This is a genomic window from Streptomyces sp. 2323.1 (assembly GCF_900221035.1).
GTDB classification, from domain to species: domain Bacteria; phylum Actinomycetota; class Actinomycetes; order Streptomycetales; family Streptomycetaceae; genus Streptomyces; species Streptomyces sioyaensis.
Genome location: NZ_LT907981.1, coordinates 7377756 through 7434539, shown reverse-complemented (window position 1 = coordinate 7434539; position 56784 = coordinate 7377756). Strand labels below are relative to the sequence as shown.

Here is a 56784-nt window from a genome sequence, read left to right as displayed (position 1 = left end):
GCGGGCGCGCTGGGGATCCTGGCCTCGGCCACCATGACCGTCGGGCAGCTGCGGGCGGCGGTCCGCGAGGTCGCGTCCCGTACGGAGGCACCCTTCGGGGTCAATCTGCGGGCGGACGCGGCCGATGCGGCGGACCGGGTGCGGATCATCGTGGAGGAGGGCGTACGGGTCGCCTCGTTCGCCCTGGCCCCCTCCCGCGAGCTGATCGCCCGGCTCAAGGAGGCGGGCGTCGTCGTCATCCCCTCGGTCGGGGCCCGCCGCCATGCCGAGAAGGTCGCGGCCTGGGGCGCGGACGCGGTGATCGTGCAGGGCGGCGAGGGCGGGGGGCACACCGGGAGCGTCGCCACGAGCGTGCTGCTGCCGCAGGTGGTGGACGCGGTCGGCATCCCGGTGATCGCCGCGGGCGGCTTCTTCGACGGCCGGGGACTGGTCGCGGCGCTGGCCTACGGAGCGGCCGGGATCGCCATGGGCACCCGCTTCCTGCTGACGTCGGACAGCACCGTGCCACCGGCCGTACAGGCCCGCTATCTGGCGGCCGCCGTCGGCGACATCACGGTCACCACGAAGGTGGACGGGCTGCCGCACCGGATGCTGCGCAGCGAGCTGGTCGAGGCGCTGGAGCGCTCCGGGCGCACCGCCGCGCTGCTGCACGCGGTGCGCCGGGCAGCGGAGTTCAGGAAGCTGTCCGGGCTGAGCTGGGCGCAGATGATCCGTGACGGCCTGGCGATGAAGCACGGCCGGGACCTCTCCTGGAGCCAGGTCCTGCTCGCGGCCAACACCCCGATGCTGCTGCGGGCGTCGATGGTCGAGGGCCGTACCGACCTCGGGGTGATGGCCTCCGGGCAGGTCGCGGGGGTGATCGGGGATCTGCCGTCCTGCGCGGAACTCGTCGACCGGATCATGGCGGAGGCGCGCGCGACGCTGGCCGCGCTGCCGGGGCCGCCCTCCTGAAGGGCGCCGGGCGTCTCCCTGATGATGCGTCAGAGTCGTTCGATGATGGTGACGTTGGCCTGGCCGCCGCCCTCGCACATGGTCTGCAGTCCGAACCGGCCGCCGGTGCGCCCCAGTTCGTGCAGCAGCGTCGTCATCAGCCGGACGCCGGTCGCGCCGAGCGGATGGCCCAGGGCGATGGCGCCGCCGTTGACGTTGACCCGCTCCGGGTCGGCGCCGGTCTCCTTGAGCCAGGCCAGGACGACGGGCGCGAAGGCCTCGTTGATCTCGACCAGATCGATGTCGTCGATCGACATGCCCGCCTTCTTCAGCGCGTACGCGGTCGCCGGGATCGGTGCGGACAGCATCCGGATCGGGTCCTCGCCGCGCACCGACAGATGGTGGATGCGGGCCCGCGGGGTCAGACCGTGCGCGGCCACCGCCCGCGCGGAGGCGAGGAGCAGGGCGGCCGCACCGTCGGAGACCTGGGAGGAGACCGCCGCGGTCAGCCGGCCGCCCGGAACGACCGGCGGCAGGGCGGCCATCTTCTCCAGGGAGGTGTTACGGCGCGGTCCCTCGTCGGCGCTGACCTCCCCGTAGGCGACGGTCTCCCGGTCGAAACGGCCCTCGTCGCGGGCGCGGACGGCGCGCTGGTGCGAGCGGAGCGCGAACTCCTCCATGTCCGCGCGGGAGAGGTGCCACTTCTCGGCGATGAGTTCGGCGCCGTGGAACTGGTCGACGGGCGCGTCCCCGTAGCGGGCCCGCCAGCCCGTGGAGCCGGCGAACGGCCCGTCGGTCAGCCCGAGCGGTTCGGCGGCCCGGCGGCTCGCGAAGGCGATCGGGATCTGCGACATGTTCTGCACCCCGCCCGCGACGACCAGGTCCTGGGTGCCGGCGAGCACGGCCTGGGCCGCGAAGTGCACGGCCTGCTGGGAGGAGCCGCACTGGCGGTCGACGGTGACGCCGGGCACGTGCTCGGGCAGCCCGGCGGCCAGCCAGCACGTCCGGGCGATGTCGCCGGCCTGCGGTCCCACCGCGTCCAGACAGCCGAAGACGACGTCCTCGACGGCGGCCGGGTCGACGCCGCTGCGCGCCATCAGCGCGGTCAGCACATGGGCGCCAAGATCGGCGGGGTGGACGGCCGACAGACCGCCGCCCCGCTTCCCGACCGGGGTACGGACCGCTTCGACGACATAGGCCTCGGACATGGTGGTCTCCTGGTTCAGATTCTGCGGAGCCGGCGGCCGGCCGCGCAAGGCACGGCCGGCCGGCGCTCCCCGTCTCAGGCGCGCTGGGAGCTGACGGACACCGTTTCCCCGGTCAGGTACGAGGCGTAGTCGCAGGCCAGGAAGACGATGACATTGGCGACCTCCCAGGGCTCGGCGTAGCGGCCGAACGCCTCCCGTTCGGTGAGCTCCGCCAGCAGCTCGGGGGTGGTCACCTTCACCAGATGCGGGTGCATGGCGAGGCTGGGCGCGACCGCGTTGATACGGACGCCGTAATCGGCGGCTTCCATTGCGGCGCAGCGGGTCAGCGCCATCACGCCGGCCTTGGCCGCGGCGTAGTGGGCCTGGCCGCGCTGGGCGCGCCAGCCGACGACGGAGGCGTTGTTGACGATCACGCCGCCGCGGCCGGCCGCCTTCATCCGGCGCAGGGCGCCCCGGGTGCAGCGGAAGGTGCCGTTCAGGGTGGTGTCGAGGACCGCGGCCCACTGCTCGTCGGTCATCTCGACGAGGTCGGCGGTGCCTCCGAGACCGGCGTTGTTGACCACGATGTCGAGGCGGCCGTGGCGCTCCTCGGCCAGCGCCAGCAGGGCGCCCACCTGGTCCTCGTCGGTGACGTCGCACGGCAGGGACGCCACCTGGCCGGCGCCGAACTCCGCGGCGAGCGCCTCGGTGCTCTCCCTCAGACGGCGCGCATGGCTGTCGCCGATGACGATCCGGGCGCCCTCTTCCAGGAAGCGGCGGGCGGTGGCGCCGCCGATGCCGGCGCCGGCGGCCGCGGTGATGACGGCGGTCCGGCCGTCGAGCAGCCGGTGGCCGGGCACATAGGGGGGCGAGGTCATGCGCGGGCCTCCTGGGACGGGCCGGGTGCGGGCCCGGCGCGGGCGTGCCGCCGGCGCTCGGGGGAGCCGGCGGGGGCGGCCCTCGGCGCGGAAGCGCGGCGGCGGGGGCCTCGACGCTGTTCCTGACGGTACGTTAATCTACCAAACACTTGTTAGGGAAGGAGTGCGGATGCCCGCTGCCCGAGACGACGAGGCCCTGCCCGGCGAACGGCACGCACCACTCGCCGTCCGGCCCCTCCACGGGCCGGACGCCCGCAGCGGACGGCGACCGTCCGGCCGGTCGGCGGCGGCGTGATGGACCTCGAATTCACCGCCGCGGAGCAGGAGTTCCGGGCCGAGGCGCGGAACTGGCTGGCCGGCCATGTCCCCACCGCGCCGCTGCCGTCGCTGGAGACAGCCGAGGGGTTCGCCGCCCACCGGGAGTGGGAGCGCCGGCTCTCCGCGGACCGCTGGTCGGTCGTCTCCTGGCCAGAGGAGCACGGCGGCCGCGGTGCCTCGCTCCTCCAGTGGCTGATCTTCGAGGAGGAGTACTACACGGCCGGCGCACCAGGGCGGGTCAGCCAGAACGGCATCCACCTCCTCGCCCCGACGCTCTTCGCGCACGGCACCGACGAGCAACGCGCCCGCATCCTCGGCCCCATGGCCCGCGGCGAGGTGATCTGGGCGCAGGCCTGGTCGGAGCCGGAGGCCGGGTCGGATCTGGCGTCGCTGCGCTCGACCGCCGTACGGACCGCCGGCGGCTGGCTGCTGAGCGGGCAGAAGACCTGGTCGTCCCGGGCTGCCTTCGCCGACCGCGCCTTCGGGCTGTTCCGCAGCGATCCGGACACCGCCCGGCCGCACCAGGGCCTGACCTATCTGATGTTCCCGCTGGACGCCCCGGGCGTGACGGTACGCCCCCTCGGCCGGCTGGACGGCAAGCCCGCCTTCGCCGAACTCTTCCTCGACGAGGTCTTCGTGCCCGACGCGGACGTGATCGGCGAGCCGGGGCAGGGCTGGCGGGTCGCGATGAGCACCGCGGGCAACGAGCGCGGCCTGACGCTGCGCAGTCCGGGCCGCTTCTCCGCGGCCGCGGAGCGGCTGGCCGCGCTGTGGCGCGAGGCCCCCGAGGCGGTTTCCGGGCCGCTCACCGACCGGGTCGCCGATGCGGTGATCGGCGCCCGCGCCTACCAGCTGTTCGCCTACGCCCATGCCTCCCGGCTCGCCGCCGGGGAAGGCCACACCCCCGTCCGTACCGAGCCGGGAGCGGGCGACCTCGGCGCCACATCGAGCCTGACCAAGGTCTTCTGGTCCGAGCTGGACATCGCCCTGCACGAGACCGCCCTGGACCTGCTCGGGCCGTCCGGCGCGCTCACCGAGGGCGCCGGGGAGGCGCCCGCACACGGGCTCTGGGCCGAGGGCTACACCTTCGCCCTCGCCGGGCCGATCTACGCCGGCACCAATGAGATCCAGCGCGACATCATCGCCGAGCGGCTGCTCGGCCTGCCGAAGGGACGCCGGTGATGCGGTTCCTCCTGAGCGATGAGCAGCGGGAGTTCGCCCGGGCGCTGGACGGCATGCTGGGGGCGGCCGGCACCCCGGCCGCGGCGCGGGCCTGGGCGGCCGGGGAGCACCGGCCGGGCCGGGCGCTGTGGGAGCGGATCGCCGAGGCGGGGGTGTTCGGGCTGGCGGTGTCCGCGCGGCACGGCGGGATGGGGCAGCTGCCCGCCGAACTCGCCGTCTCCTTCCATGAGTTGGGGCGCCATGCCGTACCGGGGCCGCTGGTGGAGACGGTGGCGGCGGCCGCGTTCCTGGAGCACCTCGGTGCGGGCGCCGCGGCCGGTGAGTGGCTGCCGCGGATCGCCGCGGGCGAGGCCGTGGTCGGCCTGTGTGCCGACGGCCCGTACGTGCTGGACGCGGATGCCGCCGACGCCGTCCTGGTCGTCGAGGGCGACACGGTGCGCCGTGCGGACGGCCATGGCCCGTTGCAGGCGTCCCTCGATCCGGCGCGGCGGCTGTTCCGTCCGGTCGGCGGGGCGGTGCTCGCCCGCGGCCCGGCGGTGGCCGCGGCCGCCGCCCACGCCCTCGACCTCGCGCGGCTCGCCACCGCCGCGCAGTCCCTCGGCCTGGGCCGCGCGCTGCTGGCGGCGACGGTCTCCTACGTCACGCAGCGCACCCAGTTCCAGGTGCCGATCGGCTCCTTCCAGGCGGTCAAGCACCGGCTGGCCGACGCCCTCATCAGGCTGGAGTTCGCCCAGCCGCTGGTCCACGGGGCGGCGCTGGCCCTGGCGGCGGGCGCGCCGTCGGCCGGCCGGGAGGTGGCCGCGGCGAAGGTCGCGGCGGGCGAGGCCGGTTACGCGGCGGCGCGGACGGCACTGCAGCTGCACGGCGCCCTCGGGTACACCGAGGAGCTGGACCTCTCGCTGTGGATCCGCAAGGCCCGTCCGCTGCGGGACGCCTGGGGCACGCCGGCCGACTGCCGTCGCCGCGTGCTGGCCGCCTGACCGGTCCGGCGCCTTGGGCCCCCGGCCGCCGCCGCACCGCTGCCGGGCGGCTACCGGCGCCGGCGGTCCCGCTCGTCCAGATCGGCGAGCATGGCGTCGGCCAGATCCCGCTCCGCGGCGTAGTACCGCTGCGACCACTTCAGGACGAGGGAGGGGCAGGCCCAGGCCTCCTCGGCGCGGGCGCCGTCCACCTCGGCGCGCTGCCGCATGGACTCCGCGTACTCCCGGTGCCGGCCCAGCACTTCACGCATCCGGTCGGCCTCCAGCAGATGGCCGAGCCACAGTCGCAGCATCACCCCGTGCTTGAGGACGGGAGGCTCCACGGGCGCCTCGCGCGCCCAGTGCCGGACCGCCGCCATCCCCTCGTCCGTGATCACATACACCCGTTTGTCGCGGTCGCCGGTCTCCTGGGCGACCCTCCGCGCGCTGACGTAGCCGGCCTTCTCCAGGCGCTTCAGCTCGCCGTATATCTGGCTGAAGGACGGGCTCCAGTAGAAGAAGCGCAGCGACCCGTCCGACCATTTCTTGAGGTCGTAACCGGACAGCTCGTCACCGAAGGAGAGCAGTCCCAGCACCGCCCAGCCGGTCGCCGGCAGCGCCGGTCGCTGCGTCTTGCCGGAGTTCACCGCACGCGCCCGCTTCTCCGTCACGGACGGCAGTGTACGGTTCCGGATCCGTCCCGCGCCTGGGGCAACCTCGCCAACTCCCCTTCCCTCGCGTACGCCTGACCGTCCCTCGCCGCCCGCGACCGCGGCCGGGCGGCGGGCGACGGCATCTCCCCCGGCACCCGGCACGGCGTCCGGACCACCGCGCGCGATGGCGGGCGCGGCATGGGCGGAGAAGCCGGGCGGCCGGGGCGGCACGCATCGGCGGGAGGGTCAGGGGCGGATCCGGACGCCCGGCACCCCGGCCCGACCCGGCCCGCTCCGGCCGCACCCTGCGGACCCGGACCCCCTGTCCAATAGTGGAAAGGTGAGCGAGCAGCAGGGAACCTCCCCGCCGTCCGGGCCGCGGCGTTCGGCCGGCGGGCCCGTCCGGGCGCTGCTGCGCAGAGTGCGCTACCTGCGGGTGCACGGCGTGCCCGGCCTGCGCGGACACCGCTCGGTGGTCGGCAATGCGGTCCGGGTGACGGCCGCCTCCTGCCTCGCCTTCTACCTCTGCCGCTATGTGCTCGACCTGACCGCGATGTCCGTCTACGCCACCTTCACCGTGGTGTCGCTCGGTGCGCTCGCCCGGATCCCGGGATCGGGGCGGCAGCGCGCCGCGACCACCGTCATGGCGATCCCCGCCGGCCTCGTGCTCATCACGCTGGGCACCCTGCTCGCCGTGCAGACCTGGGCGGCCGTCCTCGGCATGCTCGTCATCGGCTTCATGGTGGCGTACGCGGGCACCACCGGGCCGCGGATCGCCGGGGCGGCCCCCGGCATGCAGCTGCTCTACATCCTGCCGTGCTTCCCGCCGTACGCCCCGGAGGAGCTGGTCCAGCGGTTGACCGGCTTCCTGCTGGGTGCCCTCCTGCTCGCGCTGGCGCAGCGGTTCCTGATGCCCGAACCGGAGACCCCGCCCTTCGGCCGGCTGCTGGCCGACGCCGCCGACGCCGCCGCGGACCTGGCCGACCACCACGGCGGGCCCACTCCCGTGCAGGCGCTGGCCCGGGCGCACCGGGCCGGGGAGGCGCTCCGGCCGACCTCGGTACCGCCCGCGGACCTGCCCGCCTCCCCCACCCTCACCCACAAGGCCATGGCGCACGCCGCCGAGGCCGTCCGCACGCTGCTGACCCGGCTGGACACGCTGCACACCGTGGCGACCGGCCCGCACCACACGTACCACCCGGAGACGGTCGCGCTGCTCGAAGGCATCAGCGCCGCCGCGCGCGGCACGGCGGACGCGCTGCGGCAGGGGAAGCGGCTGCGGCCCGGGGAGGGGCCCTCCGCCGCGCCCCTCCAGGAGGAGCTGACCCCCGTCCGGGCCCACCGGGCGGTGGCCACCCTGGACCGGCTGGGCGCCGACGACCGGCTGGTCTATCTGCGCCGCCGGTCGCAGGTGGTGCAGGCCGCCGACTGCGCCGTGGTCCTCGTGCTGGCCACCCGGCTGCTGCTCGGCGACCGTACGGTCGACCGGAACCCGGTCGGGCACAGCTTCGCCTATGCGCAGGTGCACGCCCCGCGGCTGTGGTGGCAGCGGCTGACCATCCACCTCACCCCCCGCTCGGTGATCTTCCAGAACGCCTGCCGGTTCGCGCTGGGCCTGGCCGCGGCGCGGGCCATCGCCGGGGTCCTCGACCTCCAGCACGGCTTCTGGGTGCTGCTGGCGACACTGACGCTCACCCGTACCACCACCCTGGAGACCTGGTCCGCGGTGCGGCAGGCGCTGCTGGGCACCCTGGTCGGCGCGGTGCTGGCCGCCGGGCTGCTGGTGGTGGTCCACGACCGGGACACGGTGTACGCGGTGATCCTGCCGGTGGTGATGCTGACGGCGTTCATCGCGGGGCCATTGCGCGGGCTGGCCTGGGCGCAGGGCGGGTTCACGCTGGTGGTGGCCACGCTGTTCGCGCAGGTCACCCCGTCCACCTGGCAGCTGGCCCCGGTACGGCTGATGGATGTGCTGGTCGGCAGCGTCATCGGGCTGGCCTGTGGTCTGGTGGCCTGGCCGCGGGGCGCGGGCAGCGAGGTGCGCCGCAGCATGGCGGCGCTGTGCTCCGCCATCGCCGACGCCATCGGCCAGACCACCGCACAGGTCGTCGAACGCGCCGGCAGCACCGACATCTTCGCCCTCAACCGCGCCCTGATCCTCGCGCGGGAGAGCCTGGCCCAGTACCAGTGCGAGGCGCGGGAGAATGCCGCCGGGCAGCCGGACTGGCCCACGGTGCTGGTCGCCGGGGCGGACGCGCGGCGCGGCGGGCGGCTGCTGCCCGGCCGCCCCGGCCGGATCGCGCCGCACGAGGTCGGAGCCTGGCTGCGCCGGGCGGCCGACTGCACCGCGGCCGACTACCGCGCCCTCGCCGACCGCCTCTGCGCCGACCGCGGTGTGCCGTACGAACGCCCCCAACCCCTCGACATCCGCGCCCTGTTGGCCCTCGCCCCGCCCGTGCCGCACCACGGCCCGGACCGGGAGCGCCGCGCGGTCTCCGCCGCCCTCCTCCTCGACTCGGTGATCTGGCTCGATGCGCTCACCGACGATCTGAGCCGCATCCACCAGGAGATGTGAGGCCGGTGCGGTGCGCCGCGGGGCCGGTGCCGGACGCCGCGGGACGGGTGCCGTGTGCCCCGGCTCCGGTCCGCCCGGGTGCGGACGGGGGTGTTGCCCCTGATCCTGAAGCAGTGGAGCCGTGTGTCACGTGTGGCGTCGCGTCTCCCGGGCACCCGCCAGGGCACGAGCCAACAGCACAAGGAACCCGGCAAGGCAGCATGCCGCGGTAGCGCCGTGGCAGCGGAACGGACGCACATGAGCAATGGATTCATGGGTCCGGAGGGTTACGGCCCGGACTCTTTCGGTGACTTCCTCGCGCGCTTCTTCGGTGCCGCACAGTCCGCGGACGGCAAGGCGGGCAAACCCGCGCACCCGCAGGCCGACATCGCCCGCATGATGAGCGGCCCCGCCCGGGACCTGGTGACCTCCGCAGCCGCGTACGCCGCCGAGCACGGCAGCCCGGAGCTCGGCACCGAGCATCTGCTGCGCGCCGCCCTGGCCGCCGAACCGACCCGCAGCATGCTCCAGCACGCGGGAACCGATCCCGACACGCTGGCGGCCGAGATCGACCGCGGCGCCGGTACGGGGCCCAAGCAGCGCAGCGTGGCGGTCACCCCCGCGGTCAAGCGGGCGCTGCTGAGCGCGCACGAGATGGCGCGGGACAACGGGGCCTCGTACATCGGCCCGGAGCATGTGCTGGACGCCCTGGCCGCGAACCTGGACTCGGCGGCTGGGCGCATTCTGAACCTCGCCCACTTCGAACCATCGGCCGCGCCGCAGGGCAGTCACGGGCCGCAGCACTCGGGGGGTGAGCACGGCGCCGCTCCGAAGCACGACACGCCGACCCTCGACAAGTACAGCCGCGATCTGACCGACCTGGCCCGGGCGGGCCGGATCGACCCGGTCATCGGCCGCGGGGAGCAGATCGAGCAGACCATCGAGGTGCTCTCCCGGCGCGGGAAGAACAACCCCGTGCTGGTCGGCGACGCGGGCGTGGGCAAGACCGCGATCGTCGAGGGCCTGGCCCAGCGCCTCGCGGACGGGGACGTCCCCGAGACCCTGGCGGGCCGGCGCGTCGTCGCCCTGGATCTGACGGCCGTCGTCGCCGGCACCCGCTACCGCGGTGACTTCGAGGAGCGGATGAACGCGATCATCGAGGAGGTCCGCGCCCACCCCGGCTCACTGATCGTCTTCATCGACGAGCTGCACACGGTCGTCGGCGCCGGCGGGGGCAGCGGGGACGGCGGTTCCCTGGAGGCGAGCAACATGCTCAAGCCCGCCCTGGCCCGCGGGGAGCTGCACGTCATCGGGGCCACCACCCTGGAGGAGTACCGGCGGCACATCGAGAAGGACGCCGCGCTCGCCCGGCGCTTCCAGCCCATCCTGGTGCCCGAGCCGAGCGTCTCCGACACGGTGGAGATCCTGCGCGGCCTCCAGGACCGCTACGAAGCGCACCACCAGGTCCGCTACACGAACGAGGCGCTGCTCGCCGCGGTCGAGCTCGCCGACCGCTACATCGCCCACCGGTTCCTTCCCGACAAGGCCATCGACCTGATCGACCAGGCCGGCGCCCGGGTGCGGCTCCGTTCGGGTGCCACGGCCACCGATGTGCGCGAACTGGAACGCGAGGTGGAGCAGCTGGCCCGGGACAAGGACCAGGCGGTGGCCGCCGAGCAGTACGAACGGGCCACCGAGCTGCGCGACCGGCTCGCCGAAGTCACCGCGCGGATCGAGGCCGAGCGGGGGGAGCCGCCGAGCGACTGCCGGATCGTCAGGGTCAGCGCCGAGGACATCGCGGAAATCGTGTCGCGGCAGACCGGTGTGCCCGTGAGCAGCCTGACCCAGCAGGAGAAGGAGCTGCTGCTGGGGCTGGAGGGGCAGCTGCACACCCGGGTGATCGGGCAGGACGACGCCGTCACGGCCGTCTCCGAGGCGATTCTGCGGTCGCGGGCCGGCCTGGCCGACCCGAACCGTCCGATCGGCAGCTTCCTCTTCCTCGGCCCGACCGGCGTGGGCAAGACCGAACTGGCCCGCGCGCTCGCCGAGGCGCTGTTCGGCAGCGAGGAGCGCATGGTGCGGCTGGACATGAGCGAGTATCAGGAGCGGCACGCCGTCAGCCGGCTGGTCGGTGCGCCCCCCGGATACGTCGGCCATGAGGACGCGGGCCAGCTGACCGAGGCGGTGCGCCACCACCCCTATTCGCTGCTGCTGCTCGACGAGGTGGAAAAGGCGCACCCCGATGTCTTCAACATGCTGCTGCAGGTCCTCGACGACGGGCATCTGACCGACGCGCAGGGCCGCACGGTCGACTTCAAGAACACGGTCATCGTGATGACCAGCAACCTCGGCTCCGAGGCGCTCAGCGGCGGCCGCGGCGTGCTCGGCTTCGGCCCGGACATCTCCGGGGCGGAGGCCGGCGACGGCGCGCGGGAACGGGCGCTGGGCTCGCTGCGCGACCACTTCCGCCCGGAGTTCCTCAACCGGCTCGACGAGATCATCGTCTTCCGCCGGCTCACCGACGACCAGCTCCGGCAGATCACCGGTCTGCTGCTCGACGGGACCAGCCGCAGGCTGCACGCCCAGGACATCACCATCGAGTTCACGCCCGGCGCCGTGGACTGGCTGACCCACCGCGGCCACCAGCCCGAATACGGGGCCCGGCCGCTGCGCCGCACCATCCAGCGCGAGGTCGACAACACGCTCTCCCGGCTGCTGCTCGACGGTGCGCTGTCGCCCGGGGACCAGGTGCGCGTGGAGGTCAAGGACAACGAGCTGGCCTTCAGTACCGGCGTGAAGAAGTAGGAGGCCCGGTGGGAGGACTGGGGCCGCGGGACACCGCGCCGGGCCGCCGTGAGTCGCCGGAGGAGCGGGCCGACCGGCGGTGGGCCGAGCTGCTGCAGGAAGTGCGGGTCATCCAGACCGGCGTGCAGATCCTCTTCGGCTTTCTGCTGACCGTCGTCTTCACCCCGCGCTTCGCCACCCTCCAGCAGACCGACAAGACCATTTACGTGGTGACGGTCCTGCTCGGCGCGGCCACCACCGGCGCGCTGGTCGGCACGGTGACCTTCCACCGGCTGGTCGCCGGCCACCGGCTGAAGCCCGAGACGGTGTTCTGGGCCTCCCGCCTGTCCATGGTGGGGATCGTCCTGCTGCTGGCGACGGTCACCTCCGCGCTGCTGCTGATCCTGCGCATCGCGATGAACGACTCCGCCGTCCCCTGGGTCGTCGCGGGGCTCGTCGGCTGGTTCATGCTCTGCTGGTTCGCGCTGCCGGCCTGGATTCTGCACCGGTACTCGTCCAGGGAGTGAGCGGGCGGCAGGGGCAGTGGGCAGCAGGGGCCTGCGCCCGCCGGGCCGGGACACCGTGGGCCCCTGCCGGACGAGCCACACCGGCTGCGGTACGCAGGACGGGCCGCCAAGGGCGCGGGCCGGTCCCCTGGTCAGGGTCCCGGCCCGCGCCCTTGGCGGCCGTTGCGGAGTGCGTGGTCACGCCCCCGCGGTGGCCGCGCCGGCGCGGCGCGGACGGGTCAGCAGCGCGGCACCCGCGAGTCCGGCGGTGACGATCGCCAGGGCCACGGCGAGCATCTCGGGCCACATGCCGGTGTCTCCCAGCCCGCTGCCCAGCGGGGCGAAGACCCCGGCCCGGGACAGCGCGTGCAGGGCGATGATGATCATTGCCCCGGCGGCACTCGCCGTCCAGACCAGGGCGGTGTCGCGCATCGCCAGCAGCCCGGCCAGCATCAGATAGATGACGGCGATGGCCATCGAGAGCCCGGCGACCGCGGGCGCGCCCTGGAGGTGCGCGGCGTTCACCGGCAGATGACCCAGCCCGCACAGCGCCAGGGCCAAGGCCGCCGGCCAGCGCAGTACGGACCGCAGCACGCCGGGGACCGCGTAGCCCGGCTGGCGGGATGCATCGTCCGGCGTGGACCACGGCCCGCTCTGCGGCATACCGGTCGTCCGCTGGGCCCACGGCGGGCGGCTCGGCGGCTGGTTGACCAGGTTCTCGCGCTGCCCGGGGGCGAGCGGCTGACCGTCGCGGCCCAGGGGGCGGACATCGGGGTCGAGGACGTGCATGTTCGCGGTGGGGTCCGGTTCGAAGGGCCCACCCGGCCCGCCGGGCCCGCCGGGCCCACCGGGGCCGCCGGGGCCGCCGGGGCCGCCAGGTCCGCCGGGGCCGGGCGGGAAGTGCTCGGCCATGGGGTAGTCCTCGCCGCCGCCGGCCTTCGTACGGTCGAACAGCTCGATCAGCTGGGCGACCTCCTCGACGGATCTGTCGACGGCCACCGCGCGCAGTGCGTCATTGCTCGATTCCGCGGTGTGCGGAGCGGCTCTGAGCATGTCGAAGAGCGCAGCGACCTCGCTCACCGGACGGGAAATGACCGCCATACGCAGCGCTTCATCACCGGGGTTGGGAACGTCGCCACTGCGCTTGAGCAGCTCCACAAGGGCGGCGACTTCCTCCAAGGGCCGATTGGTGACTGCCTCCCACAAAAGGGTGCGGGCGGAGTTTTTCTCAGGGGTCATGGGCGGAAAGTGCTCGCCGGTTCCTGTCGAGGACAGTTCGGCGTCGCCCCCACAAAGAGCTGGTTCGGATGACATGGAGGGACTCCACTGAACGAGGGGAGCGTCAAACACCAGAAGCGCTGACACTCGGCGGACTGTGAGCGTGCTGTGCTTCAGCCAACGTCCCTACGGGCCGCCCTCGCCATTCAGGAAGGCCATCCGGTGGAGACACGCCGTGACGCCCGGGCGTGCCGCGCCCCGCGGCCGCGGACCGGCGGACTCGGCCGGACCCCACAGGCCCGGCCCGCCCCACCCGGCGACACGGGTGCGCCCCGCCCGTCCCCGGTGCTCCTGACAGCAGGACTGACAGCAGGACTGACAGCGGGACATTCCTCCTCACGGAGTGTGACTTTGCGGGGGTTGCTGGGCGCTGCCCGGCCTGATTCGCTGGTAATACAGCTCTCCCCCACACCGCCCAAGGAGAGATCATGAGCGCTACCGGAGAATCTCGCGGACGCATCCAGCAGATGCGCGACAAGGCCCAGGAATTGCAGGCGGCCGCGGAACGCGCCGGCGACCCCGAGGAGCGCAAGCGGCTCCAGGAAAAGGCGCGCAGGCTGCAGTCCCAGAGCGAGCAGGAAAGCGGGATGGCCAGCGGAGACATCTACCCCTCGGAGTGAGGGCCGCTCCACGTCCTCACGGGAAGCGGGAAACACCGCGGACGGGACGCGCCCTCGGGCCGCGTCCCGTCCGCCGTATTCCCTCCGCTGTGTTCTGCCCCGCCGGGAACTCCCGGCGGGTCGGCCCTGCTACTTCTTGACGAATTCGGTGGTGTAGGTCTTCTTCAGGTCCACCGTGGCGTTCTTCAGGTTGGGGTTGAAGGACTTCAGCACCCGCTCGACGGTCGCCGGGCCGTCGGCCGGCATCACCCCGTCCTTGGTGAACATCGGCAGGGTGTCCTTGATCGCCTGGGCGTACAGCTTCTTGCCGCCCTGGGCGTAGTCGGCCGGCATCTTGGCGGCGATCTGCTCGGCGGTGTGGGTGGACATCCACGTGAGGGTCTTCACGAAGGCCTTGGCCAGCTTGTGCACGGTCTCCTTGTGGCTGTTCACCCAGTCGGTGTTCATGTAGAGGCTGGAGGAGGGGTAGGGCCCGCCGAGCGCCTTCTGGGAGCCCTCCGGGGTGCGCATGTCGAGGAGGACCTTGCCGAGGTTCTTGTCCACGATCTGCGCGACCGTCGGGTCCGTCGTCATCCCGCCCTGGATCGAGCCCTGCTGGAGGGCCGAGAGGAACGTCTGGCCAGCGCCGACCGCCACCGGAGTGAACTCGTTGGTCTGCACCCCGTTCTTCACCGCGAGGTACTTGGTCAGGAAGTCGGTGGACGAGCCGAGGCCGGTGACACCGAGCTTCTTGCCCTTGAAGTCCTTGGGCGAGGTGAGCTCACCGGCCGCCTTGTTCGACACCACCTCGACCTCACCGGGGGCGTGCGCGAGCTGCACCACCGACTCCACCTGCTTGCCCTTGACCTGCAGATCGAGGGTGTGGTCGTAGAAGCCGACGACGCCCTGGACGTCGCCGGAGACGAGCGAGGTGGTGGCCTGCACACCGGCCGGTTCGGTGAGCAGGGTGACGTCCAGGCCCTCGTCCTTGAAGTAGCCGAGCTGCTGGGTGAGTCTGGCCGGCAGGTAGATGACCTTGTCGAGGCCGCCCACCATGATCTTGATCTTGCCGTTCTTGTCGTCGGAGCCGGCGGCCGCGGAGCCGCCGCCGCAGGCGGTGAGCGTGGTCAGGGCGAGGGTGGCGGCGGCCACGGCGGCCGAGATCTTCAGTGGGGTACGCATGGTCATGTCCTTGTGAGGTGGCAGGCGGAAAGGGGGGTGGGGGCGGGAGGGGTCAGCGGCCGTCGCCGGCGTCGGCCGGCTTCCAGCGGAAGAGCCGCCGTTCGAGGAAGGCCAGCAGCCCCTCGGCGAGCAGGGCGACCACGGCGAGGATCACCATCGCGGCGTACACACCGGCCGCGTTGAAGGTGCCCTGGGACGCCGCGACCAGCAGGCCCAGTCCCTTGGTCGCGCCGATGTACTCGCCGACGATCGCGCCGATCAGCGCGAAGCCGAAGCTGACGTGCAGGCTGGTGAAGATCCATGAGGTGGCGGAGGGGATCACCACCTGCAGGGTGACCTGGCGGTTGCTGGCGCCGAGGATCCGGGAGTTGGCGACCAGGTTGCGGTCGACCTCGCGTGCGCCCTGGAAGGCGTTGAAGAAGACCGGGAAGAAGACCAGCACCACGGCCGAGGCGACCTTGGAGGCCGGTCCGAGGCCGAACCAGATGAGGAAGATCGGGGCCAGCACGATCCGCGGGAGCGCGTTGAGCACCTTGATGTACGGGCCCAGCACATCGGCGAGGAAGCGGATCCGGCCCAGCGTGATGCCCAGCACCACACCGCCGATGACGCCGATGACCCAGCCGAAGAGCGCTTCGTAGAGCGTGTACCAGACCTGCTCCCACAGCGTGCCCTGCGGGGTGCCGTGCAGCGCCCACTGGACCGTCTGGTCCCAGATCTTCGAGGGCATCGAGAAGTTGAAGGGGTCGATGACGGCGGCGCGGGCCAGCCACTCCCACAGCACGAGCAGCCCGACCAGCAGCAGTACCCGGGTGCCGTACACCAGGAGCTTGTGGTTGCGGGCGGCGCGCGCCCTGGCCTGCGAGCGGTCGGTGCGGCCCGGTGCCGTGCGGGAGGTGACGGGGGTGACGGTTTCAGGCGACATGTGCGGCACCCCTCTCGCGGGTGATCCGGACCTCTTCGCCGAGTGAGGACCAGATCTCCCGGTAGATCTCCAGGAACCGCGGCTCCAGCCGGATCGATTCGACCTTGCGGGGACGCGGCAGATCGACCGCGAAGACCTCCTTGACGGTCGCCGGACCGGCGGTCATGACCACCACCTTGTCGGCAAGCGCGATGGATTCCTCCAGGTCGTGGGTGACGAAGACGACGGAGGCGCCGGTGCCCGACCACAGCTCCAGCAGTTCGTCCGACATCAGCGCGCGGGTCTGCACGTCGAGCGCGGAGAACGGCTCGTCCATGAGGAGGATTTCGGGGTCGTTCACGAAGGTCGCGGCGAGGGCGACGCGCTTGCGCTGCCCGCCGGAGAGCTGATGCGGATAGCGGTCCTCGAAGGCCGCCAGTCCGACCCGGGCGAGCCATTCCCGGGCCCGCTGCCGGGCCTCCGTCTTGGGGACGCCGCGGAACCGCGGGCCGGCCATCACGTTCGACAGCACGGTGCGCCAGGGGAAGACCGCATCCTGCTGGAAGACGAACCCGATCTTGTCCCCGATGCCCCGGACCGGCTCGCCGGCGACCAGCACGTCACCTTCGGTCGGCTCCTCCAGCCCACTGACCAGGGTCAGCGTGGTGGACTTGCCGCAGCCGGTGGGGCCGACGACCGCGACGAACTCACCGCGTTCGACGACCAGATCCAGATCCCGGACGGCGGTGTGCAACGCCCCCGAGGGAGTGCGGAATGCCTTGCTCGTACCCCGCAGTTCGATAGCGGGGCTCGTGTGCCTGTTCATGGCCGGGAGGCTAGGAGTGAGCGGGGCCACAGCGGCAGCCTTGTGGTCGCAAGCGGCTTTCTGCGCGCAAACCCTGTTGTGCTCATTTTGCTCGCGCTAGAACAGCTAAGTCTTTATCAAGGGGTGCGCATTTGCTCACGCACGGCCTACCGTGCGTGCACCGCGAGATAACTGGAAGTTTCGGTTCCGCAAGCGAGCGGAGGGCCGGAGACGAGGGAGGCCCCATGCGCATCCGCCGGCCCCGACGTGTCTTTGCGCAGGTGCTGACCGCGCAAGTGACCCTCACCACCGGGGTCATGGTGCTGGCCACCGGCCTGTTCCTGGCCCCGCTCAGCTCCCAGCTGGACGATCAGGCGATGCGCCGTGCGCTGTCCATCGCCCAGACCACCGCCGCCGAACCGGACCTCGCCCGGGAGCTGGCCGCCACCGCGCCGGACGCCCACGGGCCGGTGCAGGCCGACGCCGAGCGGATCCGCAAGGCGACCGGGGCGCTCTACATCGTGGTGATGGACACCCGCGGAGTGCGCTGGTCGCACACGAACCCCGCCGAGATCGGCCGGCACGTCTCCACCGACCCCAGCCGGACCCTGGCCGGACGGCAGGTCCGGCAGATCGACACCGGGACGCTGGGGCGTTCGGCCCGCGCCAAGGTGCCGCTGCGCGACGACCGCGGCCGGATCGTCGGCGCGGTATCGGTCGGCATCGCCTACGACAGCGTCCACAGCCGGCTGCTGGGCACCATCCCCGCGGTGCTGCGGTACGCGGGCGCGGCACTGGCCGTCGGCGTCCTGGCCGCGCTCGTCCTCGCCCGCGGGCTGCGGCGCCGTACGCACGGGGTGGCGTTCGCCGACATCTCCGCACTCCTCGACGAGCGGGAGGCGATGCTGCACGGCATCCGTGAGGGGGTGGTCGCCTTCGACCGGCGCGGCCGGATCCGGCTGGTCAATGACGAGGCCGAGCGGCTGCTGGGCCTGGACGGGCAGGCCGCGGGGCGGGCGCTGGACGAGGTGCTGGCGCCGGGCCGGACGACGGATGTGCTGGCCGGGCGGGTGGCCGGCGCGGATCTGCTGGCCGTCAGCGGCGGGCGGGTGCTGGTCGCGAACCGGATGCCGACGCCGGACGGCGGGGCGGTGGTGACGCTGCGCGACCGTACGGAGCTGGAGCTGCTCGGGCGTGAACTGGACAGCACCCAGGGGCTGTTGGACGCACTGCGGGCACAGGACCACGAACACGCCAATCAGCTGCACACGCTGCGCGGACTGCTGGAACTCGGCCGGCACGACACGGCGGTGGCCTTCGTCACCGAAGTGACCAGCGCCCAGCGGACCTCCGCCGAGCAGATCGCGGAGCGGGTGCACGACCCGCTGCTCTCCGCGCTGCTCGTCGGCAAGGCGGCCATCGCGGCCGAACGCGGCGTACCACTGCGGGTGTCGCCCGCGACGCTGCTGCCCGATGCGGTGGTCGACCCGCGCGATCTGGTGACCGTCCTGGGCAATCTCATCGACAACGCGCTGGACGCCGCCGCCGGGCACCGCCGTGCCGAGCCGTTCGTCGAGGTGGAGCTGCAGGCCGAGGGCAGTACGGCCGTGCTGCGGGTCTCGGACACCGGAGCGGGGGTGCCGCCGGAGCTACGGGAGCGGATCTTCGCCGAGGGCTGGTCCACCAAGGCCGTCCCGCCGGCCCCCGCGGACGGGCCGTCCGGGCGCTCGGTGGCCTTCCACCGCGGCCGGGGCATCGGCCTCGCGCTGGTGCGCCGGCTCGCCGAGCGCTACGGCGGGATGGCCCGGGTGACCGCCCGCGCGGGCGGCGGCGCGGTCTTCACCGTCGTCCTGCCCGAGGCGCTCGCCCCGCCGGCCGACTCCCCCGGGCGTGCCCTCACGACCACCGGAGAGCCCAGGTGAGCGGGGTGTCGCGGCGCCGGGAGCGCCAGGAACGAGCGGAGTCGGCCGGGCGAGGGCCGAGCGCAGAATCACAGCAGCGAAGAACCGGGTGAGCGGAGCGTCACGATGATCGATGTCCTTGTGGTGGACGACGACTTCCACGTCGCCGAGATCAATGCCGCCTACGTGTCCCAGGTGCCCGGCTTCCGGGTCGCCGGCCGCGCCCACACCGCCGCCCAGGCCCTGGCCACGCTGGAGCGCACCCGGATCGATCTGGTGCTGCTCGACCACTATCTGCCCGACGAGACGGGGCTGGCGCTGGTGCGGCGGCTGCGGCAGCTCGGCCACCGCACCGACGTGATCATGGTGACGGCGGCGCGGGACGTCGCCACCGTCCAGGACGCGATGCGCAGCGGCGCGCTGCAGTATCTCGTCAAGCCGTTCGGCTTCTCCGGGCTGCGGGCGAAGCTGGAGGGCTACGCGGCGCTGCGCCGGACCGTGGCGGGGGTGGGGGGCCGCGGCGAGGCCGGCCAGGAGCAGGTGGACCGGATCTTCGGCGCCTTCCGGGCGGCCGACTCCGCGCACACCGAGCTCCCCAAGGGCCACTCGGCGGCGACCGTCGAACTGATCCGCCAGGTCCTGGACCAGGCCGGACACCCGCTGTCCGCCCACGAGGTCGCCGAACGCTCCGGCGTCAGCCGCTCCACGGCACAGCGCTACCTCAAGCACCTCGAACGCAGCGGCCACATCACCCTGACCCTCAAATACGGCGACACCGGACGCCCCGAACACCGCTACCGCTGGACACGCGCCCACTGACCGAGGCCCGGCGGGCCGCCCCGGCCCGCTGCCCTGGCCCGACTTACATGCCCGGACTTCCGCGGCGGCGCACCGCGCGACCAGGCACCCGTGCACCGACAGTAGCCGGGCCACTACGACCGCCCGCGGGGTCCAAGGGGCCGGGCCCGGACCCGTCAGGGGAACGATCTGGGCCCCACCCCTTGACAGCTCCCCCGGCCGGATCCGACGATCCCCGAGTGAACCTGTCAGACAGCCAGACAGCTGGCGGCACCCCTCGGCGCGTCAGTGCCATGGAAGCGGTGCTGCACCATTTGCGCGACGCCATCGAGCGGGGCGACTACGCGGTCGGCGACAAGCTCCCGTCGGAGGCAGAGCTCTGCCGCCGGCTGGAAGTGAGCCGCCCCGTGCTCCGCGAGGCGCTGCGCGCGCTCCAGACGATGGGGCTGACGGTCTCACGTACCGGCAAGGGCACCTTCGTCGTCTCCGACGGTGCGGCGGCCGACCCGACCTTCGGCGACTACACGGCGAGTGACCTCCTGGAGGTCCGTCGTCATGTGGAGATCCCGGTGGCCGGGTACGCGGCCGTGCGCCGGACGCCGGAGGACCTCGATCACCTGACCCATCTGCTGGAGCGGATGGAGCAGGAGACCGACACCACCGCGTGGGTGGCGATGGACACCCTGTTCCATCTCGCCGTCGCCCAGGCGGCCCGCAATCCGGTCTTCCGCCGGGTCATCGAGGAGATCCGCGATGCACTGGCCCGCCAGTCGGCATTCCTCAATGAGCTCGGCGGACGGCGCGAGCAGTCCAACCGGGAACACCGGGCGATCGTCGAGGCCCTCGTCGACAGCTCCGAACAGGACGCCGTGGACGCCATGGCGCACCACCTCGCACGCGTCGAGACGACGCTGACCACCATCGTGCGGCCCCAACACCACACGGCCCCCTCCACGGAAGACGAGGATCACGCGTGAGCGAGCAATCCCTCCGGCAGGCGGAACGGCAGCAACAACAATCCACACAGGACGCCGCAGAGCGGCCGGCGGGCGGGCATGTGGACGCCGGCGACGCCGGTTATCAGAAGTCCCTCAAGTCCCGGCACGTCAACATGATCGCGATCGGCGGGGCCATCGGCACCGGGCTCTTCCTGGGCGCGGGCGGCCGGCTCGCCGACGCCGGGCCGTCACTGTTCGTGGCGTACGCGCTCTGCGGACTGTTCGCCTTCCTCGTGGTGCGCGCCCTGGGCGAGCTGGTACTGCACCGGCCGTCCTCCGGGGCGTTCGTGTCCTACGCCCGGGAATTCCTCGGCGAGAAGGGGGCGTTCGTCGCGGGCTGGATGTACTTCCTGAACTGGGCGACCACCGGAATCGCCGACATCACGGCGGTGGCGACCTATACGCACTACTGGGGCATGTTCTCCGATGTGCCGCAGTGGGTGATCGCACTGATAGCCCTCGCGGTCGTGCTGACCGTGAACCTCATCTCCGTGAAGATCTTCGGCGAGATGGAGTTCTGGTTCGCGATCGTCAAGGTCGGTGCGCTGGTCGTCTTCATGCTGATCGGCATCTTCCTGCTGGTCACCCAGCACCCGGTCGGCGGCCACTCCCCCGGCCCCGCGCTGATCGCCGACCACGGCGGGATCTTCCCGACCGGAACGCTGGCGATGCTGCTGGTCATCCAGGGTGTGGTGTTCGCCTATGCCTCGGTCGAACTGGTCGGCGTCACGGCGGGCGAGACCGCCGAGCCGGAGAAGATCATGCCCAAGGCGATCAACTCGATCATGTGGCGGGTGGGCATCTTCTACGTCGGCTCGGTGGTCCTGCTGTCGATGCTGCTGCCCTGGAGCTCGTACTCGGCCGACGAGAGCCCCTTCGTCACCGTGCTGTCCCGTGTCGGCGTGCCGGCCGCGGGCGGCGTGATGAACCTCGTCGTGCTCACCGCCGCGATGTCCAGCCTCAACTCCGGCCTCTACTCCACCGGCCGCATTCTGCGGTCGATGGCGATGTCCGGCTCCGCGCCGAAGTTCACCGGCGTGATGAGCCGCAGCCAGGTCCCGTACGGCGGCATCCTGCTCACCTCGGGAATCTGCGTCCTGGGCGTGGGCCTCAACTACGTCGTGCCGAGCGACGCGTTCGAGATCGTGCTCAACTTCGCGGCGATCGGCATCCTCAGCACCTGGGCGATGATCATGATCTGTCATCTGCTCTTCTGGCGGAAGACCCGGGCCGGGGAGCTCGCACGCCCCAGCTACCGGCTGCCCGGCTCGCCGTGGACCGAGAGCGTGACGCTGGCCTTCCTCGCCCTCGTCCTGGTGCTGATGTGGGCCGACGGCGGAGCGGGCCGGACCACCGTGCTCTCGCTCCCGGTGATCGTGGCGGCACTGGTCGGCGGCTGGTTCCTGGTACGCGGCCGGGTCGGCACCCTGCGGGACGCGGCGGCGCACGAGAGCGGTGCACCGGTGGCCGCCGGGAGCCCGGACGCCGCCGACACCATTCCCCACCCCCGGCCTGGCGAAGGCCCCCACAGCAGTGAATCCAGCGAGAGTTGATGATGAGTCAGAGCAGCACCATCCGGCCGCACCGCGCCCCGGGCGAAGCACCCGCGGTCCGCGAACCGGCACACGTACCCGTCGCCCACGTGGTACGCGGAGGAATGATCGAGGGCGTCCACCACGGGTCGGTGGTGGTCCTGGCGTCCGACGGGAGCGTGGCGTTCCAGGCGGGCGACATCGAGGTCGCGTGCTACCCGCGCTCGGCGCTGAAGCCCCTCCAGGCGGTCGGGCTGCTGCGGGCGGGGCTGCCGCCGCTGGACGACGAGTTGCTGGCCCTGGTCGCGGCCAGCCACTCCGGTGAGGAACGGCATCTGTCCGGCGCCCGGCGCATCCTGGCCGCCGCGGAGCTGGCCGAGGACGACCTGCGCAACGTCCCCGACCTGCCGTACGACCCGGCCGTCCGCGACGAGTGGATCCGGCGCGGCCTCGCCCCCTCCCGCCTGGCGCAGAACTGCTCGGGCAAGCACGCCGCCATGCTGCTGACGGCCCGCACCCGGGGCTGGCGGCTGGACGACTACCTCGATCCCGGGCACCCCTTGCAGCAGGAGCTCGCCGCGACCGTGGAGGACCTCACCGGCCAGCGCATCGCCCGGGTCACGGTCGACGGCTGTGGCGCCCCGCTGTTCTCGGTCTCGCTGCACGGGCTGACCCGGGCCGCCGCCCGGCTGGCGACGGCGGCGCCCGGCACCGACGAGGGCCGGGTCGCCGAGGCGATGCGCGCCCACCCGGAGATGGTCTCCGGCAGCAGCCGGGACGTCGCCCGGCTGGTGCGGGCGGTGCCCGGTCTGCTCGCCAAGGACGGCTTCGAGGGGGTGCAGATCGCGGCGCTGCCGGACGGCCGGGCCGTCGGCGTGAAGATAGCCGACGGCGCCGACCGCGCCCGGATGCCGGTGACGGCGGCGGCCCTGGCGCGCTGCGGCGTCGACCCCGAGGTCCTCGCCCCCTTCGCCACCGCCCCCGTCCTCGGAGGCGGCGCACCGGTGGGCACACTCCGGGCCGTGCACACCACGGCACCACACCTCTCCTGACACCCCATCACCTCACCTCCGCACACCCCTCCCCTTCACAAAGGACCCTCAGCACCATGACTGCCGCCGGCCACCGCCGCGAACACGATCTGCTCGGCGACCGCGAGATACCGGCCGAGGCGTACTGGGGCGTGCACACCCTGCGCGCCAGGGAGAACTTCCCCATCACCGGTACGCCGATCGCCGCCTACCCGCATCTGATCAATGCGCTCGCCGCCGTCAAGGAAGCCGCGGCCCGGGCCAACGAGGACCTCGGACTGCTGGACCGGGAGCGGGCCGACGCCATCGCCGCCGCATGCCGGGAGATCCGGGACGGCGGCCGGCTGCACGACCAGTTCATCGTCGACGTCATCCAGGGCGGTGCCGGTACCTCGACGAACATGAACGCCAACGAGGTGATCGCCAACCGGGCGCTGGAGATCCTCGGCCACGACAAGGGCGACTACCGCCATCTGCACCCCAACGAGCACGTCAACCTCAGCCAGTCGACCAACGACGTCTACCCGACGGCCGTGAACGTCGCCACGATCATCGCCGTACGGGAACTGCTCGACTCGATGACCGTCCTGCGCGAGGCCTTCGCCGCCAAGGCCGAGGAGTTCCACGACATCCTCAAGATGGGGCGCACCCAGCTCCAGGACGCGGTGCCGATGACGCTGGGCCAGGAATTCTCGGCGTACGCGGTGATGCTGGAGGAGGACCAGAGCCGGCTGGCGGAGGCCGTCCTGCTCATCCACGAGATCAACCTCGGCGCCACCGCCATCGGCACCGGCCTCAACGCCCCCAAGGGCTACGCCGAGGCGGCCCGTGACCACCTGGCCACCCTGACCGGTCTGCCGCTGGTCACCGCCGCCAACCTCGTCGAGGCCACCCAGGACTGCGGCGCCTTCGTCCATCTCTCCGGTGTCCTCAAGCGCATCGCCGTCAAGCTCTCCAAGAGCTGCAACGATCTGCGGCTGCTCTCCTCCGGCCCGCGCGCCGGCCTCGCGGAGATCAACCTGCCGCCGGTACAGGCCGGTTCGAGCATCATGCCCGGCAAGGTCAACCCGGTGATCCCGGAGGTCGTCAACCAGGTCGCCTTCGAGGTCATCGGCAACGACGTCACCATCACCATGGCCGCCGAGGCGGGCCAGCTCCAGCTCAATGCGTTCGAGCCGGTCATCCTGCACTCCCTCTCGGAGAGCATCACCCACCTCGGCGCCGCCTGCCGCACCCTCGCCGAGCGCTGCGTGGCGGGGATCACCGCCAACACCGAGACCCTGCGCGCGAGCGTGCAGAACTCCATCGGCCTGGTCACCGCGCTCAACCCGCACATCGGCTACACCGCCGCCACCGCGATCGCCAAGGAGGCCCTCGCCACCGGCCGCGGCGTCGCCGAACTGGTCCTGGAACAGGGCCTGTTGCCGGCCGACCGCCTCGCGGCCCTGCTCCGGCCGGAGGAAATCGCGGGCACCGGGGGCGCCAGGTAATCCGCGTCCGCGGCAAGTGCCAGTGGTCCGGTGCACCGACTCGGACCACTGGTGCCGGCGCCATCCCTGATCTTGCGTGGGCATCCCCGGCTTCAGCCGGGGAGGGAAACGCATCCGCGGATCGGAGGCGCGCAGCGCCGGAGTTCACTGCTCCTGTGGGGTGACGGTCGGATGGGCCGCTTCTGGTTCTCGATGTACTGCCGGACCACGGTCAGCGGTGCGTCGCCGCAGGACCCGGCGAAGTAGGAGATATCGGGGTTTGGTTCCCAGCGCGGTGACATACTCCAAGAGGAGAAGCTGGCCGGGGAAGGGAGTGGGCCGGATGATTCGTGCGTACAAGTTCCTCATCAGGCCCACCGCGGGCCAGCAGGCCGCACTGTCGGCGATGCTGCGGGATCACTGCACGCTCTACAACGCTGCGCTCCAGGAGCGCCGCGACGCCTACCGGCACACTTCGAAGACGACGGTCCGGTACGGGCAGCAGTCCGCCCAGCTCAAGGACATCCGGGCCTTCGACCCGGACCACGCCCGCTGGTCCTTCAGCTCGCAGCAAGCCACCTTGCGACGCCTGGACAAGGCGTTCTCTGCCTTCTTCCGGCGCATCAAGGCCGGTGAGGCGCCCGGCTATCCGCGCTTCCGCTCACACAAGCGGTTCGACACGGTGGACTTCCCCAAGGACGGCGACGGCTGCCGTTGGGACGCCACGCCGCACGACCCCGTCACCCGTGTCCGGCTGCAAGGCATCGGCTGCGTCAAGGTGCACCAGCACCGTTGCGTGGTCGGCAAGGTCAAGACGGTCAGCGTCAAGCGGGAAGGCCGCCGCTGGTACGTCATCCTCACCGCCGACCAGGCACAGCCCGAACCTCTCCCGAAGACGGGCAGCGTCGTCGGCATCGACATGGGCATAGCCAACTTCCTCGCCGACTCAGGTGGCGAGTTCGTGCCCAATCCCCGCCACGGCGCAAAGGCCGCCGCGAAACTGGAATCCGCACAGCAGGCACTCGGCCGGTGCAAGCGCGGCTCCAAGCGCCGCCGCAAGGCCGTGGAAACGGTGGCCCGACTGCACCGCAAGGTGCGCCGTCAGCGACTGGACCACGCACACAAGACCGCGAACACCTACGTTTGCGGCAACGACTTCATCGCGCACGAAGACCTCAAGATCCGCAACATGAGCAAGGCGCCGGTACCCAAGCCGGACGCCGACAGGCCGGGCGCGTTCTTGCCCAACGGTGCAGCCGCGAAGGCCGGACTCAACCGCGCGATCGCTGATGCCGGATGGGGGGTGTTCCTCCAGATCCTCACCGCCAAGGCAGCATGCGCCGGACGGGAAGTAATGGCCGTGGACCCCCGCAACACCTCCCGGCGGTGCCCCGAATGCGGGCACACCGCCAAGGAGAACCGGCCCACCCAGGAGAAGTTCCACTGCATCTCGTGCGGCCACAACGCGCACGCTGACACGGTGGGCGCCCTGAACGTTCTACGGGCCGGGCTGGTCCGTCGTGACGCCAACCCGGCTTAGCGAGAAGCCCCCGCGTTTACGCGGGGGAGGAGTCACGACTCGGACAAGCTGCGGCACATGGACTGGATGCCCCTGCTCTCCACACTGACCGGTGCCGTCATCGGCATCGCGGCCACTCTGCTCGCCGATCGCAACCGGTGGCAGCGGGAGGAGGCCAGGCACGCGCCTGCGCACGCTGCGCGACGCCTACGCCCGAGGGGTGGCGGTCGGCTCCGCCGAGGCAGCGCCCCTGATAGCGCAACGACGGGCGGCCATGGCGCAGATGCGTCACCTCATGCGTGCGGACCTGGGCATCGGGCCCCTGGGGATCGAGTGAGCGAGTGAGCGAGACGATCCGCAAACAGCGACGCGTAAAGCTCACTTGTCGGGCGGGCGTGTCTCCTGCGGGATGTGGTGGATGAGGAGCAAGGCGATGTCGTCGGTGTGCGGTGCGCACGGTTCGGTCCGCTGGACGAGGGTCTCGGCGAGGGCGCTCATCGGCCCCGGTGGCGACTGCGCGAGGCGGTCGGCCAGGCTGCTCATCGCCTCCTCGATGTCGCAGCCGGGGGCCTCCACGAGTCCGTCGGTGTACAGGGCGAGCGTGCTGCCGGGGTGGAAGGGCACTTCGATCGTCGGGTAGTCGGCGTCGGGGTCGACGCCGAGCAGCAGGCCGGGCGGCAGGGTGAGGACTTCGGTGCGGCCGTCGGGGTGGCGGCAGATCGGCGGCAGGTGGCCGGCGGTGGCCAGCCGGGCGCGGTGCTGCGCCAGATCGAGGTGGACGTAGAGGCAGCTGGTCAACAGGCTGGCGTCCATGTCGGTGAGCAGTCGGTTGGTGCGGGCGAGGACTTCGCCGGGGGGTGCGCCGGCGGTGGCGTGCACGGCGGTACGTACCTGGCCCATGAGGGCGGCGGCGTTGACGTTGTGGCCCTGGACATCGCCGATGGTTGCAGCAGCGGTGTGGGCATCGAGGCGGACCAGATCGTAGAAATCGCCGCCGACATCGATCGTGCGGCCGGCGGGAAGATAGCGGGCGGCCACGTCCAGGCCCGGGACGGCGGGAAGGACGGTCGGCAGCAGGCCCGCTTGCAGGCTGCGGGCGAGGTGGTGTTGGGCGTCGTAGAGGATGGCGCGGTCCAGGGCCTGCGCGATGAGGCCGGCGAGAGAGGTGAGCACGGCCCGTTCCTGCGGCGTCCAGGGGAAGGGCCGGTCGTAGCCGAGCACCAGCAATCCGGCGGGGGAGCCGGAGGCGATCAGGGGGAAGAAGGCGCATGCGGCGATGTCCTCGAGGACCACCACGTGTGGGTAGGCCCGTACGAGGTCCTCAGTGGTCGCGAAGAAGCTGGGAACGCCACTGGTCAGGGCCTGGACGCCGGGGGTCTCGTCGGTCAGGAGGGTGGCGTCGAAGCGGGCCATGAGCGTGGCGGTGAAGCCGCGTTGGCCGATGACGCGCAGCCGGCCCTCCTCGGCCGTCAGCAATGCCAGGGCCTGGATGTCGAAGGCCGACATGAGCTGGCTGGCGACCCGCTCCATCACGTCCCGGACCCCGACCGCTTCGGCGAGCGTGGCGGCCAGGTGCAGCAGGTGGTAGAGCACATTCGCCCGGCCCGGGGCCGCGGGCTCCGGCGCATGACGCGGTGGCGGGGTGCCGGCGGAGTCGGACCCGGCGGCCGGGGTGATCAGGACGCTGAGACCGCCGGCGTCCGGATGGAGCTCGAAGGACAGCCGGCGGTCCGGCGGGCGCAGCGCGGTGAAGGAGAGGGACCGACGGCTGATCACGGCGGCCCGGTAGTGGTCTTCGAAGCCCGGATCGTCCAGCCAGGGCAGGGCCTCCCAGGGCAGAGCGCCCAGCAGATCGGGGATCTCGGCGCCGACCAGCTCGGCAGCGCCAGCGGTGACGAAGGTGATCCGGCCGTCCAGATCCAGCGCACAGCAGCCCTCGGGGAGCCGTTCAGCGAAGTCGAACGCGGCCAGCGCCTCGGCCGCCGCGGGAGCGCGGGCCCGCAGTGTCGGGATCAACCGTGGCTCCCGGCCGGGCAGTACCGGGTGGTCGCTGTCGGCGGCCCGCTCCAGCAGCAGCCCCAGGCGCCGGCAACAGGATTGGAGCGCGTCGGCCTCCTGCTGGGCCAGTTCCGGCGGGTGCGCGCCGGGCCACATCAACGCCAGCCCGCCCCACACGGCCGTATCCGTGGTGATCGGCGCGATGGCCACCGCGAACGCTTCAGGCAGCAGCAGCGCGGTCCGCGGATACCGGCGCGCCACCTCCTCGTAGTCGTGCAGCCATACCAGCCGCCGCTCCCGGACGGCATCGGCCACCGGAGCCCGGGCCGTCAGCCACACCTGCTCCCAGGGGGCGACGATCCGCCGGGAGATCCCGGTCAGCACGGTCAGTTGCAGATGATCGGCGCCCGGGGGCAACAGGTAGACCAGCCCCCCGGCAGCGTCCGCCTCCTGCACGGCCTGCACCAAGGGAGCCTCCAGCAGCATGTCGGAGCCCCCGGCTGCGGCGCCCCCGAAGAGACCCTGCACCGCCGTCACCCGCCCCCGTCGGCGTGCACGGTGGCGGCCCGTACGCGTCCGAAACGACTGCGCGCCGCCTCGGCAGCGATATCCAGGGCGGCACCGGTCTGCGCCCAACTCGTCCCGACCTGCCGGTCCACCGCCACCGCCCGGCGCATCAGCCGGCCGACCAACTCTGGCAACGACCCGCCGCACCGGCCACACCAAGCATCCACATAGGGGCATTTTACGTCTGATATCGGGCGAGGGCCGGAGGCCGGGCCGGACCGCAGCCACGGTCCGCTCCCCTGAGGCGCTCGGCGCGAAGTGGGAGCCGCGAGGTTTCCGCGGACGGTCCCGGCGGGGCGGCGACCGGCCGGGACCGGTGGGGACACCGGGTGAGCCGCGTGAGTCCGGTGGCGGGCCGGACGTGACCGGCGGGCCGATCAGACAGTCAAAACCCTTTGAAACGTGGTCAGTTGAAAGGACCGCGGGCTCACCCGTCAGCAGCCCCGCCCCCACGCGAGAGGGTCGCGCGGACCCACTTGCCGCCCTCGGGGTCGCGGCCGCAGGTCCAGGACTCGGCGAGCGCCGCGATGATCTGCATGCCGCGTCCGCAGTCCTCGTCATGGCCGGCGGCGCGCTGGACCGGCAGGATCATGGACCCGTCATGCACCTCGATGTGCAGCACGTCGGCCTGCAGGGCGAGCCGGAGAGTGGTCACGGCATCCGTCCCCCGTTCGCGCCCGTAGGCGGCCGGCAGCCGCGCTCCGTGGCGAATGGCGTTCGTGGCCAGCTCGCAGACGATCAGCACGGCGGAATCGATGAGGTCTTCGCTCTCGCCCCAGAACCGCAGGGACTCCGCGGTGAAGTTCCGGGCTTTCCTGGCGGAGGACAGGACTGCCGGCAACGTGAGCGAGACAGAAGGAAGTTCGACATCCCACGGGATGGCGAATTCAGCCACTGCAGTCATTTCCTTAACCCTTCAAACAAGCAAGCGCGCGATCCACCCGGCCGCGTTTGCAGCATTCGCCGCTTTTGCTCAGATGAGCATCCACAGCTCATATATGCAATTACTCCCCATTAAAGATCCGCAAAGGGCGATGTCAATGGTTTTCGAGGCCTCTTTTGAAACATGAGCAACTCATGCTCAGACGAGCAGTTTCGGCCGGAATTCGTGACGGTGCGCAGCAGATCGACGCTGCCCGGTGAGCCGCGCCAGGTCATTTCACGGCGCCGAGCGAGAGGCCCTGGACGAGCTTGTCCTGGGCGGCGAATCCGGCGAGGAGCACGGGAAGGGAGATGAACGTGGCGGCGGCGCACACCTTCGCCAGAAAGAGGCCCTGGCTGGTGACGAAGCCGGTCAGAAACACCGGCGCGGTGCCGGCGACGACGCCGGTCAGGACCCGGGCGAAGAGCAGTTCGTTCCAGCTGAAGATGAAGGAGATCAGGGCCGTTGCGGCCAGGCCGGGGAGGGCGACCGGGGCGACGATCCGGGTCAGCGTCGTGGCCAGACCCGCGCCGTCGATCGCGGCGGCCTCCAGCATTTCCACCGGAATCTCGGCGAGGAACGAACGCATCATCCATACCGCGATCGGCAGATTCATCGCGGTGTAGAGGAGGACCAGCAGCCAGACGTTGTCGAGCATTCCGGTGTGCTGTGCGACGAGGTAGAGCGGGAGCAGTGCGGCCACCAGCGGCAGCATTTTCGTGGAGAGGAAGAAGAAGAGGACGTCGCGCCATTTGCGCACCGGTTTGATGGACAGGGCGTAGGCCGCGGGGACGGCCAGGGCGAGGACCAGGAGCGTGGAAACCACCGAGGCGGTCAGCGAGTTGAGGAGCGGGGGCCAGGGACTGACGCCGCTGCCCTCGCCGAAGAACTCGCGGTAGCCGTGCAGGGTGAGCGGAGCGCCGAGGCTGGGCGGGTTGGTCGCCGCATCCGTCTCGCTGTGCAGGGAGGTGAGCACCATCCAGGCGACGGGCACGAAGAAGAGCAGTCCGCACAGCCAGGCCAGCAGGACCAGATACGTGTGCCTGCGACGCCGGCGCCGGGCGGCGGCCGGCAGCCGCTGGACGGCGCGCAGCAGGCCGGTCATCGGCTGCCCTCCTCGCGCAGCAGGGACGAGACCGTACGCAGCGCGAAGGCGGCCACGATCAGGGAGCAGATCACCACGACGACGCCCTGTGCGGACGCCAGCCCGTAGTCGTGGGCCTGGTAGAAGGTCTGGTAGATCGTGTACGGGAGGTTGGCGGTGCCCAGGCCGCCGGAGGTGAGGGTGAAGACCGCGTCGAAGTTCTGGACGAGGTAGATCGTCCCGAGCAGGGCGGCGAGTTCCAGGTAGCGGCGCAGATGCGGCAGCGTCAGATAGCGGAAGATGTCGAACGCGGAGGCGCCGTCCACCAGGGCGGCCTCGACGGCGTCGGCGGGCCGGCTCTGCAGTCCGGCGAGCAGGATCAGCATCATGAACGGCGTCCACTGCCAGATCAGCGTCACCTCCACCGCGACGAGCGGAGCACCGGTCATCCAGTCCGGCTGCGGCGGGCTGTCGCTGCCGAACAGGCCCCACAGCCAGGTCAGAACGCCGTTGAGGAGGCCGTAGGAGGTGTTGAACAGGGCGTGCTTCCACAGCAGGGCCGCGGCGACCGGCACGATCAGAAACGGCGTGATGAGCAGGGTGCGGACGAGGCCGCGGCCGTGGAAGCGCCGGTCGAGCAGCAGCGCGAGGCCCAGCCCGAGCAGCAGGCTGACCAGGACCACGGTCACCGTCAGCAGGATCGTGGTCACTACCGCACTGCGCAGCGCGGGGTCGGTGAAGACGGCCCGGTAGTTGTCGAAGCCGGCGAAGCCGCGGTTCTGGGGGGCGAGTGCGTTCCAGCGGAGGAAGGAGATCACCGCGGTCGTCACGAACGGGAGTTGGGTGACGATGATGAGGAAGAGCAGGGCGGGGAGGAGGGGCGCCCGGCGGGCCCGCACCGTGGCCCGGTCCATGGCCGCACGGCTGCGGGCGTCCACGGCACCGTGCGGGCCGGACGCCGAGGCGTCAGTGGCCTGCGTAGACAAGGGCCACCTCCGCCGCCAGTCGCTGGCCGTGCCGGAGTGCGGCGGCCACGCTTTGCTTGCCGGCAATGGCCGCACTGATCTCCTGGCTGGTCTTCGTACCCAGGTCGGCGAACTCGGGGATGTCCACGAACTGGATGCCGGGCACGGGCCGGGGCTGGACCCCCGGGTCGTCGGGCCGGGCCGTACTGATCGCCCGCTCGGTCGGGCCGGCGAAGGCCCGGGCGGACGCGGTGTATTGCGGGTTGCGGTAGAGCGACGCCCGTTTGCCGCCCGGCACCTTCGACCAGCCCAGCTCCCGGCCCACCAACTGTTCGTACTTCTTGCTGGAGGCCCAGGAGATGAATTTCCACGCCGCGTCCTGGTGCTTACTGGCCTTCTGCAGCCCCCATGCCCAGGTGTAGAGCCAGCCCGAGACGGCGGTCCTCTCCACCGGCGCCGGTGCGTAGCCGACCTTCCCGGCGACCTTGGACTCGCCGCTCTCCAGCGAACCGGCGCCGGCCGTCGCGTCGTACCACATCGCCACCTTGCCCTGCTGCATGTCATTGAGGCACTCCGTGTAGCCGGCTTGCGGGGCGCCCGGCTCGCCGTGTTGGCGCACCAGATCGACATAGAACCGGGTGGCCGCGGCGAAGGCAGGGCTGTCGACCTGCGCCCGCCAGTCCTTGGTGAACCACGTCCCCCCGAACGTGTTCACCACGGTCGTCAGCGGGGCGATCAGCTGTCCCCAGCCGGGCTGCCCGCGCAGACAGATCCCCTTGACGCCCTTGCGGATGCCGTCCAACTTGGCGGCCATCGTGGCGACTTGGCGCCAGGTGGGCTTGGCCGGCATGGTCAGCCCGGCGGCCTTGAGCAGGTCCTTGCGGTACATCAGGAACGACGACTCGCCGTAGAACGGCTCCGCGTAGACCTTGCCGTCGGCGGCCGTCAGGGACTTGCGGACCGGGGAGAGGATGTCGCCCTGGTCGAAGGCGCGGTCCTTGGCGGCCCGCGCACCCAGGTCGGTCAGCCAGCCGTTACGGGCGTAGATCGGCGTCTCGTAATTGCTCAGGCTCGCCACGTCGTACTGCCCGGCCTGGCTGGAGAAGTCCTGGCTCATCTTGTCGCGCAGATCGTCCTCCGGCAGCACCGTGAAATTCACCTTGATGCCGGTCTCCTTGGTGAAGTGCTCGGCGGTGAGCCGCTGCAGATCCACCATCTGCGGGTTGTTCACCATCAGCACGTTGAGGGTGTTCTTGCCGCTGTTGCCGACATCGCCGGCGCCCCGATAGCAGCCGCCTGCCGCCAGCACCACGGCCAGGGTCACGGCGGCCTGCCGGACGAGGTGACCGGGGCGGCCTCGTCCGGCCCGACCACGGCGTCGTGCTCTCACGGCTGGCACCTTTCACCCCGCCCACTTCTGCCGGCACCAGGTCTATCGCCTCGGGGCGCGAACGTGCCCCTGCCGGCGGACGACAAGCGCACGGTTCCCGCGTTCAGAGCAAGCTTTCGGCCACCCTGGCGTCGGTGACCACGCCGTTGAAGAGACCGGTCTTCACCGCCGCCGAGGCAGCGGTTGCCCGTTCGATGCCGTCGGCCAGCAGAATCACCTCGGGCACCTTGCGCAATTCGTCGAAGCTGATGGCAATGACCCGTTCGGTGAGTTCGGGGACGATGATGCGTCCTTCCGCATCGAGCAGATGACCCGCGACTTCGGCGCATACTCCGCGGCTGCGGTACTCCTCACGTTCGGCGTCACTGAGCGCGTCGAACACGGTGGAGAGCCCCGGCCCCCATCCGCCGACGGTGACCACGGCCTTGGTCAGCCGGCTGAAGTGGCGGATCGCGTCGACCACGCCGGGCTGCTCCCGCAGCATCCGGGCCGCCGTCGCATCGGGCAGCAGCAGCGGTGCGTAGATGGGGTGGACGACGCCGCGCGAAATGGTGGCGGCCCGGCGTACCGCCTCCACCGCCGTCTTGTTCACGGGCCGCAGCGGGGTCACCCCGCACAGCTGGACGACCGTGCAGCGGGCGAGTGTGGTCAGCCCGAGGCCGAGGGCCTCGATCTCGGGGCCCCAGACGAGCCCGAGGACATCGTTCTCGGTGACGATCTCGGCGAGCAGGTCGGCCGCGACCGCGCCGAGGCGGCGGGTGGCCTCCACGGTGTCGTCCGGGACCTCCTGCCGCGAGTCGATGACGATGGCGTGCCGCAGGCCGAATCGCGTGCGCAGGGCGTCGGAGAGGTCGGCGTCGAGTTCGGCGGGCAGGCGGATCTCCAGCCGGATCAGGCCGTCGCGGAGGGCGGTCTCCAGGGTCCGGGCCACCTTGAACCGGCTGATGCCGAATTCCTCGGCGATCTCCATCTTGGATTTGCCTTCGAGGTAGAACCTCCGGGCCATCGCAGCCGTTTGGACCAGGTACTCCGGGCCGGTGTGGTGGGTACGCATGGCAGGCCTGGCCTTTCTGGACGCTGCGCCGTCGGTGCTCGCATGAGCGCGTACGCCTCATATGCACCTTTTCTCCATTAAAGACCCCTGGAGGGCGCTGTCAACGCGCCCACCGGCTGCGGCTCCTCCCGGTGCGCATCGGCGTGCCCACCCGGCTCCTGCTGCGGCTCGGACGGCGCCTTCATGCCCAGCACGAGGACGGTGCTGAGCAGATGCAGGGCGGCATAGATCCACATGACTCCCCCGATGCCGATCACGCCGATGAAGACCGTGCCGATGAGCGGACCGAAGGCCATGCTGGCGCCGGCCCCCAGCGTGTACGCCGACATGATCTGGCCCTTGCGCTCCGGATCCTGCGAGGTCATCAGCGGCGGCAGTGGCACGTACCCGGCCATGCCGACGCCCAGCGCGCCGGCCGCGATCGCGACGGCGAGGTAGTGGTGCCCGGCGGCCTCGGGCACGTAATACAGCGCCAGACAGGCGAGCGCGGAGACCACACCCCCGAGCCAGGCGACGGTCTTGCGCCGGCTCCACCGGTCACCGAGCGCGCCGAAGGTGACGACACAGGCGAGGTTGCTGACCATCATGACGATCAGCAGCGAGGCCCACTCCTGCGGGCGGAAGCCGATCCGATCGACGAGGAAGAGCGGGAGGAAGACCCACACCCCGAACTGCGAGGTGGTGTTGATGAGCCGGACCACCGCCCCCATGCCGACGCGCGGCTTGGCGAACATGATGGTGAAACAGCCCAGGAAGGTACGCGGCAGGCCGACCCGCTCCGGCCCCCTGGACAGGCCCTGGAATCCGGTGCGTTCGCGCAGCAGGAGCAGGACGACCAGGGCGCCGGCGACGATCATCGCGAGGGACACCCACAGCGTGCGGTAGAAGCCGATGGTGGGCTTGAGGGCGGAGACCAGGGCGGAGCCGATGACGGGGTAGCCCATGGTGAAGCAGAACCAGAACCAGCCGAGCGCCTTGCCGAGCTGCCGCTCCGGGGCGCCCGCCATGATCCAGACCATGAATCCGTAGGCGAACAACGGATATCCGAAGCCGCGCAGGCCGTAGGTGAGCAGGATCAGCCAGTAGGAGTGGGCGGGGACGGCGACCGCGAGCAGCAGGGTGTGGCAGACCGCCCAGCACAGGGCGCCGGTCATCATCACCCGGCGCGGCCCCCACAGGTCACAGAGCCCGCCCGCCAGGAAGGCACCCACCGCGGCGGTGACGCCGTACACCGTGAAGATGATGCCGACGCCCGCCTCCGCGAAGCCGAGGTCGGTCTTGAAGTACGTGGGCAGATAGCTGGTCTCCACCCCGTCGCCGATCATGAAGAGCAGGACGCCGATATAGCCCCATATGAGGGCTCGGGGGATCCCGAGGACGGCGGGGCGGGGCAGCGACGGATCGCGCTCTTGGGGTGTGCGCAGCACAGCGGGGACCTCCTGAGGGGCCGGGCGTTCGCCCGTTGGTGGCCATCAGACTGAACAACCTCACAGAGAATTTCAAGAGCTTCACATAAAGTGTGTGATGTTCTAGGGTGAGAACACGGCGGAAGACCGTCGCGAAACGAACGGGGGATGCCCACGATGAGAGCGAGCCGCGGCTCCGAGGCCGAGGTGGAGGAGCGCCGTCAGGCGGTGCTGCGCCATGTCGCCCAGGAAGGGGAGATCCGCATCGCCGACCTCGCCGCGCGCATGCAGGTCAGCGTGATGACCATGCACCGGGACCTGGACAACCTCCACGAGCGGCAACTGCTGCGCAAGGGCCGCGGAGTGGCGACGGCCTTCTCCAACGTCGCCATGGAGAGCGCGCTGCGGTTCCGGGAGAACACCAATGTCGCGGTGAAGAACGCCATCGCGGACGCACTCGTGGACGAGGTCTCCCCCGGTGACACGGTGCTGATCGACTGCGGCTCCACCCTCTTCCCGCTCGCCCGCCGGCTCGCCACCGTCGACGGGATCCGCGTGATCACCAACTCGCTGCGCATCACCTACCTCCTGGCGGCCTCGCCGGCCGAGGTGACGCTGCTGGGCGACCGCTTCTACGAGGACTTCGAGTCCTGCGCGGGCCCGCAGACCCGGCGTCAGCTGGAGGACATCCGCGCCACCGTCGCCTTCGTCACCGCCACCTCGGTCCGCGACGGCCGGCTCTTCCATCCGGTGCGCGCCTACGCGGAGTCCAAGCAGGCGTATCTGCAGGCCGCCGACCGCGCCGTACTCGCCGTCGACCACAGCAAGTTCGGCCGCACCGCCACCTACGCCTACGGCGATGTCAGCGGCTACGACCTGCTGGTCACCGACACCGGAACACCGGAGCGCGAACTGAAGCCCGTCCGGGACCTCGGCGTCGAGGTCCGCACCGTCGAACCCCAGAGCTGAACCGGCCCGAGCCGAGGCTCCCCGCCCCCGAGCGCACCCCCTGGCGCACCCCCGAGAAAGGCCCCGATCCATGCGTGCTGTCGTCATCCACACCCCCGAGCACTACGAGGTCACCACCGTCGATGACCCCACCCCGGGCCCCGGTGAGGTGCTCGTGGCGCCCGCCGCGGTGGGCATCTGCGGCACCGATGTGCACATCGTCCAGGGGGAGTTCGCGCCCACGCCGTACCCGATCATTCCCGGCCACGAGTTCACCGGAGAGATCGTCGCGCTGGGGGCCGGAGTGACCGGTCTGCGCACCGGTGAACAGGTCGCGGTCGACCCGTCCCTGTTCTGCGGCGCCTGCCACTACTGCTCCATCGGGCACGGCAACCTGTGCGAGAACTGGGGCGCGATCGGTGACACCGTGGACGGTGCGATGGCCGAGTACGTCAAGGTGCCGGCCGCCAACTGCTACCGGCTGCCTTCGAGCGTCGACGTCGCGCAGGGCACGCTGATCGAGCCGCTGTCGTGCGCGGTACGCGGCTTCGACGTCCTGCCCCGCCGCCTCGGCGACCACTACCTCATCTACGGCGCGGGCACCATGGGACTGATGATGCTCCAGCTCGCCAAGGCCGCGGGCGCGGCCTCGCTCTCGGTCGTCGACATCAACAAGGACCGCCTGGAGATCGCCGAACGCCTCGGCGCGGACGCCACTGCGGCAAGCGCGTCGGACCTGGACCGGCCGCAGGGCTGGGAGACGGTCATCGACTGCACCGGCGTCATCCCCGTCATCGAGGACGGCCTGACCCGGGTGCGCCGCGGCGGCACCTTCCAGCAGTTCGGCGTCGCGCCGTCCGCGTCCAAGGCGTCCTTCTCCCCGTTCCGCGTCTACAACGACGAGATCACCATCGTCGGGTCGATGGCCGTCCTGCACAGCTTCGGGCGGGCCGTGGACCTCATGGCGAAGGGGGTCATCGACGCCGACACGATGATCACCCACAGCTTCGGACTCGACGACTTCGGCGCCGCCCTGCAGACCTTCCGGGACGGCTCCGGCCGCAAGATCCAGCTCCGCCCCCAGGCCTGAACTCCCCTCCCCCTTCGTCTCTTTGCACGGAAGCGAAAGCGACAACGTCATGCCCACAGTTGCCGGGGTGGACTCCTCCACCCAGTCCTGCAAGGTCGTCGTCTGCGACGCCGACACCGGGGAGGTACTGCACCGGGGCCGCGCCGCCCATCCCGAGGGCACCGAGGTCGCCCCCGAAGCGTGGTGGCAGGCGCTCCTCGAAGCGGGCAACGGCCTGCTGGAACACGTGGATGCCCTCGCGGTCGCGGGGCAGCAGCACGGTCTGGTGGCCCTCGACGCGGCCGGACGGCCGGTGCGCGACGCGCTGCTGTGGAACGACACCCGCTCCGCGCAGGCCGCGACGGATCTCGTCGCTGACCTCGGCGGGCCGGAGAAATGGGCCGAGGCGGTCGGCACCGTACCGGTCGCGGCCATCACCGTCGCCAAGCTGCGCTGGCTGGCCGAGCACGAACCGCACCTCGCGGACCGCACCGACCGGGTGCTGCTGCCGCACGACTGGCTGACCTGGCAGCTGTGCGGCGGCCCCGGCACGCGCGCCGAACCGGTCACCGACCGCGGGGACGCCTCCGGCACCGGCTACTGGTCACCGGCCGAGGGCGCCTACCGCCGCGACCTCCTCGCCCTCGCCTTCGGCGACCGGACCCCCGAACTGCCCCGCGTGCTCGGCCCGTACGAGGCGGCCGGCCGCACTCCGCACGGAGCCCTGGTGGCACCGGGAACCGGCGACAACATGGGCGCGGCGCTGGGCCTGGGCATCCAGCCCGGCGACGTCGTCATCTCCCTGGGCACCAGCGGCACCGCCTTCGCCCTCTCCGACCACTGCGCGGCCGACCCCACCGGCGCCGTCGCCGGCTTCGCGGACGCCACCGGCCGCTTCCTGCCGCTGGTGTGCACCCTCAACGCCGCCCGGGTCCTCAGCTCCACCGCCCGCATGCTCGGCATCGCCCTCGACGACCTCGGCCCCCTCGCCCGCGAGGCCGGGCCCGGCGCCGGCGGCCTCGTCCTGCTCCCCTATCTGGGCGGCGAGCGCACCCCCAACCTCCCCGAGGCCGCGGGCAGTCTGATGGGCATGCGCAAGGCGAACATGCACCCCCCGAACTTCGCCCGGGCAGCCGTCGAAGGCATGCTGTGCAACATGGCCGACGCCCTCGACCGGCTGCGCGCCCAGGACGTCAGCGCCCGGCGCGTCCTCATCATCGGAGGGGCGGCCAAAGCCCCTGTGGTCGGCGAGATCGCCGCCGAAATCTTCGGAACCCCGGTCACCGTGCCCCAACCCGAGGAGTACGTCGCCCTGGGCGCGGCCCGCCAGGCCGCCTGGGCCCTCGCCGGCACTCCCGAGCCGCCGCACTGGCCGCTCGCCGCGGCCCGAGAGGTGCCGGCACCGGCCGATGATTCGCCCGGGCGCAGGATCCGGGAGGCCTACGCTGATGCCCGGGGGATGGTGTACGGGTGAGCGGTTGTTGCCCCCTTTCGCCGCTCAGCGCGCGCACGTGCGAGGTGATGGGCGGTACGGAGCAGCTCGCGGACTGCCGTATCCGTCCGCCGGCCCGGATTCACCACCGCGAGCCAGCCGAGGGAGCCGTAGACGGGGTGTGCCCGCACGGCGTCCGCGGCGCCGGGGTCGTCGTTGCTCGCTGGTTCGCGCGGCGCGTGGCCGGTCCAGTGGCGGAAGGATTCCTTCCCGGCGGCGATATTGACGCGGAACGTATCCGGGCGGTGCAGGCGCGCACTCTCGTCGCCCGGGTAGTCCTTCGTCACGATCGTCGCGAAGGGTTGGGTCGCCGGCGGTACGACGCCGTCAGGAGAGTAGAAGAAGTAGGTATCCCCCCAGCTGATCTCCGGTGAGCCGTCGTCCGGTCCCGGCCTGACGGCCAGGACTCCATCGAGGTCTGCCACGAAGCTGATGATCTCGTCCATGGTCATGTGCTCAAGCGTTTCATTAAGGTGCTTGTGGAGACTTCGCGCCGGAAGACGAAGGAGCTGCGGGTGTCAACTCTCAAGTCGTCGGCCCTGCGTACGGTCGATGTCGCGCGAGGTGCCGGGTACTCCGTCCAACAGGTCCGCAATCTCGAACGAGACGGTGTACTGCCGCCGGCGACGCGCACAGCCGCGGGCTACCGGCGCTACGGCGAGATTCACCTCCACTCCGCGCTGGCCTACCGAGCCCTCGCGGCCGCCACGGGTCCGGTGGAGGCCAAGCGGATCGTTCGCGCCGTCCATGAGTGCCCGACCTCGCAGGTACTTGCCCTCCTCGACGCGGCACACGCCCGACTCGACCGGGAGCGTACGGACCTCGCCCTCGCCAAGGAGGCCGCCGCGGCGATCTCCGCCGAGCCGATCGGCGACGTACGCCCCTCGGATGCGATGAGCGTCTCCGAACTTGCCGCCGCGCTAGGAGTGCGCCCCTCGACCTTGCGGCACTGGGACGCCGAGGGGCTGGTGGTTCCCGACCGGCTCTCCCCGCGAGGAACGCGACGGTACTCACCGGCCCACACCCGGGACGCCCGGATCGTCCACCAGCTGCGGACGGCCGGGTACCGCATCGCCCCGCTCCGGGCACTGATGCCGCAACTGCGGCGCGGGCACCGTTCAGAAGACGTCGAAGCCGCACTCGCGGCCCGGGACGCGTACATCACGGCTCGCTCCCGTGCCCTCCTCGACGCCACCGTCGCACTCGCCGCAGTCCTCGCCGCCGTCCCGCGTGCCCACGACCGGATTTCTTCCTGAATTACGGCGAACTCCCCGCGCAGGCACAGCGGCCGGCAAAAGGCAGAGGTAAACGCAGCGGCAAACGCACCGGCAAAGGCCGCGGCAAAAACAAAGGCAAGGAGGTCAAACCACTCCTTGCCACTCTCAAGGTATAGCGCACAGGGGGGCTTGCGGCAAGGCCCCGGTCGTGCCGCAGAATCACCCGCCGAAGCCATAACCTGCACAAACACAGGGGGATTGGGATGTTCGACGTGATCATTGCCGGCGGTGGACCGACCGGCTTGATGCTCGCCTGCGAGCTGCGGCTGGCCGGGGTGCGCACGGTCGTGCTGGAGAAATTGACCGAGCCGACGCGACAGTCCCGCGGGCGGGGCCTGCACACGCGCAGCGTCGAGATGATGGACCAACGCGGTCTGCTCGACCGGTTCCAGGCGGTCAGCGAGCAGTTCAAGGTCGGCAGTCTCTTCGCGGGCTTGATGAAGCCGTGGCCGGACCGGTTGGACACCGCGCACCCGTACGGCCTTGCGACGCCGCAGACCGTCACCGAACGGCTGCTCACCGAGCGCGCTGTCGAGCTCGGCGCCGAGATCCGGCGCGGCTGCGAAGTGGTCGGGCTGAGCCAGGACGAGCACGGGGTGACCGTCGAGCTGGCCAATGGGGGCGCAGCCGCCGAGGGAGAGGGCAGCACGCGGCTGCGCTCGCGCTACCTCGTCGGCTGTGACGGCGGCCGCAGTACGGTGCGCAAGCTGGTCGGCATCGGCTTCCCCGGTGAGCCCGCCAAGGTCGAGACGATGCTGGGTGACATGGAGGTGACCGCGGATCCGGCGACGATTGCCGCCGTCGTCGAGGAAGTCCGCAAGACCCAACTGCGGTTCGGCGCCATTCCCGACGTGGACGGGAGCGAGGGCGTGTACCGCATCGTCGTGCCCGCCGCAGGGGTGGCCGAGGACCGGACGACCGCGCCGACCCTCGACGAGTTCAAGCAGCAGCTGCGGGCCGTCGCGGGCACGGACTTCGGCGCGCACTCGCCGCGCTGGCTGTCCCGGGTCGGCGACGCCACCCGGCAGGCCGAGCACTACCGGGTCGGCCGGGTGCTGCTGGCCGGCGACGCGGCGCACATCCACCCGCCGACCGGCGGGCAGGGGCTCAACCTCGGGGTCCAGGACGCGTTCAACCTCGGCTGGAAGCTGGCCGCCGAGGTCAACGGCTGGGCACCGGAGGGGCTGCTGGACAGCTATCACGCCGAACGGCACCCGGTGGGCACCGCCGTGCTGCACAACACCCGCGCGCAGATCACGCTGATGGGGACCGATCCGGGTACGACCGCGCTGCGGGAGCTGTTCTCGGAGCTGTTGGACTTCGAGGAGGTGAACCGGTACGTGACCGAGATGATCACCGCGGTCGGGGTCCACTACGACTTCGGCGAGGGCCACGCACTGCTCGGCCGGCGGATGCGGGACGTGGGGCTGAAGCGGGGTCGCCTCTACGAGCTGATGCACGGCGGCCGCGGGCTGCTGCTCGACCAGACCGGCCGGCTCTCGGTGGCGGGGTGGGGGGATCGGGTCGACCACGTCGTCGACGTCAGCGAGGAACTGGACGTGCCCGCGGTGCTGTTGCGGCCGGACGGGCACGTGGCGTGGGTCGGTGAAGAGCAGCAGGAGCTGCTCGGCCAGCTGCCGAAGTGGTTCGGCGCTGCCGTGAGCTGAGCGCGCAGGTGTAACAGGAAAGTCCGGGGCCTCGGCCGTGCGCGTGCACGGCCGAGGCCCCGGACCTGCTGCCGGATGACTGCCGCTCAGTCGGTGACGGTGGCCCGCCGGTCGCGGCGCTGCTTGAGGTGGCCTGCACCGGCCAGCACCGCTACCACGGCGGCCGTGCCGGCGAGCTGCTGACGGCCGTCTGCGCTTGCGGCCATGACGGCGAAGACGCCGAGGATGGCGGCGAACGCCACCCAGGTCAGATAGGGGAAGCCCCACATCCGCACCGAGAGCAGCTCGGGTGCCTCGCGCTCCAGACGGCGGCGCATCCTCAGCTGGGTGAGGCAGACGATGGACCAGACGACCAGCACCGAGCAGCCCGCGATGTTCAGCAGCCAGGCGAACACGGTGGTCGGCCAGACGATCCCGGCGATCACGGCGGCGAAGCCGAACAGGCAGGACGCCACCACGGCCGCCGCCGGCACACCCCGGGTGACCCTGCCCAGGAAACTCGGGCCCTGGCCCCGGTGGACGAGGGAGTACGCCATGCGCGACGAGCCGTAGATGTTGGCGTTCATCGCGGAGAGCAGTGCCAGCAGCACCACGATCTGCATGATCGTGCCGGCTGCCGGGATGCCGATCTGGTCGAGGACGGTGACGTACGGGCCCTCGGTAGCGACCTTCGGGTTGTTCCACGGCACCAGGGTGACGACCACGGCCATGGAGCCGATGTAGAAGACGGCGATGCGCCAGACGGCCGTACGGACGGCGCGGGCCACATTCCGGCTCGGGTCGTCGGACTCCGCCGCCGCGATGGTGACGGTCTCCAGACCGGCGAACCCGGAAATGGTGGTCAGCAGGCCGGCGGCGAGCCCGGCGGCGCCGGTCGGGAAGAAGCCGCCGTGGCCGGTGAGATGGCTGGTGCCGGGTGCGTCGCCGAACACCCCGAGGATGCCGAGCACGCCCAGCACCAGGAAGGCGACGATCGTGGTGACCTTGATGGCGGCGAACCAGAACTCGAACTCGCCGAAGTTCTTGACCGCGGTCAGATTGCTGGCGCAGAAGAACACCATGAAGATCGCCACCCAGCCGTAGGCCGGGATGAACGGCACCCAGGTGTGCATGATCGTGCCTGCCGCAGTGGCCTCGGCGGCCACGCCGGCGCAGAGCATCAGCCAGTACATCCAGCCCGAGGTGGCGCCTGCCCACGTGCCGAGTTCCTCCTCGGCATGCACCGAGAACGAGCCGGTGGAGGGCCGGGCCGCGGACATCTCGCCGAGCATCCGCATGATCAGCATGACCAGCGCGCCGGTGGCCACGAAGAGGAGCACGATGGCCGGCCCGGCCGCGGCGATGCCGACCCCGGAGCCTACGAAGAGCCCCGCGCCGATGACCCCGCCGAGCGCGATCATCGACAGATGGCGCTGCTTGAGGCCGTGCGACAACACGGCCTCGCCGTGCTGCGCTGCCTGCGGGGGGTCCTGGGGGGACCGGGTGAATGTCCGACTCATGGTCGTGCCTGTTCATTACGTGAGACGTTCGGTGAGCCCCAAGAGTGTGAAGGGGCACGTGCGCACAGGAGGTGAACGCCCGCTATTCGGACCTTTTGCGCACACATGGTGAACGAGCTGACACGCAATGAAGCCCTTGTTTCATCGGGAGAGTCGTCAGAAAGTCATCGATTCATCGGGAGAAGTCACAGCAATGGCATCGATTCATGGGGAGAGTCGGCGGCAGCGGTTGAGCGCTGACCGCACGGCGCCGGCCACCCAGCGGGGGCCGCGGCACCCGTCCTCCCGGTCAGCGGACCGCAGCAGCAGGTGCGTACTCGCTGAGCAGCAGCGCGATGTCATCCGTACGGTTCGGGGACCCACGGGCATCCCTCAGAAGCTCGTCGGCCAGCTCCTCCAGGGAAGCCGCGCGCGCATGGGCCAACGAGGCCCGCAGCCGGTCGATGCCCGTGACGACGTCCGACCCGCGTCGCTCCACCAGCCCGTCCGTATAGAGCGCCAGGATCGAGCCGGGCAGGAAGTGCAGGTCGGATTCCGGATAGTTGGCCGCTCCGGTGACGCCGAGCAGCGGACCGCACGGCAGATCCAGCGCCTCCGTATGTCCGCCGGGCCGGCGCAGCAACGGCGGACAGTGGCCCGCGAGGACCACCCGCGCGACCCCCGAGCCGGGGTCGAGGCGGACGTAGCAGCAGCTGGCGAGGGGCCCTGGGTCAAGGTCCAGGAGCAGCCGGTTGGTACTGGAGATCACGTCGCCCGGCCGGTGGCCGGCGGTGGCGAACGCCCGTACCGCACTGCGCAGTTGGCCCATGACGGCCGCGGCGGCGACGTTGTGCCCCTCGACGTCTCCGACGATGAGCGCGACACCCTCCCGGGTGGGTATGACGTCGTACCAGTCGCCGCCGATGTCCATACCGCGCGTGCCCGGGAGATACCGGCCGGTGACACGGACGTCGGACAGCGCGGGCAGCCGGTGCGGGAGCAGGGCGTCCTGCAGACCGTGGGCGACGGCGAATTCGGCGTCGTAGAGCCGGGCCCGTTGCAGCGCATGGGCGATCACCCCGCCCAACGCGGTCAGCAGATCGCGGTCGTCGCCCAGAAAGCGGCGAGCGTCGTCGAAGCCGAGGACGCAGGCGCCCACAGGGCGGCTGGAGGCGATGAGCGGAAGGAACGCCCAGGAACCGGACTCGCTCGCGTGGAATCCGGGATAGGCCCGCGCGAACTCCTGCCGGGACTCGATGAACAGCGGAGCCCCGGAGATCAGCGCGTCCGACACGGGCAGGCCGGGGCGGAGCGGCACGCCCTCGAACCGGTCGAGAAAGCCCTTGCGGTAGCCGCGCTGCGAGAGCAGCTGCAAGCGGCCGTCGGTCACGAGGTACAGCGCCATCCGCTGGCCGCCGAAAGCGGGCAGAAGCAGCTCGTCGACCACATCGCACACCTCGTGGGCCGTCACCGCCTCGGTCAGCGCGCTGCCGAGCTGGAGCACACGGTAGAGAGTGCCCAGGCGAGGGGCGCGGGGCGACGTCGCGCCGAGCGCCACTTCCTCCGCGACCGGTGTGCCCGGTCCGGCATCGGCCGGCAGCGGCCCCCGGAGACGGGCCGCCCAGCCCGTCATGCCGTGCGAGCCCGGATGGAGGGAGAACACCAGCCATTGGTCGGGTGGCCGGCGGGCGAGGAAGGAAACCGGCTGCTGGGAGACCATGGTGGCCCGGTAGCGGTCCTCGTAGGCGGGATCGGCCAGCCACGGCAGCACGTCCCAGGGGCGGTGGCCCAGCAACTCGTCCTGGCGGACCCGCAGCAGGCGCGCGAGGCCGTGGTTGGCGTAGGTGACACGCCCGTCCGGGGCGAGTGCGAAGAAGCCGTCCGCGAGCCGTTCGATCGCCTCCACGGCGGCCATTCCGGTTCCGGCGTCGAGAACGGCGCCCACCAGGTGGGCGCGCGTCTGCCGGTCGTCGGGAGCGTCCGGTACGCGCCCCCACAGCTCGACGGTGCGGTGCTCACCGCCGTCCCGTAGGTGCAGGGCATGCGCCAGCACATGCCCTTCCTCCACCGCGGTGCGGGCGGCGGACCGAAGGCCGGGGAGGCCGGCGTCGTCGATCTTGGCGGCGAGGGTGGCCGCCTGCCCGTCGAACTCGGCGGGGGCGATCCCGAAGATCGCGCAGAGCTCGTCGTCCGCCACGAGGGTTCCGTTGTCGAGGTTCCAGTCGAACAGCCCCACCCGTACCGCGGGGGCCGGTCGCGCCGGCACCACCGCCGGGGCGGCTCCCGCCTCGCTCTCCCCCAGCGCGCCGCGTGCGTTCAGCTCGGCGAGCGCCGCACCGAGGCGATCGGCCGTGGCGCGCAACCGTCGTCGCTGCGCCTTCGACAGCCCTTCCCCCTCCGGTTCGGCAGCCCACACCACGGCCATCGCTCCGAAGACCGCATTCCCCGCCTTCACCTGCACGGAAGCCGATCCGAACGCATAGGGCAACGCCATGGCGAGCTGCGGAAACCGCCGCGTGGTCTCGTCAGCTCCGGCCAGATGAACCGTCCGACCGGATCGGTACGCCACCGCCACCGGGATGGCACTGTTCACCGGAATCCGCTCCCAGCCACCGAGCAGCGAGGGCGGCGTCCCCGACACCGCGCTGAGCACGAGCGAGCGCCGGTCGCGCGACACCAGGAACACACTGCCCGCATGCGCCCCGGTCACCTCAACAGCTCGGACCACGGCGCTGAGCAGAGCATCGTCACGCTCCGACGTCCCGCCAGTGCGCACCGTGCCAGCCGGTGGTGCACTCGACTCCGAACCGCTGGGTGGCATAGCACCTTCTAAGGGTGGCCGTACTCCCCTTCCTCCTGCCCTTCACATTTTAGGCGTCGCCTCTAGCCCTCACGGAGTGTTGGGCTACGGGGGCGGAGGAGCCGCAGTTCTTGGCTCTGGGGGCTCCAGCCGGGGGATGTCGGACTGTTGCGGGCCCGGCCGCGGCGGCCATCGCGGCCGGGTCGCCCGTAGGAGCGTCACCCGAGCACCCTCGCCGGTCCACACACGACCGAGGACCGGTCGAAGCCATTCTGGCGAAGGTACAGCAGGGCAGCGAGTTACACAGCTCGCAGTTGTCGGAACTCGTGTTCCGCGAGCGGGAAACGGGACGAGAGGACGCTGGAACGGAGGTCGCCCGTGAGGGCAGAGGCCAGGAACTCCGTGCAGGAGCAGGAGAAGTGCTCCCAGCGTTCGCCGCGCGCTTCATTGACCATGACGGTCCAGCTGTCCGGTTGCCGGCCCGGCCGGACGAGCCAGTACAGGCACTCTCCGTTGTCTGTAGTGGCCCAAGGGATGACCCGAGCCCCTTCTTCCTTCAGCTCGTCCGGCTTCTTCTCGAACTCCCAGAGTCCCTCCAGCGCCTCGGTTTGCTGGCCTTCCCATTCGAGGAGATCGTAGTTTTCGTTGGGGCAGCCAGGCTCCAGGACATAGAGGTAGTCGTCCCAGTTACTCCCGCCGTAGGCCCGAAGGAACTCCTTGTAGTCCGTCGGCAGTTCAACGCCGAGTGCCTGTTCCGCCTGGCCCCAGGCCTTCTCCCTGGCCTCCGGGGGAGGAGGGAGAATCCGCATGAGACGGGCAAGCGAAGCATTCATCGAATGCCCTCACGTTCGTTCAACGCCCCCGGTCCCCCCTCAGGCCCACTCGACGAGTTGCAGCACGACGCCGTTGGGGTCGGTGACCTGGAACAGCCGCTCGCCCCAGGGCTCTTCGTGCAGGGGCATGGTGATGGGTGCGCCCGCCGCGCGGAGGCGCTCCTCGTGGTCGGCGATGCCGGTGACGGTGAAGGCCAGGATCAGGCCGGACGCCCGTTGGTCGCGCTGCTCCGGCGGCAGGACCTCGATGCCGCGCTCCAGCAGGACGATGTCCACCGCGGCGTCGTCGCGCGTCAGCGAGGCGAAGCCGTCCGCGGCCGTGACCTGCGTATAGCCGAAGTGGGTGAGCAGAAAGTCGCGGGAGGCGGCGACGTCGTCGACGGTCAGGGAGACGGTGGAGGCGGTGATGTTGATGGGTTCTCCTCAATGCGGTACGGCAGGCAGGGCAGTTGGGGCAGGGGGCGTATGTCCGCGCCAGGGTCCCGGCAGTTTTTTACGTCGGGTATATATTTACGTGCGGAGCATCCAGCCGTCAAGGTGATTTTTACGTCGGATATAAACTTGGCTCATGAGTGCTGAGCCGCTGAGCCTTCGCGAGGCCAAGAAGCAGGAGACCAGGAAGCTGATCTCCGACCACGCCACCCGCCTCTTCCTTCAGAAGGGTTTCGACGAGACGACGATCGCGGAGATCGCCATCGCCGCTCGCGTCGCCAAGAAGACCGTCACCAACTACTTCGCACGCAAGGAGGACATCGCCCTCGACCACCACGAGGCATTCACCGCGAGCCTCGCCCGCACCGTCGAGACCCGCACTGAGGGCGAATCCGCCCTTGCCGCGCTGCGCTGCGCCTTCAGCTCCGCCGTCCAAGAACACGATGCCGTGGCCGGCTTCGCCGGGCCCGACTTCTCCCGCATGATCGCCGACAGCCCCACCCTCACCACGCGGCTGCGCGACCTGCACGACCAACGAGAGCGGGCCCTGGCCGACGCCCTCGCCACCGCCACCGGCGCCGCCCCCGAGGACATCACCCCCCGTGCCGCGGCCGCCCAACTCGCCGCCGCCCACCGCCTGCTGTTCTCCCGCATTCAGGAACTCACCCTCGCCGGGCACGACAACGACCACATCGCCGCGACCCTCGCCGCCGAAGCCGCCCAGGTCTTCGACCAGCTCGAACCCGCCCTGGGTGACTACGCCGTCCGATAACGCCACGGCGGCTCGCCTACAAGGCAGGGCACGAGCACGTGGGCCGCAGCACCCCCCGGCAGGGACACCGATGCCCAGCCCGGACGAGGAGCACCGAGTTATAAGAATTCGCTGACCACAAGGGCCAAATGGGCATAAAACTTTACACACGAGAAATTGCCCTAATCCGCGCCTAATGCCCGAACTGCTGGTCCGCATTCCCTCTCTTCCTGTGCACATGCAGATCTCCGGTCCACACCCGGAGGTCGGAGCGAGGAGGAGTGCAGGAGTGATGGCAGGGCGGCGAAGGCGTACGAGGGCAGCCACCGGCGGGCGGCGTGTCCGGTGGGCGCGGCTGATAGGCGTGGCGGTCGCCTGCCTGCTTGTTGCGGGTGCCGCCGTGGGGTACTGGGTCTACGCGCAGGTCGTCAAAGGGGTGCGGACCTCGGACGCGCTGGGTGACAAAGGCCCCGGCTCGTCCCACGGGGACCAGAACATCCTGCTGATGGGCCTGGACAGCCGTAAGGACCTCAACGGCAATCCGCTGCCGAAGGACCTCCTGGAGCAGCTGCACGCCGGAGCCAGCAGCGATGTCGGCGGCTACAACACCAACACCCTGATCTTGCTGCATCTGCCCGCCGACGGAAGTCGGGCCACGGGACTGTCCGTGCCGCGCGACGATCTCGTCGATGTCCCCGGCTTCGGAAAGCAGAAGATCAAGGAAGCGTACGGCCTTGCCAAGGCGCGCGAGGAAAACAGGCTCGTGGCGCAGGGGGTGAAGGACCACACCGAACTGGAAAGCAAGGGCAGGGAGGCCGGCCGCCGTACGGAGATACAGACCGTGCGTAACTTCCTGGACGTGCCCATCGATCACTTCGCGGAGATCAACCTGGCCGGTTTTTACGATCTGGCCGGAGCGTTGAACGGCGTGGACGTGTGCCTCAAACAGCCGACCAAGGAAAAGAATTCCGGAGCCGACTTCCCTACGGGCCGCCAGACGCTCAACGCACGGCAGTCCCTGGCCTTCGTGCGTCAGCGGCACAATCTGCCCCGCGGAGATCTCGACCGCACCCGCCGGCAGCAGGCCTTCCTGCTGTCCGCCGTCCACAAATTGGAGGGCAGCGGCACGCTCGACAAGATCGGGAGCGCCTACTCCCTCCTCGAAGCCGCCAAACGCGACATCGTGATCGACAAGGACTGGGGCCTGACGGACGCGGCCGGCCAAATGAAGAAGCTGGCGGGCGGCAATGTGGCCTTCCATACGCTGAAGATCAACGGCTTTACCACGTACCGGGGCGAATCCGTGAATGTCGTCGACCCCGCCACGGTGCGCCGGCAAGTGCAGGAATTGCTGCGTCCGGCTCCCTCACCAAACCCTCCGTCCACGCACAGCGGACGCGAAGCCCCCACGACCCCCTCACCCCGCCCGGGCTCGGGTGACGGCAGCGCGGGTGACCCGAAAACGCTGGGCGGGGACGGCGTGCCCTGCGTCGACTGACCACGCGCTTACGTACCGATGCGGCGACGCGAACTGCGGCTGCCATGGCCTGACCGCAAGGAGGCAGAGAATGAAGAGACGGCACATCGAACTCGTCCGGTCAGGCAGTGCAACCGGCCTCCGCATTCCTCTGTGCGTCCTGGACGCGACCATGGGTGCGGTCTCCACCGGACGAGCCTTCTTCTTCCGCGAGCCCCTGGACGGCGCAGCGCTGCGGTCATCATTGGCGAGAGTCCTGAAGTCCTATCCACTGTTGAGCGGTCGCGCGGAAAGGGACGCGAACGGCGTCCTGCATGTGCTGTGCGATGACTCCGGAGTTCGCTTCGAAGAAGGGAACTCCTTGGTGGACATGGGAAGTTGCACGGTGTCCCGGAACGGACAGCCCGCACTGAACACCTTCCTGCCGAAGGCCTCTGTCGTACGGCTCGTGGGGCAGGGCGTTCCCCTGCTCGCGGTGAAGCTCACCCATCTGGCAGGTGGCGGATCAGTCCTGGGCGTGCACATGAAACACGTACTGGCAGACGGGCAGGCCTATACGCAATTCTTGCTGGACTGGGCCGCCGAACACCGCGGCCTTCCGTACCGCACGCCCTGCCACGACCGCTGGTTGCTCGACGGCCTCGCGGACGGTGCCCCACCGCAGAAAGGGGAGCACAACAGCCGCTTCGTGGTGGCTTCGCGGCGGGAAAAGTACGCGCTCCTCAGCCGCATGACGCTGAGGGCCCGGAAGCTCAGAACGACGACCTGCCGTTTTGAGGCTTCGGAGCTCCACGCGATGAAGCAAGCGGCTACCGCCCACCTGCCCTACGGCTGGATCTCCACCAGCGACGCCCTCACCGCGCACTTGTGGCACCTTCTTGGCCCACTCCGGGCCCGGTCGGCCACGTCCGTCGAACGCCTGGGAGTACTTGTGGATTTCAGCAGCTACCTGGAGGAAATACCTGAGAACTACTGGGGGAACACGATCACGTGCACCGAACTGCGCCTGCCGGTAAGTGAAATGCGGGACTGCTCACTGGGGAAGACGGCGCAGTTGATCCGGGAGAGCATGTCAGAAAACACTGCGGCCAATGCCCTCGACGAAATTGCCTATCTGCGCGAGCAACGCTTGGCGGGCCGGGAGCGGAAGGTGATGCCCCGGATGCTCTACCGAGCCTACACAAACATGCTTCAGGTGAACGATCGGGCCAAACTCCCCTTCTACGATCTCGACTTCGGCAGTGGGGCGCCCTTTCGTTGCGAATTGCCGCACGTGCCGATTCCCTGGGCCGCGCAGATCATGCCGACGCCGGAGAAGGACGGTTCCCGCGAGGTTCACCTCAGTCTGCCCGAAGCCGCGGCAGAAGTTCTGACCGCGGAGCCGTCCTGGCAGGCACATCTGCACAAGTACGCTTGAAGAACCCCGCCACATCATTACGCCCCGGCCGGCCACGGTCGGCCGAGCGGTGAGCATGCCTCCGCACGATCAGTCCTCGGTGATATCGGCGCTGACGATGGCGCCGTCGGACACCGTGTAGGTCCCGTGGAACTTCTTCACCGAACCGTTGTTCTGCGTCGCGTTCAAAGTGGCGCGGACCTTCCCGGTGTCCTCGGTGTTCACCGCGCTGAGCGAGATGTACGCCGTGGTGTCGTAGCCCGACTTCCACCGTGAGAACGAGGAGCCGCCGATGTTCTTGCCACCGAGGTCCCAAGCAGCCGAGAAATTCCGGCTGTTGATGTCCTGATAGAACTCCTTCACGACCGCGCTCGCGTCCTCGGGAGAGGGCGAGGTCTCCGCCACGGTGGGAGTGTCGGTGACGGTCGGCGGCCAGGTCTCGGGCTCGGCCGGGGTGTACACGTCGGTCGGCGGCTCGGAGTTGACGCCCAGGCCAGGCTCCGAAGGCGGTTCGGTCGACGGACCGGCATCGGCCGCCGAGTACGCAGTCTCCGTGGACGAGCCGGGCAGAAGGTACGCCGTCACGCCGCCCCCTACGATCAGAGCCGCCACCAGCCACAGCAGCCACTGTGGGAGGACGGTGGCCCCCACGCGGACGTAGCCGTACCGGGTGGTGGCTCCGGCGGGCCGGGCCGTGTCCTGTGGCGCACCGCCCTCGTGCGGCATTCCGCAGCTCGGGCAGGAGGTCGCGGCGGGGTCCTCACAGCGCGCGCCGCAGTAGATACAGGATGGCATGGTCATCTCCCCCCGAGATTCTTCGCGTTCTTCGGTTCCTGGCCTGTGCGTTGCGCCCGCCTACAGCCCGCGGACGGCCTCTTCGATCGTCTTCGCCAGGGCGGCCAGAGCGGTGAACCCCGGCACCGCGCTCACGAGCCCCTTGGCGAACGTCCGCAGCGTGCCCTTGCGCGGTTCCGGCGAGGCGACTTCCTCGCGCGCATCCTCCGCGGCCTCGATCAGGTCGGCGCGGTCGGGGTGGTCGGACCGGCCGAGCTCGTCGATCAGCCGGGAGAGCAGGTCGTCGATCTCCTGGGGAGAGTGCTGCTGCCCGCCGCCGGTCTGGTTCAGCGTGCTGTCCCCGACCTCGGCGCTCGCATTCCGGCCGCTGGCGACGGCGCTGCCGACGACGTTCGAGCCGCCGCTCGCGATGATTCCGTTGTTCTTCTGCATTCCGATTCGTCATCCCTTCTCGGCTCTCGGTCCAGCCTTCTCGGCTCTCGGCCCGGCCTTCTCGGTTCTCGGCCCGGCCTTCTCGGCTCTCAGTCCAGGTTGAGCAGCGGGATCTTGTTGATCATCGTGGAGACACGGGACCTGTCGCCGGAAGCCACCGAGCTGGAGTCCACCCGCGCTCCCCCGGCCGCGATGATCCCGTTGTTGATGATCATTTGCTGACGCTGCACCAGCTCGCCCACGTCGATGCCGCGCTCCACGGCGAATTCGACCAGTGCGTCCAGGACCCGCTTTTCGACCGTCTTCAGGACCATGCCGCTGTCGGCGTTCTGGAAGTGGCGGTGGTGACCCGCGGACGCGGCATGCCGGCGCACGCTCAGCCGCGCCCCGTAGTCGAATCTGCGCAGCCTGGTGATCAGCTTGTTCTGCCGGCGCCTCCGCCAGGACATGCCGTAGTCGGGAGCGAATCCCGTAACCGCCCGCACTGGTGCGGCCAGCAGCACGAACACGGTGCTGACCAGGGTTTCGGTCAGCAGACTGAAGACCTCGCGCACGGGCGGGCGGGGCATGAGGGTGTCGATGACCCGGTAGCGGTCGAGCAGGGGGTACAACACCGTCGGGACCGCCTCCACGAAGAGGTTGGAGTCCGAGCGGACGAAGCGCAGGAAGAGGGAGGTGACCACCTCGCCGCCCCAGCCGGTGGAGTGCACGGCGAGGTACGGGCGTGCCCCTTCCTCGGGTGTCCGTTTCAGCGCATCCAGCTGTTCGTTCGGTACGCGGGCGATGGGGCGGCCGAGTGGGTCGGGCAGGAAGCGCCGGTCCTCCAGGATGGTCGAGCCGTCGACGAAGAGGCGCTCCTCGATCTCCAGACAGGGCAGGGCCAGGGTGCCGACCCGCTCGGCGATGTGGGCGTAGAGATCCGCCACGTCGAATTCCTGCGGCTTGCTCCCCGGCTCGTTCGAGGTGGTGACGTCGAAGGTCAGGGACCACGAGTTGCGTTCGAAGCCGTACCCGATGAACGGCGAATAGCCGCTGTAGGTGGTGACGTTGCCCTCGGCGTAGGTGCCGATCTGGCGGAGGCGCGTCGCGATGTCGTCATTGAGCGGCGTGGGCGCGGCCGCCGGGTCGAACCGGTCCGGGCGCAGGCTTTGCAGATGGCGGCCGTACTTGGTCGAGAGCTCGAAGGAGAACAGGGTCACCCAGGAGAGGAACAGCACCAGCAGGGTGATTCCGCCGTCGCCGACCCAGAAAGTGAAGACGAAAGCCAGCAGGAACAGGACGGTGAGTACGAGGTCCCGGCCGTGGCGGCGGGTGTTGGCAAGGTAGGCGTGCCGGAGGGCCACCGGAATGTCGCACGCCGGGGCGGCCACCACCCCCAGATGGGGTTCGGCTGCGAGCTGTTTGATGAGCGACTTGGCGTACTCACGGTCCAGATAGGCGGCCGCGCAGATGTACCTGGTCACGTCCCGGCCGTTGCCCCACCGCGGTACGGCGATGCGCCGCTGGGCGGTGCTTCCGTTGAGCCGTTCCATGGACACGGTCGGTGCCGTCGGCAAGGAGCCGGAGAGCACCGGAATCGTCGCGGCCGTATCGCCGGCTTCCACGGCTGCACCGCAGTGGGCGCAGAATGCGGCCCCCGGGACCAGGCCCTGACCGCAGCCGGCGCATGCTGTCGATTGCGTCATTGCTCCCCCCGTACATGAGACGACCTCACGTCCGAAAAGTGCACCACAAAGGCACCTGAGAAAACGTCAGAGTCACTCTTTGAGTCAGTTCCGTTACAGATCCGGAAGGGAGGGTGGCTGCCGCGTCCGACCGCGTCGGGTCACCCGCGCTGTCCGTACGGCGCCTCCCGTCAGGCTCGCGTGACCAGGAATGTTTTACGGGGCGCCCGGCGGCCCGTATCGGGCTGAATGGAGGCAGGATGGCCTGGGTGGGGCGTTCCGGCACGTGGGTGCGGGTGTCCCGCCCGGGCCCGTCCGGCGCGTGGGGCGGGCCGGGTCCGGGGGCTGATTCCGGACCGTCGCCAGGAAACCGATCGGCACGAAGGAGAGAGAGCCGGATGCGTATCGCGCTGTGCCAGATGACGGCATCGACCGATCCGAAGCAGAACCTCGCGGAGGTGCAGGACCACGTCCGCCGAGCGGCGCGCGAGGGGGCCCGGCTGGCGGTCCTTCCCGAAGCGGCCATGGTGCGGTTCGGGGCGTCGCTCGGCGCGGTGGCCGAGCCGCTGGACGGGCCATGGGCCGAGGGGGTGCGCGCGGTCGCCCGGGAGACGGGGGTGACGGTGGTGGCGGGCATGTTCACCCCGGCTGACGGCGGGCGGGTCGCGAACACCCTGCTGGCGACCGGGCCCGGGGTCGAGGAGTCCTACGACAAGATCCATCTGTATGACGCCTTCGGTTTCCGGGAGTCCGACACGATCGCGGCGGGCAGCCGGGTGGTGACCATCGACGTCGACGGGGTCCGGGTGGGTCTGGCGACGTGTTACGACCTGCGCTTCCCCGAGCTGTTCCGGGCGCACGCGGACGCCGGGGCGACGGTGTCGGTACTGCCCGCCTCGTGGGCGGCGGGGCCGGGCAAGCGTGCGCAGTGGGACCTGCTGGTGCGGGCCCGCGCCCTGGACGCGACGGTATGGGTCGCGGCCGTCGATCAGTCCGCCCCGGACCCCGAGGTCGATCCGGAGGCCCCGACCAAGACGCCGAGCGGGGTCGGGCACAGCGCACTGATCGGCCCCGACGGGACCGTACGCGCACAACTGGGCGCCGCGCCGGACCTGCTCGTCGGGGAGGTGGACGCCGAGGAGGCGCTCCGGGTACGGCGGGCCGTGGCGGTGCTGGACAACCGGCGGCTGTAGGGCCTGTCCGGTGGGTCAGGCGGCCAGGAGGCTGCGCCGGGTCGCCTGGAGGTGGCTGTCGATGGCCGCGCAGGCGGCCGCGGCGTCCCCGGCCGCCAACCCGTCGAGGATCTTCCGGTGTTCGGCGAGCACCTCGTCGTGGCGGTGGCCGGAGCGGTAGTGGGCGGTCACGCCGGCCCTGGTCTGACGGCTGCGCAGGGCGTCGTGCTGACGGCTCATCAGGGTGTTGCCGACGGCGGCGACGAGGGTGGCGTGGAAGCGGTGGTCGGCGGCGAGGAACTCCTTGGCGCCGGCCTCGCCGCGCAGCGCCTCCTGCCGGTCCAGGATGCCGGCCATCTCCTCGACGGGTGCGGTGCCCCGCTCCGTCGTGCACTGGGCGGCGAAGCGCTCGATCAGACCGCGCATCTCCATCAGTTCGCCGATCTCGCGGCCGGACAGCGGGGCGATGTGGGCCCCGCGCTTGGGCACCAGCCGCACCAGATCCTCGGCGGCGAGCAGCAGCAGGGCTTCCCGGATCGGGGTGCGGGAGACGCCGATCCGGTCCGCGATCTCCTGCTCGGACAGGAAGCGGTCCTGCATGGCCGGGTCGGTCAGCACACTTTCCTTGAGATAGGCGTAGGCCTTCTCGCGCCCCGACTGCATCGCCCGCTCTCCCCACTCGTGACATCCCGCCACGGGATACCGCATACCGCCTGTATGCGAAGGCTACACGGTGGGCGGGGGTCAACGACCCGCGGTGTCCACCCGCCCTGATGGTGCGTCATGGAGGCCGAGCCGCAGATGCTCGACGTGGAAGAGCGCCTGGTCGAGGAGTTCGGCGACGTGGTGGTCGTAGAGCGCGTAGACGATCGAGCGGCCGTTGCGTTCGCCGGTGACCAGGCCGAGATTGCGCAGCAGCCGGAGCTGATGGGAGCAGGCGGACTGCTCCATCCCGACCGCGGCGGCGAGATCGCCGACCGCGCAAGGGCCCTCCTGGAGGCGGGCCAGGATGCGCAGCCGGGAGGGGGTCGACAGGGCCTGGAGCGTCGCGGCGACGTCATCGGCTCCCACGGCGTCCAGTCGCTCGCGGGTGGTGGTGCGGTTGTCATCCATTCCGTGGCCCATGGGAGCCATCTTAACGACGATAGATGAAGACCTCTTCATTCGTTCCGGTACGGTGGTGACCCTGCCGGTTCCCCGCCCGTGAAGGGTTGTTCTGTCATGCCTGCTGCCGTCCTCCAGCGTCCGCCCCGGGCGCCCGCCGCCCGGCCCGGCGCCCCGAGGCGCACCCGGGTCCTCGCCCTGGCCGAGGCCCGCTGGGCAACCGCGGCCACCGTTGCGTTCCTGGTCGCGCTGCCGCTGCAACTCACCGGCGCACCGGCCGGGTTCTGGGGGCCGCTCTATGTCCTCACGTACGTGACGGGTGGGTGGGAGCCGGCCTGGTCGGGGCTGCGGGCGCTGCGGGAGAAAACCCTCGATGTCGATCTGCTGATGGTCGTCGCCGCCCTCGGTGCCGCGGCGATCGGTCAGGTGCGGGACGGGGCGCTGCTGATCGTCATCTTCGCCGGCTCCGGCGCCCTGGAGGCGCTGGCCACCGCCCGTACCCAGGACTCGGTGCGCGGCCTGCTCGATCTCGCCCCGGGCACCGCGACCCGGCTGGCCGACGACGGCAGCGAGGAGACCGTGGCCACCGCGGACCTGGTCGTGGGCGACCTCGTCCTGGTCCGGCCCGGCGAACGGATCGGCGC

50 protein-coding genes and 1 pseudogene (2 of these 51 running past the window's edge) are annotated in these 56784 nt (G+C 70.8%); 25 read left to right on the top strand and 26 right to left on the bottom strand.

The window, feature by feature from the left end:
• Positions 1–951: the 3' portion of an NAD(P)H-dependent flavin oxidoreductase gene (locus tag CPH93_RS32160; RefSeq protein ID WP_096214840.1), read on the top strand. Its footprint begins 141 nt before the window's first position; the window shows 951 of its 1092 coding nt (coding positions 142–1092); its start codon lies off the left edge, out of view; its stop codon occupies positions 949–951.
• 29 nt (positions 952–980) lie between these two features.
• On the opposite strand, the gene CPH93_RS32155 is transcribed toward CPH93_RS32160, so the two are convergent.
• Positions 981–2138: an acetyl-CoA C-acetyltransferase gene (locus tag CPH93_RS32155; RefSeq protein WP_096214839.1), complete on the bottom strand. Its 1158-nt coding sequence runs from the start codon at positions 2136–2138 to the stop codon at positions 981–983.
• 74 nt (positions 2139–2212) lie between these two features.
• A complete protein-coding gene (locus tag CPH93_RS32150; RefSeq protein ID WP_093481776.1) occupies positions 2213–2995 on the bottom strand; it encodes an SDR family oxidoreductase in 783 nt (260 codons plus the stop codon).
• A 169-nt stretch (positions 2996–3164) separates the two neighbouring features.
• On the opposite strand from CPH93_RS32150, the gene CPH93_RS37355 reads away from it, so the two are divergent.
• Genes CPH93_RS37355 through CPH93_RS32140 form a run of 3 tightly spaced genes read left to right on the top strand, consistent with a single transcriptional unit; the run spans position 3165 to position 5475 of the window.
• Complete coding sequence (locus tag CPH93_RS37355; RefSeq protein ID WP_269460125.1) at positions 3165–3290, top strand: hypothetical protein; 126 nt, start codon at positions 3165–3167, stop codon at positions 3288–3290.
• Positions 3290–4495 carry an acyl-CoA dehydrogenase family protein gene (locus tag CPH93_RS32145; protein ID WP_096214838.1) on the top strand — a complete coding sequence of 402 codons (1206 nt, stop codon included), beginning with the start codon at positions 3290–3292 and terminating at the stop codon, positions 4493–4495. The genes CPH93_RS37355 and CPH93_RS32145 overlap by 1 nt, the downstream gene beginning before the upstream one ends.
• On the top strand, positions 4495–5475 hold the full coding sequence (locus tag CPH93_RS32140) for an acyl-CoA dehydrogenase family protein (protein ID WP_096214837.1): 981 nt from the start codon (positions 4495–4497) through the stop codon (positions 5473–5475). Before CPH93_RS32145 ends, CPH93_RS32140 begins: the two co-directional genes overlap by 1 nt.
• Before the next feature lie 50 nt (positions 5476–5525).
• On the opposite strand, the gene CPH93_RS32135 is transcribed toward CPH93_RS32140, so the two are convergent.
• Positions 5526–6125 (bottom strand): PadR family transcriptional regulator, encoded by a 600-nt coding sequence (locus CPH93_RS32135; RefSeq protein WP_231977029.1) that lies wholly within the window; start codon positions 6123–6125, stop codon positions 5526–5528.
• A 322-nt stretch (positions 6126–6447) separates the two neighbouring features.
• Between CPH93_RS32135 and CPH93_RS32130 the strand changes: the two genes are divergently transcribed.
• From CPH93_RS32130 to CPH93_RS32120, 3 genes are all read left to right on the top strand, one after another.
• Positions 6448–8682 (top strand): FUSC family protein, encoded by a 2235-nt coding sequence (locus tag CPH93_RS32130; RefSeq protein ID WP_159395086.1) that lies wholly within the window; start codon positions 6448–6450, stop codon positions 8680–8682.
• 237 nt (positions 8683–8919) lie between these two features.
• Complete coding sequence (locus CPH93_RS32125; RefSeq protein WP_096214835.1) at positions 8920–11466, top strand: ATP-dependent Clp protease ATP-binding subunit; 2547 nt, start codon at positions 8920–8922, stop codon at positions 11464–11466.
• 8 nt (positions 11467–11474) lie between these two features.
• Positions 11475–11972 (top strand): DUF6328 family protein, encoded by a 498-nt coding sequence (locus CPH93_RS32120; RefSeq protein ID WP_096214834.1) that lies wholly within the window; start codon positions 11475–11477, stop codon positions 11970–11972.
• Positions 11973–12149: 177 nt separating this feature from the next.
• Here CPH93_RS32120 and CPH93_RS36055 read toward each other — a convergent pair whose 3' ends face one another.
• Positions 12150–13190 carry a hypothetical protein gene (locus tag CPH93_RS36055; RefSeq protein ID WP_162501005.1) on the bottom strand — a complete coding sequence of 347 codons (1041 nt, stop codon included), beginning with the start codon at positions 13188–13190 and terminating at the stop codon, positions 12150–12152.
• Positions 13191–13657: 467 nt separating this feature from the next.
• On the opposite strand from CPH93_RS36055, the gene CPH93_RS32110 reads away from it, so the two are divergent.
• Positions 13658–13849 carry a DUF6381 family protein gene (locus CPH93_RS32110; protein WP_040901172.1) on the top strand — a complete coding sequence of 64 codons (192 nt, stop codon included), beginning with the start codon at positions 13658–13660 and terminating at the stop codon, positions 13847–13849.
• A gap of 129 nt (positions 13850–13978) precedes the next feature.
• Here the strand turns inward: CPH93_RS32110 and CPH93_RS32105 are convergent, their stop codons facing one another.
• The 3 genes from CPH93_RS32105 to CPH93_RS32095 are packed head-to-tail and all read right to left on the bottom strand — an operon-like array spanning position 13979 to position 16740.
• A complete protein-coding gene (locus tag CPH93_RS32105; protein ID WP_093481783.1) occupies positions 13979–15010 on the bottom strand; it encodes an ABC transporter substrate-binding protein in 1032 nt (343 codons plus the stop codon).
• A 52-nt stretch (positions 15011–15062) separates the two neighbouring features.
• Entirely contained in the window at positions 15063–15935 is an 873-nt protein-coding gene (locus CPH93_RS32100) for an ABC transporter permease (protein ID WP_093481784.1), read from the bottom strand.
• Positions 15925–16740 carry an ABC transporter ATP-binding protein gene (locus tag CPH93_RS32095; RefSeq protein ID WP_006606647.1) on the bottom strand — a complete coding sequence of 272 codons (816 nt, stop codon included), beginning with the start codon at positions 16738–16740 and terminating at the stop codon, positions 15925–15927. Before CPH93_RS32095 ends, CPH93_RS32100 begins: the two co-directional genes overlap by 11 nt.
• A 224-nt stretch (positions 16741–16964) precedes the next feature.
• Here CPH93_RS32095 and CPH93_RS32090 point away from each other — a divergent pair, with 224 nt between their 5' ends.
• The 6 genes from CPH93_RS32090 (at position 16965) to aspA (ending at position 24469) form a co-directional block, all read left to right on the top strand.
• The gene (locus tag CPH93_RS32090) at positions 16965–18641 is read left to right on the top strand and encodes a sensor histidine kinase (protein ID WP_093481785.1); all 1677 of its coding nucleotides are present in this window, start codon (positions 16965–16967) and stop codon (positions 18639–18641) included.
• A 105-nt stretch (positions 18642–18746) separates the two neighbouring features.
• Positions 18747–19439, top strand: coding sequence for a response regulator (locus tag CPH93_RS32085; protein ID WP_093648520.1), 693 nt, complete (start codon positions 18747–18749; stop codon positions 19437–19439).
• 218 nt (positions 19440–19657) lie between these two features.
• Positions 19658–20395: a FadR/GntR family transcriptional regulator gene (locus CPH93_RS32080; protein WP_096214832.1), complete on the top strand. Its 738-nt coding sequence runs from the start codon at positions 19658–19660 to the stop codon at positions 20393–20395.
• Positions 20392–21969: an amino acid permease gene (locus tag CPH93_RS32075; RefSeq protein WP_231977028.1), complete on the top strand. Its 1578-nt coding sequence runs from the start codon at positions 20392–20394 to the stop codon at positions 21967–21969. Before CPH93_RS32080 ends, CPH93_RS32075 begins: the two co-directional genes overlap by 4 nt.
• Entirely contained in the window at positions 21969–23000 is a 1032-nt protein-coding gene (locus tag CPH93_RS32070; RefSeq protein ID WP_096214831.1) for an asparaginase, read from the top strand. Before CPH93_RS32075 ends, CPH93_RS32070 begins: the two co-directional genes overlap by 1 nt.
• 56 nt (positions 23001–23056) lie before the next feature.
• A complete protein-coding gene (gene aspA / locus CPH93_RS32065; RefSeq protein ID WP_093481790.1) occupies positions 23057–24469 on the top strand; it encodes an aspartate ammonia-lyase in 1413 nt (470 codons plus the stop codon).
• 170 nt (positions 24470–24639) lie between these two features.
• Here the strand turns inward: aspA and CPH93_RS37660 are convergent.
• Positions 24640–24717, bottom strand: a pseudogene (locus tag CPH93_RS37660) (IS200/IS605 family transposase); the annotation flags it as partial.
• Positions 24718–24791: 74 nt separating this feature from the next.
• Between CPH93_RS37660 and CPH93_RS32060 the strand changes: the two are divergent.
• Positions 24792–25988 carry an RNA-guided endonuclease InsQ/TnpB family protein gene (locus tag CPH93_RS32060; RefSeq protein WP_096214830.1) on the top strand — a complete coding sequence of 399 codons (1197 nt, stop codon included), beginning with the start codon at positions 24792–24794 and terminating at the stop codon, positions 25986–25988.
• A 357-nt stretch (positions 25989–26345) separates the two neighbouring features.
• On the opposite strand, the gene CPH93_RS32050 is transcribed toward CPH93_RS32060, so the two are convergent.
• From CPH93_RS32050 to CPH93_RS32020, 8 genes are all read right to left on the bottom strand, one after another.
• Positions 26346–28451, bottom strand: coding sequence for a SpoIIE family protein phosphatase (locus tag CPH93_RS32050; RefSeq protein ID WP_096215671.1), 2106 nt, complete (start codon positions 28449–28451; stop codon positions 26346–26348).
• A gap of 47 nt (positions 28452–28498) precedes the next feature.
• The gene (locus CPH93_RS35945) at positions 28499–28666 is read right to left on the bottom strand and encodes a hypothetical protein (protein ID WP_159395085.1); all 168 of its coding nucleotides are present in this window, start codon (positions 28664–28666) and stop codon (positions 28499–28501) included.
• Positions 28667–28959: 293 nt separating this feature from the next.
• The gene (locus tag CPH93_RS32045; protein ID WP_159395084.1) at positions 28960–29427 is read right to left on the bottom strand and encodes an ATP-binding protein; all 468 of its coding nucleotides are present in this window, start codon (positions 29425–29427) and stop codon (positions 28960–28962) included.
• Positions 29428–29686: 259 nt separating this feature from the next.
• Complete coding sequence (locus CPH93_RS32040; protein WP_093648526.1) at positions 29687–30559, bottom strand: carbohydrate ABC transporter permease; 873 nt, start codon at positions 30557–30559, stop codon at positions 29687–29689.
• Positions 30556–31452, bottom strand: a complete 897-nt coding sequence (locus CPH93_RS32035; RefSeq protein ID WP_197708776.1) for a carbohydrate ABC transporter permease — start codon at positions 31450–31452, stop codon at positions 30556–30558. The genes CPH93_RS32040 and CPH93_RS32035 overlap by 4 nt, the downstream gene beginning before the upstream one ends.
• A 52-nt stretch (positions 31453–31504) precedes the next feature.
• Positions 31505–32893, bottom strand: a complete 1389-nt coding sequence (locus tag CPH93_RS32030; protein WP_162501016.1) for an ABC transporter substrate-binding protein — start codon at positions 32891–32893, stop codon at positions 31505–31507.
• Between the two features lie 103 nt (positions 32894–32996).
• Complete coding sequence (locus tag CPH93_RS32025; protein ID WP_093648532.1) at positions 32997–33947, bottom strand: sugar-binding transcriptional regulator; 951 nt, start codon at positions 33945–33947, stop codon at positions 32997–32999.
• Between the two features lie 77 nt (positions 33948–34024).
• A complete protein-coding gene (locus CPH93_RS32020) occupies positions 34025–35374 on the bottom strand; it encodes an MFS transporter (RefSeq protein WP_096214827.1) in 1350 nt (449 codons plus the stop codon).
• A 156-nt stretch (positions 35375–35530) separates the two neighbouring features.
• Here CPH93_RS32020 and CPH93_RS32015 point away from each other — a divergent pair, with 156 nt between their 5' ends.
• The 3 genes from CPH93_RS32015 (at position 35531) to xylB (ending at position 38844) form a co-directional block, all read left to right on the top strand.
• Positions 35531–36322 carry a DeoR/GlpR family DNA-binding transcription regulator gene (locus tag CPH93_RS32015; protein WP_093649023.1) on the top strand — a complete coding sequence of 264 codons (792 nt, stop codon included), beginning with the start codon at positions 35531–35533 and terminating at the stop codon, positions 36320–36322.
• Positions 36323–36392: 70 nt separating this feature from the next.
• Positions 36393–37391 (top strand): zinc-dependent alcohol dehydrogenase family protein, encoded by a 999-nt coding sequence (locus tag CPH93_RS32010; protein WP_093481798.1) that lies wholly within the window; start codon positions 36393–36395, stop codon positions 37389–37391.
• 49 nt (positions 37392–37440) lie between these two features.
• The gene (xylB, locus tag CPH93_RS32005; protein ID WP_096214826.1) at positions 37441–38844 is read left to right on the top strand and encodes a xylulokinase; all 1404 of its coding nucleotides are present in this window, start codon (positions 37441–37443) and stop codon (positions 38842–38844) included.
• Here xylB and CPH93_RS32000 read toward each other — a convergent pair.
• Positions 38811–39314 carry a DUF6194 family protein gene (locus CPH93_RS32000; RefSeq protein ID WP_093481800.1) on the bottom strand — a complete coding sequence of 168 codons (504 nt, stop codon included), beginning with the start codon at positions 39312–39314 and terminating at the stop codon, positions 38811–38813. The two genes, xylB and CPH93_RS32000, sit on opposite strands and share 34 nt — an antisense overlap.
• A gap of 63 nt (positions 39315–39377) precedes the next feature.
• On the opposite strand from CPH93_RS32000, the gene CPH93_RS31995 reads away from it, so the two are divergent.
• Together CPH93_RS31995 and rox are read left to right on the top strand one after the other, a co-directional pair.
• Entirely contained in the window at positions 39378–40118 is a 741-nt protein-coding gene (locus CPH93_RS31995) for a MerR family transcriptional regulator (RefSeq protein ID WP_093488389.1), read from the top strand.
• Between the two features lie 224 nt (positions 40119–40342).
• Entirely contained in the window at positions 40343–41806 is a 1464-nt protein-coding gene (rox, locus tag CPH93_RS31990) for a rifampin monooxygenase (protein ID WP_096214825.1), read from the top strand.
• Between the two features lie 86 nt (positions 41807–41892).
• Here rox and CPH93_RS31985 read toward each other — a convergent pair whose 3' ends face one another.
• The 4 genes from CPH93_RS31985 to CPH93_RS31970 form a co-directional block, all read right to left on the bottom strand.
• Positions 41893–43305, bottom strand: a complete 1413-nt coding sequence (locus tag CPH93_RS31985) for an amino acid permease (RefSeq protein WP_096214824.1) — start codon at positions 43303–43305, stop codon at positions 41893–41895.
• Positions 43306–43594: 289 nt separating this feature from the next.
• Positions 43595–46105, bottom strand: coding sequence for a SpoIIE family protein phosphatase (locus tag CPH93_RS31980; protein ID WP_096214823.1), 2511 nt, complete (start codon positions 46103–46105; stop codon positions 43595–43597).
• A gap of 278 nt (positions 46106–46383) precedes the next feature.
• A complete protein-coding gene (locus CPH93_RS31975; protein ID WP_231977027.1) occupies positions 46384–46893 on the bottom strand; it encodes an SMI1/KNR4 family protein in 510 nt (169 codons plus the stop codon).
• Between the two features lie 63 nt (positions 46894–46956).
• Positions 46957–47304, bottom strand: coding sequence for a VOC family protein (locus tag CPH93_RS31970; protein WP_443031474.1), 348 nt, complete (start codon positions 47302–47304; stop codon positions 46957–46959).
• Positions 47305–47485: 181 nt separating this feature from the next.
• On the opposite strand from CPH93_RS31970, the gene CPH93_RS31965 reads away from it, so the two are divergent.
• The 3 genes from CPH93_RS31965 to CPH93_RS31955 all read left to right on the top strand — a co-directional run bounded on the left by CPH93_RS31965 (position 47486) and on the right by CPH93_RS31955 (position 50994).
• Positions 47486–48121 carry a TetR/AcrR family transcriptional regulator gene (locus tag CPH93_RS31965; protein WP_096214821.1) on the top strand — a complete coding sequence of 212 codons (636 nt, stop codon included), beginning with the start codon at positions 47486–47488 and terminating at the stop codon, positions 48119–48121.
• A gap of 343 nt (positions 48122–48464) precedes the next feature.
• Positions 48465–49598 carry an LCP family protein gene (locus CPH93_RS31960; RefSeq protein ID WP_096214820.1) on the top strand — a complete coding sequence of 378 codons (1134 nt, stop codon included), beginning with the start codon at positions 48465–48467 and terminating at the stop codon, positions 49596–49598.
• Between the two features lie 70 nt (positions 49599–49668).
• Positions 49669–50994: an acyltransferase gene (locus CPH93_RS31955; protein ID WP_096214819.1), complete on the top strand. Its 1326-nt coding sequence runs from the start codon at positions 49669–49671 to the stop codon at positions 50992–50994.
• Positions 50995–51063: 69 nt separating this feature from the next.
• On the opposite strand, the gene CPH93_RS31950 is transcribed toward CPH93_RS31955, so the two are convergent.
• The 3 genes from CPH93_RS31950 to CPH93_RS31940 form a co-directional block, all read right to left on the bottom strand.
• Positions 51064–51768 carry a hypothetical protein gene (locus CPH93_RS31950; RefSeq protein ID WP_096215670.1) on the bottom strand — a complete coding sequence of 235 codons (705 nt, stop codon included), beginning with the start codon at positions 51766–51768 and terminating at the stop codon, positions 51064–51066.
• A 60-nt stretch (positions 51769–51828) separates the two neighbouring features.
• Positions 51829–52200 carry a hypothetical protein gene (locus tag CPH93_RS31945; protein ID WP_096214818.1) on the bottom strand — a complete coding sequence of 124 codons (372 nt, stop codon included), beginning with the start codon at positions 52198–52200 and terminating at the stop codon, positions 51829–51831.
• An 89-nt stretch (positions 52201–52289) separates the two neighbouring features.
• The gene (locus CPH93_RS31940; protein WP_231977026.1) at positions 52290–53804 is read right to left on the bottom strand and encodes a zinc ribbon domain-containing protein; all 1515 of its coding nucleotides are present in this window, start codon (positions 53802–53804) and stop codon (positions 52290–52292) included.
• 458 nt (positions 53805–54262) lie between these two features.
• On the opposite strand from CPH93_RS31940, the gene CPH93_RS31935 reads away from it, so the two are divergent.
• Positions 54263–55057, top strand: a complete 795-nt coding sequence (locus CPH93_RS31935; protein WP_093481810.1) for a carbon-nitrogen hydrolase family protein — start codon at positions 54263–54265, stop codon at positions 55055–55057.
• Positions 55058–55072: 15 nt separating this feature from the next.
• Here the strand turns inward: CPH93_RS31935 and CPH93_RS31930 are convergent, their stop codons facing one another.
• Together CPH93_RS31930 and CPH93_RS31925 are read right to left on the bottom strand one after the other, a co-directional pair.
• Positions 55073–55699, bottom strand: a complete 627-nt coding sequence (locus tag CPH93_RS31930; protein WP_093481811.1) for a GntR family transcriptional regulator — start codon at positions 55697–55699, stop codon at positions 55073–55075.
• An 81-nt stretch (positions 55700–55780) separates the two neighbouring features.
• The gene (locus tag CPH93_RS31925) at positions 55781–56161 is read right to left on the bottom strand and encodes an ArsR/SmtB family transcription factor (protein WP_006606616.1); all 381 of its coding nucleotides are present in this window, start codon (positions 56159–56161) and stop codon (positions 55781–55783) included.
• Between the two features lie 96 nt (positions 56162–56257).
• On the opposite strand from CPH93_RS31925, the gene CPH93_RS31920 reads away from it, so the two are divergent.
• Positions 56258–56784, top strand: partial view of a heavy metal translocating P-type ATPase gene (locus CPH93_RS31920; RefSeq protein WP_096214817.1) — the beginning only. 1447 nt of this gene lie beyond the right edge of the window; only the first 527 of its 1974 coding nucleotides appear in the window; its start codon is at positions 56258–56260; its stop codon lies beyond the right edge, outside the window.

Bases quoted from the DNA above. Each gene is read 5' to 3' on its own strand.
- CPH93_RS32050 (WP_096215671.1), bottom strand. From the start codon at position 28,451: ATGCTGCTGGAGGCTCCCTTGGTGCAGGCCGTGCAGGAGGCGGACGCT.
- CPH93_RS32000 (WP_093481800.1), bottom strand. From the start codon at position 39,314: ATGACCATGGACGAGATCATCAGCTTCGTGGCAGACCTCGATGGAGTC.
- CPH93_RS32035 (WP_197708776.1), bottom strand. From the start codon at position 31,452: ATGGACCGGGCCACGGTGCGGGCCCGCCGGGCGCCCCTCCTCCCCGCC.
- CPH93_RS32125 (WP_096214835.1), top strand. From the start codon at position 8,920: ATGAGCAATGGATTCATGGGTCCGGAGGGTTACGGCCCGGACTCTTTC.
- CPH93_RS32155 (WP_096214839.1), bottom strand. From the start codon at position 2,138: ATGTCCGAGGCCTATGTCGTCGAAGCGGTCCGTACCCCGGTCGGGAAG.
- CPH93_RS32060 (WP_096214830.1), top strand. From the start codon at position 24,792: ATGATTCGTGCGTACAAGTTCCTCATCAGGCCCACCGCGGGCCAGCAG.
- CPH93_RS32090 (WP_093481785.1), top strand. From the start codon at position 16,965: ATGCGCATCCGCCGGCCCCGACGTGTCTTTGCGCAGGTGCTGACCGCG.
- rox (WP_096214825.1), top strand. From the start codon at position 40,343: ATGTTCGACGTGATCATTGCCGGCGGTGGACCGACCGGCTTGATGCTC.
- CPH93_RS32145 (WP_096214838.1), top strand. From the start codon at position 3,290: ATGGACCTCGAATTCACCGCCGCGGAGCAGGAGTTCCGGGCCGAGGCG.
- CPH93_RS32150 (WP_093481776.1), bottom strand. From the start codon at position 2,995: ATGACCTCGCCCCCCTATGTGCCCGGCCACCGGCTGCTCGACGGCCGG.
- CPH93_RS31955 (WP_096214819.1), top strand. From the start codon at position 49,669: ATGAAGAGACGGCACATCGAACTCGTCCGGTCAGGCAGTGCAACCGGC.
- CPH93_RS31925 (WP_006606616.1), bottom strand. From the start codon at position 56,161: ATGGGCCACGGAATGGATGACAACCGCACCACCACCCGCGAGCGACTG.
- xylB (WP_096214826.1), top strand. From the start codon at position 37,441: ATGCCCACAGTTGCCGGGGTGGACTCCTCCACCCAGTCCTGCAAGGTC.
- CPH93_RS31975 (WP_231977027.1), bottom strand. From the start codon at position 46,893: ATGCGGATTCTCCCTCCTCCCCCGGAGGCCAGGGAGAAGGCCTGGGGC.
- aspA (WP_093481790.1), top strand. From the start codon at position 23,057: ATGACTGCCGCCGGCCACCGCCGCGAACACGATCTGCTCGGCGACCGC.
- CPH93_RS36055 (WP_162501005.1), bottom strand. From the start codon at position 13,190: ATGACCCCTGAGAAAAACTCCGCCCGCACCCTTTTGTGGGAGGCAGTC.
- CPH93_RS32025 (WP_093648532.1), bottom strand. From the start codon at position 33,947: ATGCGTACCCACCACACCGGCCCGGAGTACCTGGTCCAAACGGCTGCG.
- CPH93_RS31985 (WP_096214824.1), bottom strand. From the start codon at position 43,305: ATGAGTCGGACATTCACCCGGTCCCCCCAGGACCCCCCGCAGGCAGCG.
- CPH93_RS31950 (WP_096215670.1), bottom strand. From the start codon at position 51,768: ATGCCATCCTGTATCTACTGCGGCGCGCGCTGTGAGGACCCCGCCGCG.
- CPH93_RS31935 (WP_093481810.1), top strand. From the start codon at position 54,263: ATGCGTATCGCGCTGTGCCAGATGACGGCATCGACCGATCCGAAGCAG.
- CPH93_RS37355 (WP_269460125.1), top strand. From the start codon at position 3,165: ATGCCCGCTGCCCGAGACGACGAGGCCCTGCCCGGCGAACGGCACGCA.
- CPH93_RS32040 (WP_093648526.1), bottom strand. From the start codon at position 30,559: ATGACCGGCCTGCTGCGCGCCGTCCAGCGGCTGCCGGCCGCCGCCCGG.
- CPH93_RS32010 (WP_093481798.1), top strand. From the start codon at position 36,393: ATGCGTGCTGTCGTCATCCACACCCCCGAGCACTACGAGGTCACCACC.
- CPH93_RS32100 (WP_093481784.1), bottom strand. From the start codon at position 15,935: ATGTCGCCTGAAACCGTCACCCCCGTCACCTCCCGCACGGCACCGGGC.
- CPH93_RS31965 (WP_096214821.1), top strand. From the start codon at position 47,486: ATGAGTGCTGAGCCGCTGAGCCTTCGCGAGGCCAAGAAGCAGGAGACC.
- CPH93_RS32140 (WP_096214837.1), top strand. From the start codon at position 4,495: ATGCGGTTCCTCCTGAGCGATGAGCAGCGGGAGTTCGCCCGGGCGCTG.
- CPH93_RS32070 (WP_096214831.1), top strand. From the start codon at position 21,969: ATGATGAGTCAGAGCAGCACCATCCGGCCGCACCGCGCCCCGGGCGAA.
- CPH93_RS31930 (WP_093481811.1), bottom strand. From the start codon at position 55,699: ATGCAGTCGGGGCGCGAGAAGGCCTACGCCTATCTCAAGGAAAGTGTG.
- CPH93_RS32110 (WP_040901172.1), top strand. From the start codon at position 13,658: ATGAGCGCTACCGGAGAATCTCGCGGACGCATCCAGCAGATGCGCGAC.
- CPH93_RS32105 (WP_093481783.1), bottom strand. From the start codon at position 15,010: ATGCGTACCCCACTGAAGATCTCGGCCGCCGTGGCCGCCGCCACCCTC.
- CPH93_RS32085 (WP_093648520.1), top strand. From the start codon at position 18,747: ATGATCGATGTCCTTGTGGTGGACGACGACTTCCACGTCGCCGAGATC.
- CPH93_RS31980 (WP_096214823.1), bottom strand. From the start codon at position 46,105: ATGCCACCCAGCGGTTCGGAGTCGAGTGCACCACCGGCTGGCACGGTG.
- CPH93_RS32095 (WP_006606647.1), bottom strand. From the start codon at position 16,740: ATGAACAGGCACACGAGCCCCGCTATCGAACTGCGGGGTACGAGCAAG.
- CPH93_RS31945 (WP_096214818.1), bottom strand. From the start codon at position 52,200: ATGCAGAAGAACAACGGAATCATCGCGAGCGGCGGCTCGAACGTCGTC.
- CPH93_RS32015 (WP_093649023.1), top strand. From the start codon at position 35,531: ATGAGAGCGAGCCGCGGCTCCGAGGCCGAGGTGGAGGAGCGCCGTCAG.